General features: G+C 62.6%; 46 protein-coding genes (1 of these 46 running past the window's edge). 13 read left to right on the top strand and 33 right to left on the bottom strand.

All coding sequences use genetic code 11. The features are described from left to right. The 5 genes in view from HMI59_RS00225 to HMI59_RS00205 are tightly spaced (at most 16 nt apart) and all read right to left on the bottom strand, a layout consistent with a single transcriptional unit that may run on beyond the window. Positions 1 to 944: the 5' portion of an MFS transporter gene (locus tag HMI59_RS00225; protein ID WP_193592438.1), read on the bottom strand. The gene continues 295 nt to the left of window position 1, outside the view; 944 of the gene's 1239 nt are visible here — the first part of the coding sequence; the start codon lies at positions 942 to 944; its stop codon lies beyond the left edge, outside the window. 16 nt (positions 945 to 960) lie between these two features. Beyond that, positions 961 to 1725, bottom strand: a complete 765-nt coding sequence (gene narI / locus HMI59_RS00220) for a respiratory nitrate reductase subunit gamma (RefSeq protein ID WP_193592437.1) — start codon at positions 1723 to 1725, stop codon at positions 961 to 963. Position 1726: 1 nt separating this feature from the next. Then, positions 1727 to 2347, bottom strand: a complete 621-nt coding sequence (gene narJ, locus HMI59_RS00215; RefSeq protein ID WP_193592436.1) for a nitrate reductase molybdenum cofactor assembly chaperone — start codon at positions 2345 to 2347, stop codon at positions 1727 to 1729. Further along, positions 2344 to 4047, bottom strand: a complete 1704-nt coding sequence (gene narH, locus HMI59_RS00210; protein ID WP_166186224.1) for a nitrate reductase subunit beta — start codon at positions 4045 to 4047, stop codon at positions 2344 to 2346. Before narH ends, narJ begins: the two co-directional genes overlap by 4 nt. Further along, the gene (locus tag HMI59_RS00205) at positions 4047 to 7757 is read right to left on the bottom strand and encodes a nitrate reductase subunit alpha (protein ID WP_193592435.1); all 3711 of its coding nucleotides are present in this window, start codon (positions 7755 to 7757) and stop codon (positions 4047 to 4049) included. The genes narH and HMI59_RS00205 overlap by 1 nt, the downstream gene beginning before the upstream one ends. Positions 7758 to 7889: 132 nt before the next feature. Between HMI59_RS00205 and HMI59_RS00200 the strand changes: the two genes are divergently transcribed. Further along, positions 7890 to 8951 carry a tellurite resistance/C4-dicarboxylate transporter family protein gene (locus tag HMI59_RS00200; protein ID WP_227471478.1) on the top strand — a complete coding sequence of 354 codons (1062 nt, stop codon included), beginning with the start codon at positions 7890 to 7892 and terminating at the stop codon, positions 8949 to 8951. A 135-nt stretch (positions 8952 to 9086) separates the two neighbouring features. Here the strand turns inward: HMI59_RS00200 and HMI59_RS00195 are convergent, their stop codons facing one another. The 7 genes from HMI59_RS00195 to HMI59_RS00165 all read right to left on the bottom strand — a co-directional run bounded on the left by HMI59_RS00195 (position 9087) and on the right by HMI59_RS00165 (position 17522). Beyond that, positions 9087 to 10499 (bottom strand): amino acid permease, encoded by a 1413-nt coding sequence (locus HMI59_RS00195; RefSeq protein WP_193592434.1) that lies wholly within the window; start codon positions 10497 to 10499, stop codon positions 9087 to 9089. A 236-nt stretch (positions 10500 to 10735) separates the two neighbouring features. After that, positions 10736 to 12037, bottom strand: coding sequence for a M18 family aminopeptidase (locus HMI59_RS00190; protein WP_193592433.1), 1302 nt, complete (start codon positions 12035 to 12037; stop codon positions 10736 to 10738). A 19-nt stretch (positions 12038 to 12056) separates the two neighbouring features. After that, positions 12057 to 12764, bottom strand: coding sequence for a response regulator transcription factor (locus tag HMI59_RS00185; RefSeq protein WP_193592432.1), 708 nt, complete (start codon positions 12762 to 12764; stop codon positions 12057 to 12059). After that, positions 12764 to 14044 carry a sensor histidine kinase gene (locus HMI59_RS00180; RefSeq protein ID WP_193592431.1) on the bottom strand — a complete coding sequence of 427 codons (1281 nt, stop codon included), beginning with the start codon at positions 14042 to 14044 and terminating at the stop codon, positions 12764 to 12766. Before HMI59_RS00180 ends, HMI59_RS00185 begins: the two co-directional genes overlap by 1 nt. A gap of 18 nt (positions 14045 to 14062) precedes the next feature. Next, positions 14063 to 14914: an ABC transporter permease gene (locus HMI59_RS00175; protein WP_021473333.1), complete on the bottom strand. Its 852-nt coding sequence runs from the start codon at positions 14912 to 14914 to the stop codon at positions 14063 to 14065. Beyond that, positions 14914 to 15861, bottom strand: coding sequence for an ABC transporter ATP-binding protein (locus HMI59_RS00170; protein WP_062098882.1), 948 nt, complete (start codon positions 15859 to 15861; stop codon positions 14914 to 14916). The genes HMI59_RS00175 and HMI59_RS00170 overlap by 1 nt, the downstream gene beginning before the upstream one ends. Before the next feature lie 155 nt (positions 15862 to 16016). Next, positions 16017 to 17522 carry a bifunctional phosphatase PAP2/diacylglycerol kinase family protein gene (locus HMI59_RS00165; protein WP_193592430.1) on the bottom strand — a complete coding sequence of 502 codons (1506 nt, stop codon included), beginning with the start codon at positions 17520 to 17522 and terminating at the stop codon, positions 16017 to 16019. Positions 17523 to 17605: 83 nt separating this feature from the next. Here HMI59_RS00165 and HMI59_RS00160 point away from each other — a divergent pair, with 83 nt between their 5' ends. Next, a complete protein-coding gene (locus HMI59_RS00160; protein WP_062098884.1) occupies positions 17606 to 18310 on the top strand; it encodes a phosphatase PAP2 family protein in 705 nt (234 codons plus the stop codon). On the opposite strand, the gene HMI59_RS00155 is transcribed toward HMI59_RS00160, so the two are convergent. The 7 genes from HMI59_RS00155 to HMI59_RS00125 all read right to left on the bottom strand — a co-directional run bounded on the left by HMI59_RS00155 (position 18246) and on the right by HMI59_RS00125 (position 27433). Then, positions 18246 to 19445: an MFS transporter gene (locus tag HMI59_RS00155; protein ID WP_193592429.1), complete on the bottom strand. Its 1200-nt coding sequence runs from the start codon at positions 19443 to 19445 to the stop codon at positions 18246 to 18248. The genes HMI59_RS00160 and HMI59_RS00155 overlap by 65 nt on opposite strands. Continuing rightward, positions 19442 to 20197 carry a DeoR/GlpR family DNA-binding transcription regulator gene (locus tag HMI59_RS00150; protein WP_193592428.1) on the bottom strand — a complete coding sequence of 252 codons (756 nt, stop codon included), beginning with the start codon at positions 20195 to 20197 and terminating at the stop codon, positions 19442 to 19444. Before HMI59_RS00150 ends, HMI59_RS00155 begins: the two co-directional genes overlap by 4 nt. Positions 20198 to 20384: 187 nt before the next feature. Beyond that, positions 20385 to 22067 (bottom strand): ABC-F family ATP-binding cassette domain-containing protein, encoded by a 1683-nt coding sequence (locus HMI59_RS00145; RefSeq protein WP_021473140.1) that lies wholly within the window; start codon positions 22065 to 22067, stop codon positions 20385 to 20387. Positions 22068 to 22164: 97 nt separating this feature from the next. Next, entirely contained in the window at positions 22165 to 23424 is a 1260-nt protein-coding gene (locus HMI59_RS00140; RefSeq protein ID WP_193592427.1) for an FAD-dependent oxidoreductase, read from the bottom strand. 12 nt (positions 23425 to 23436) lie between these two features. Next, positions 23437 to 25425 (bottom strand): penicillin-binding transpeptidase domain-containing protein, encoded by a 1989-nt coding sequence (locus tag HMI59_RS00135; RefSeq protein WP_193592426.1) that lies wholly within the window; start codon positions 25423 to 25425, stop codon positions 23437 to 23439. A 68-nt stretch (positions 25426 to 25493) separates the two neighbouring features. Next, positions 25494 to 26150 carry a response regulator transcription factor gene (locus HMI59_RS00130; RefSeq protein WP_193592425.1) on the bottom strand — a complete coding sequence of 219 codons (657 nt, stop codon included), beginning with the start codon at positions 26148 to 26150 and terminating at the stop codon, positions 25494 to 25496. Next, entirely contained in the window at positions 26147 to 27433 is a 1287-nt protein-coding gene (locus HMI59_RS00125; RefSeq protein ID WP_193592424.1) for a sensor histidine kinase, read from the bottom strand. The genes HMI59_RS00130 and HMI59_RS00125 overlap by 4 nt, the downstream gene beginning before the upstream one ends. A 194-nt stretch (positions 27434 to 27627) precedes the next feature. On the opposite strand from HMI59_RS00125, the gene HMI59_RS00120 reads away from it, so the two are divergent. Together HMI59_RS00120 and HMI59_RS00115 are read left to right on the top strand one after the other, a co-directional pair. Beyond that, a complete protein-coding gene (locus HMI59_RS00120) occupies positions 27628 to 28701 on the top strand; it encodes an ABC transporter permease (protein ID WP_193592423.1) in 1074 nt (357 codons plus the stop codon). A 26-nt stretch (positions 28702 to 28727) separates the two neighbouring features. Further along, positions 28728 to 29426, top strand: coding sequence for an ABC transporter ATP-binding protein (locus HMI59_RS00115; protein WP_193592422.1), 699 nt, complete (start codon positions 28728 to 28730; stop codon positions 29424 to 29426). On the opposite strand, the gene HMI59_RS00110 is transcribed toward HMI59_RS00115, so the two are convergent. Then, positions 29423 to 29824, bottom strand: coding sequence for a helix-turn-helix domain-containing protein (locus tag HMI59_RS00110; RefSeq protein ID WP_021473147.1), 402 nt, complete (start codon positions 29822 to 29824; stop codon positions 29423 to 29425). The two genes, HMI59_RS00115 and HMI59_RS00110, sit on opposite strands and share 4 nt — an antisense overlap. 81 nt (positions 29825 to 29905) lie before the next feature. Here HMI59_RS00110 and HMI59_RS00105 point away from each other — a divergent pair, with 81 nt between their 5' ends. After that, on the top strand, positions 29906 to 30511 hold the full coding sequence (locus HMI59_RS00105) for an NAD(P)-dependent oxidoreductase (RefSeq protein WP_079941079.1): 606 nt from the start codon (positions 29906 to 29908) through the stop codon (positions 30509 to 30511). Between the two features lie 3 nt (positions 30512 to 30514). On the opposite strand, the gene HMI59_RS00100 is transcribed toward HMI59_RS00105, so the two are convergent. From HMI59_RS00100 to HMI59_RS00080, 5 genes are all read right to left on the bottom strand, one after another. After that, positions 30515 to 31960 (bottom strand): NAD(P)/FAD-dependent oxidoreductase, encoded by a 1446-nt coding sequence (locus HMI59_RS00100; protein ID WP_193592421.1) that lies wholly within the window; start codon positions 31958 to 31960, stop codon positions 30515 to 30517. After that, the gene (locus HMI59_RS00095) at positions 31953 to 33443 is read right to left on the bottom strand and encodes a glycosyltransferase family 87 protein (RefSeq protein ID WP_193592420.1); all 1491 of its coding nucleotides are present in this window, start codon (positions 33441 to 33443) and stop codon (positions 31953 to 31955) included. The genes HMI59_RS00100 and HMI59_RS00095 overlap by 8 nt, the downstream gene beginning before the upstream one ends. 214 nt (positions 33444 to 33657) lie before the next feature. Further along, on the bottom strand, positions 33658 to 33798 hold the full coding sequence (locus tag HMI59_RS00090; protein WP_021473151.1) for a hypothetical protein: 141 nt from the start codon (positions 33796 to 33798) through the stop codon (positions 33658 to 33660). Between the two features lie 589 nt (positions 33799 to 34387). Then, positions 34388 to 34966: a histidine phosphatase family protein gene (locus HMI59_RS00085; protein WP_021473152.1), complete on the bottom strand. Its 579-nt coding sequence runs from the start codon at positions 34964 to 34966 to the stop codon at positions 34388 to 34390. Further along, positions 34967 to 36433 carry a CCA tRNA nucleotidyltransferase gene (locus HMI59_RS00080; RefSeq protein WP_079941077.1) on the bottom strand — a complete coding sequence of 489 codons (1467 nt, stop codon included), beginning with the start codon at positions 36431 to 36433 and terminating at the stop codon, positions 34967 to 34969. 184 nt (positions 36434 to 36617) lie between these two features. Between HMI59_RS00080 and HMI59_RS00075 the strand changes: the two genes are divergently transcribed. The 7 genes from HMI59_RS00075 (at position 36618) to HMI59_RS25890 (ending at position 44211) form a co-directional block, all read left to right on the top strand. Further along, on the top strand, positions 36618 to 37121 hold the full coding sequence (locus tag HMI59_RS00075) for an NUDIX hydrolase (RefSeq protein WP_021473154.1): 504 nt from the start codon (positions 36618 to 36620) through the stop codon (positions 37119 to 37121). A 27-nt stretch (positions 37122 to 37148) separates the two neighbouring features. Next, on the top strand, positions 37149 to 39167 hold the full coding sequence (murJ, locus tag HMI59_RS00070; RefSeq protein WP_193592419.1) for a murein biosynthesis integral membrane protein MurJ: 2019 nt from the start codon (positions 37149 to 37151) through the stop codon (positions 39165 to 39167). A gap of 141 nt (positions 39168 to 39308) precedes the next feature. Continuing rightward, entirely contained in the window at positions 39309 to 40904 is a 1596-nt protein-coding gene (locus HMI59_RS00065) for an ABC transporter substrate-binding protein (protein ID WP_193592418.1), read from the top strand. 346 nt (positions 40905 to 41250) lie between these two features. Beyond that, positions 41251 to 42342, top strand: coding sequence for a DDE-type integrase/transposase/recombinase (locus tag HMI59_RS00060; protein ID WP_227471477.1), 1092 nt, complete (start codon positions 41251 to 41253; stop codon positions 42340 to 42342). Between the two features lie 265 nt (positions 42343 to 42607). Then, a complete protein-coding gene (gene trxB, locus HMI59_RS00055; protein ID WP_193592417.1) occupies positions 42608 to 43564 on the top strand; it encodes a thioredoxin-disulfide reductase in 957 nt (318 codons plus the stop codon). 31 nt (positions 43565 to 43595) lie between these two features. After that, on the top strand, positions 43596 to 43922 hold the full coding sequence (gene trxA, locus HMI59_RS00050) for a thioredoxin (protein ID WP_021473158.1): 327 nt from the start codon (positions 43596 to 43598) through the stop codon (positions 43920 to 43922). A gap of 166 nt (positions 43923 to 44088) precedes the next feature. Further along, on the top strand, positions 44089 to 44211 hold the full coding sequence (locus HMI59_RS25890) for a hypothetical protein (RefSeq protein ID WP_255527634.1): 123 nt from the start codon (positions 44089 to 44091) through the stop codon (positions 44209 to 44211). Positions 44212 to 50112: 5901 nt separating this feature from the next. Here the strand turns inward: HMI59_RS25890 and HMI59_RS00045 are convergent. From HMI59_RS00045 to rpmH, 8 genes are all read right to left on the bottom strand, one after another. Further along, positions 50113 to 51357 (bottom strand): ParB/RepB/Spo0J family partition protein, encoded by a 1245-nt coding sequence (locus HMI59_RS00045; protein WP_193592416.1) that lies wholly within the window; start codon positions 51355 to 51357, stop codon positions 50113 to 50115. Between the two features lie 67 nt (positions 51358 to 51424). Then, entirely contained in the window at positions 51425 to 52477 is a 1053-nt protein-coding gene (locus HMI59_RS00040) for a ParA family protein (RefSeq protein WP_276522943.1), read from the bottom strand. 87 nt (positions 52478 to 52564) lie between these two features. After that, positions 52565 to 53215, bottom strand: a complete 651-nt coding sequence (rsmG, locus tag HMI59_RS00035; protein WP_021473161.1) for a 16S rRNA (guanine(527)-N(7))-methyltransferase RsmG — start codon at positions 53213 to 53215, stop codon at positions 52565 to 52567. Positions 53216 to 53221: 6 nt separating this feature from the next. Further along, positions 53222 to 53773, bottom strand: a complete 552-nt coding sequence (locus HMI59_RS00030; RefSeq protein ID WP_021473162.1) for a R3H domain-containing nucleic acid-binding protein — start codon at positions 53771 to 53773, stop codon at positions 53222 to 53224. Next, complete coding sequence (yidC, locus tag HMI59_RS00025; RefSeq protein WP_193592415.1) at positions 53773 to 54744, bottom strand: membrane protein insertase YidC; 972 nt, start codon at positions 54742 to 54744, stop codon at positions 53773 to 53775. Before yidC ends, HMI59_RS00030 begins: the two co-directional genes overlap by 1 nt. 16 nt (positions 54745 to 54760) lie before the next feature. Further along, positions 54761 to 55111, bottom strand: coding sequence for a membrane protein insertion efficiency factor YidD (gene yidD / locus HMI59_RS00020; RefSeq protein WP_225740089.1), 351 nt, complete (start codon positions 55109 to 55111; stop codon positions 54761 to 54763). A 64-nt stretch (positions 55112 to 55175) separates the two neighbouring features. After that, positions 55176 to 55586: a ribonuclease P protein component gene (gene rnpA, locus HMI59_RS00015; RefSeq protein ID WP_079941071.1), complete on the bottom strand. Its 411-nt coding sequence runs from the start codon at positions 55584 to 55586 to the stop codon at positions 55176 to 55178. 41 nt (positions 55587 to 55627) lie between these two features. Further along, positions 55628 to 55765, bottom strand: coding sequence for a 50S ribosomal protein L34 (rpmH, locus tag HMI59_RS00010; RefSeq protein ID WP_011776797.1), 138 nt, complete (start codon positions 55763 to 55765; stop codon positions 55628 to 55630). A gap of 465 nt (positions 55766 to 56230) precedes the next feature. On the opposite strand from rpmH, the gene dnaA reads away from it, so the two are divergent. Further along, on the top strand, positions 56231 to 57652 hold the full coding sequence (dnaA, locus tag HMI59_RS00005; RefSeq protein WP_021473165.1) for a chromosomal replication initiator protein DnaA: 1422 nt from the start codon (positions 56231 to 56233) through the stop codon (positions 57650 to 57652). Positions 57653 to 57671: the final 19 nt, after the last annotated feature.

Here is a 57671-nt window from a genome sequence, read left to right as displayed (position 1 = left end):
ATGGCCACGAACGTCAGTCCGGCCTGGACTTCGCCCTCGGGGTACAGGTTCACCACCCAGCCGAGCACGGCAACACCGCTGAGCGCGGCGATCACCACCGGCTTGGGGCCTACCTTGTCGGCAAGCACCCCGCCCAGCGGCCTTGCAAGAACGGCGGCCAGGGCAAAACCGGCCGTGCGGGCACCGGCCCCGGCCGGATCGAAGCTGTAGACGTCCCGCAGGTAGGTGGGGAGGTAGGTGGCGAAGGAGACGAAGCCACCAAAGACGACGGCGTACAGAAAGCACATCTTCCAGGTGACGGCAGTGCGGGCGGCGTCGGCGAGTTTGGGCAGCACTGGCGCGTTGCTCGCCGTCCACCCGGGGGCTTCCTTCATCAGGAACCAGACCAGGATGGCCGTCGCGGCGAGGAGCCCGGCGATCAGCAGGTGCGTGGGAAAGTAGCCGATCCAGGCCACAAGGCGGGGATTGAGGAAAGCGGCCAGCGCTGTCCCGCCCATGCCCGCACCGAAAACGCCGGTAGCGAAGCCCCGTCGGGCGGGTTCGTACCAGGCGCTGACAAAGGGGATCCCTACGGCGAAGACCGTTCCGGCCACCCCCAGCAGCAGCCCTGCGCCCAACACGACCGCGAAGGAGTCAATGGTGCCGCCGAACGCCACGAGCAGGACGGGCGGGATTGCAGCGAGCAGCACGAAGGTGAACAGGGCGCGGCCGCCATACCTGTCCGTGAGGGCACCGACGACGATCCGTCCCAGTGACCCCACAAAGACGGGCATGGCCACCAGCACGCCCGTGGCAGCCGGACTCAGCTGCAGTTGTTGCGTGTAGAAGGACCCCAGTGTGGCCACGGAGTTCCAAGCCCAGAAGCCCACCACCGAGGCCACGGTGGCGAGCACCAGGTTCAGTGTGCGGCCGGCGGGAACGGGCTGGGACTCTGTTCCGTCCACGGTTTTCTCCTTCAACTCAGCGGTTCTTCGTGTCCCGGTCCCGGGTACCGACGGCGGACCATCCGCGCCGTACCGGCACGACGGAGCTGTCTTTGTCCCGTGACCGGTACACGATGTAAGGACGGAAGAGGTAGTGCAGCGGGGCTGTGAAGGCATGCACCAACCGGGTGAACGGCCAGATCACAAAGAGCGCCATACCCACAAGAGTGTGCAGGTGGAACGAGAAGGGGGCCTGGGCCATCGCGGCAATGTCCGGCTGGAAAATGAAAAGGGACCTGAACCAGGGGGCAACGGTTTCGCGGTAATTGTGCCCGTGTTCCCCCTCGGCCACGCTGGCCAGCGTGGTCCACAGTCCGAAGACGATTGCTGCGGTGAGCACCACGTACATGGTTTTGTCGTTCCTGGTGGTGGCCATGAACACCGGGCCGGTCCTGCGGCGGCGGTAGATGAGCAGGACGATCCCGCCCAGGGTCCCGACCCCCGCAATACCGCCGACCAGCAGGGCGTTGAAGTGGTAAAACTCCTGGCTCATCCCCACGGCCTGGGTCCAAGCCATCGGAATGACCAGGCCGAAGAAATGCCCCGCGATCACGGCAAGCAGGCCGAAGTGGAACAGCGGGGAGGCTATCCGCAGAATCCTGGACTCGTAGAGTTGGGAGGATCTGGTGGTCCAGCCGAACTGGTCGTATTTGTAGCGCCAGATGAGCCCTCCCACCAGGACCACCACCATGACGTAGGGCAGGACGCCCCAGAGAAGGATGTCCACGGCAGTAATGTCCATTTCATGCCTCCTTCACAGGCAGCAGGCGCGGATCGTAGGGGTCCAGGCCCACGGCTTCGGTGGGCGGACCGTAGCCGGCCATCCGCATGACTGCCTGCTCGTCGGCCGGAGATTTGCCGGGCAGGGTGGCGCAGATGGCTTGCAGAATCCGTGCGTGGGGAAGGCTGTCCCGGAGCAGGCCGAAGCGGAGCATCTCCAGGCTGGCACGGTAGCGGGTGAGCAGGTCCCGGCCTGCTGCCAGGTCCACCACGGCGGCGTATTCCAGGACCATCGGCAGGTAGTCCGGAAGCTCGCCGCGCGTGTCCACCAGGATCTCGCTTTGCCGGTAAGCCTTCTTGAAATTGCCCAGGACCTCACCGCGGCGCCGGGTATCTCCGTCCGTCCAGTAGGACAGGTGGAGTGCGTGCCGCCTGCCAAGGTCGAACTCCTGCACGTAGGAGGCTTGGACCGCCGTCAGAGGTTCGGACTCCAAGTGCGTCAAGACGTCGTCAAAATCCTGTACGGCTCCTGGAAATTCAGCCAGGGCGGCACGCATGAGGGGAAGGCGGCCGATCAGTTCCTCGTCCGGGTAGGACAGGCACCAGGCTGCGGCGAGGTAGATGATCCGTTGGCGCTTCGTCACAGTTCCTCCCCGCCTGCGGCCCGGCTGTCCGATGCGGCGGCAGGATCCGGTTTCGGGGGGAAGAGCCCGGGTGGGGCTCCGGTACCGTCCCAGTTCAGCAAGTTCACCCGGCCCCGCAGGGTCGGTTCGCCGGGCGCGGTGTCTGAAGTCTGCCGGTCCCGGAGGGCGTTGAAGGTTTCCAACGCCACCGGGACGGGCCTGCCGCTGGCCTCGCCGAACGGGGAGGAATCCTGCATGCCGGGGCCGCCGTCGAAATCCAGCGAACAACCCATTTCCTCCAGGTCGTGGGCTTGTTCCACGTGGGCCTTCGGGATGACGTAGCGCTCGTCGTACTTTGCCAGGGCCATGAGCCGGTACATCTCGTACATGCTGTGGCCGTCCATGCCAACAGACTCGGGGATGGACTCGTCGGGGTCGTTGCCCAGGCTGATGCCCCGCATGAAGGAGCGCATGGCCGCGAGCTTGCGCAGCACCGCGGTGACCCTGCCGGTGTCGCCCGCGGTGAAGAGTTCGGCAAGGTACTCAACCGGGATGCGCAATGCGTCGATGGCGCCGAAGAGGTTCCCGTGGTCCTCGCCGTCGTGGCCCTGGTCCCGCAACAAGTCCACTACTGGAGAGAGCGGCGGCACGTACCAGACCATCGGCATGGTCCGGTATTCGGGGTGCAGGGGAAGCGCCACCTTGTACACCTTGGCCAGGGCGTACACGGGAGAGCGCCGGGCGGCGTCTATCCAGTCTTCGGGGATGCCCTGCGCCCGGGCTTCGGCCTGCACATGGGGGTCGTCCGGATCCAGGAGCACATCCATTTGGGACTCGTAGAGATCCCGGGGGTCGGTCACCGACGCCGCTGCGGTGACGGCATCGGCGTCGTACAGAAACAAGCCCAAGTACCGCAGCCGGCCAACGCAGGTCTCCGAGCAGACCGTCGGCAAGCCCACTTCAACCCTCGGATAGCAAAAAGTGCACTTCTCTGCCTTGCCGGTTTTGTGGTTGAAGTAAATCTTCTTGTACGGACAACCCGTCACGCACTGCCGCCAGCCGCGGCACCTGTCCTGGTCCACGAGGACGATCCCGTCCTCCACCCGCTTGTAGATGGCGCCCGAGGGACAGGATGCCATGCACGACGGGTTCAGGCAGTGCTCGCAGATCCGTGGAAGGTAGAACATGAAGGTCTGTTCATAGGCGAACTTGATCTTGTCCTCGGATTCCCGCCGGACCTTTTCCACGATCGGGTCCAGATGTCCGTTTTCGGCGGACCCGCCCAGGTCATCGTCCCAGTTGGCGGACCAGGTAATGCTGGTGTCTTTGCCGGTAATGAGGGATTTGGGCCGGGCCACCGGGAAATCGTCGCCCAAGGGCGCATCCACGAGGGTCTTGTAATCATAGGTCCAGGGCTCGTAGTAGTCCTTGAGCTCAGGCTGGACCGGGCTGGCAAAAATTCCCAAAAGCTTCTTCACGCGGCCGCCAGCCTTGAGGACCAGCCTTCCGCGCTTGTTCAGCGACCAGCCGCCGCGCCAGCGCTCCTGGTCCTCATACCGGCGTGGGTAGCCCTGACCGGGCCGGGTTTCGACGTTGTTGAACCAGACGTATTCAGTGCCGGCGCGGTTGGTCCACGCCTGCTTGCAGGTCACCGAGCAGGTGTGGCAGCCGATACATTTGTCCAGGTTCATGACCATGCCCATTTGAGCCATGACACGCATCAGTACTGCACCTCCTGCGAACGACGGCGGACCGTGGCCACCATGTCCCTCTGGTTTCCGGTGGGGCCAAGGTAGTTGAACGCGTAGGCCAGCTGGGCGTAGCCGCCGATCAGGTGCGACGGCTTGACCAGCAGCCGGGTCACGGAGTTGTGGATGCCGCCGCGCCGGCCCGTGGCCTCGGACTTCGGGACATCGATGGTCCGTTCCTGGGCGTGGTGCACATAGACCACGCCCGCCGGCATCCGGTGGCTGACGATTGCCCGGGCCACCAGCACGCCGTTGATGTTCAGGCACTCCACCCAGTCGTTGTCCTTGACGTGAATTGCTTCTGCGTCAGCCGGACTCATCCACACAGTGGGGCCGCCCCGGGAGAGGGAGAGCATGAGCAGGTTGTCCTGGTATTCGGAGTGGATGGACCATTTGGAGTGCGGGGTCAGGTAGCGGACCACCACCTCCATGGACCCGTCCTGACCTAGCCTGGGTTCGTTGAAGAGCCGGTGCATGTCCAGCGGTGGCCGGTAGATCGGCAGGGCTTCGCCGATGTCGATCATCCAGTCGTGGTCGAGGAAGAAGTGCATGCGTCCGGTCAGGGTGTGCCAGGGTTTGAGCCGCTCCACGTTGATGGTGAACGGGGCGTAGCGGCGCCCGCCGGTCTCGGAACCGGACCATTCGGGCGAGGTGATCACCGGCACCGGGCCGGCCTGGGTCTGCGCGAAGGTGATGAACTTTTCGTCGGACCCTTCTGCGAGGTCTGCCAGTTTCCGCCCGGTGCGGACTTCGAGGTCCCTGAAGCCCTGGACGGACAGCGCACCGTTGGTGGTGCCGGAGAAGGCGAGGATGGCTTCGGCCATCTTGGCGTCGGTGTCGATCGCGGGCCTGCCGTCCGCTGCGCCCCCGAGCATCACTCCGTTGGAGTGACTGAGCCGGTCCAACGGACCTTTGAGGCGGTAGGTGATGTTCTTGACCGTGAAGCCGAGCCTGTCGGCCAAAGGCCCGACGGCGGCCAACTTGTCGGCGATGGCCGTGTAGTCGCGCTCCACCACCGAGAAAACGGGCATGTTCTGTCCCGGGACAGCGGGGACTTCCGGATCCCGCCAGTCCCGGACGATGCCGCCGGGCTGGGCGAGTTGGCCCGGGGTGTCGTGCTGCAGCGGCACGCTGACCAGGTCCCGGCGGACGCCGAGGTGCGTTTTGGCCAGCCGGGAGAACTCACGTGCGAGCAGATGGAAAGTATCGAAATCGGTCTTTGTTTCCCACGGCGGATCGATCGCGGGGCTGAAAGCATGCACGAACGGGTGCATATCGGTGGAGGACAGATCGTGTTTCTCATACCAAGTGGCTGCCGGGAACACGACGTCGGACAGCAGCGTGGTGGAGGTCATGCGGAAGTCCGCGGAGACCAGCAGGTCCAGTTTCCCTTCAGGCGCCTGCTCGTGCCACTCCACGTCCATGGGTTTGAGCCCTTCAGCGTGGTCCTTGCCGAGGACGTTGTTGTGGGTTCCCAGCAGGTTGCGCAGGAAATACTCGTTGCCCTTGGCGGAGGACCCGAACAGGTTCGAGCGCCACAGCACGAGGGTCCTGGGCCAGTTTTCGGGGGCATCCACGTCCTCGATGGCCGGGTTAAGGGCTCGGCTCTTCAGCGCGTCCGCGATGTAGGCAGGTGCGTCCTTCGCGGTTCCGGCGGCGACGGCGGCCTCGGCTTCATCGGCGACGTCCAGGGGATTGCGGTCAAATTGCGGGTAGAACGGCATCCAGCCGAGCCGGGCGGACTGGGCCAGCGCATCGGCGGTGTGCATGCCGTCCAGGTTTCCGGTGGAGAGCGGGGACTTCAGTGCGTCCGCTGAATAGCCGTCCTGGCGCCACTGGTCCGTGTGCATGTACCAATAGCCTGTGCCGACCATGGTCCGCGGCGGCCGGGACCAGTCCAGCGCATTCGCCAAGGACACCCAGCCGGTGGCCGGTCGGGTCTTTTCCTGCCCCACGTAGTGCGCCCAGCCGCCGCCGTTACGGCCCATGCAACCCGTCAGCATGACCAGGGCCAACACCGCCCGGTAGGTGGCGTCGCCGTGGAACCACTGGCAGATCCCGGCACCCATGATGATCATCGAGCGGCCTTTGGACTGCTCGGCGTTGCGTGCAAACTCCCGCGCAACCCGGATGCAGGCCTGTGCCGGGACGGACGTGATTTCCTCCTGCCACGCCGGGGTGTAGGGCGTGCCCGCGTCGTCGTAGCCTGCTGCCCATTCGCCGGGAAGCCCTTCCCGGCCCACGCCGTACTGGGCCAGCATCAAGTCGAACACTGTGGTGACCAGTTGCCCTTCGACCTCCAGGACGGGGACACCCCGCCTCAGGATGCTGCCTGTGCCGCCGGCGTCCTCAAAACAGGGCAGCAGGATCTCGGCGCTTTCCCCGGAGACTTCACGCAGCGACAGAGCGGGCTCGATCCCCTCAAGATCCAGGTTCCACTTGCCCTCCCCACTACCGGAATAGCGGAAACCCATTGAGCCGTTAGGGACCGCGATCCGGCCGGTTTTCTTGTCAAACAAGACTGTGCGGAATGCCGCGTCTTCGGCCCCCGCTTCGGCGGGGACGTCACGGGCGGTGAGGAATTTCGACGGCGTCAACCCGCCGTCGTCGCGCTTTTCCAGCCGGACCAGGAACGGCAAATCCGTGTACTGCTTCACGTAGTCCGCGAAGAAGGGAACCTCCCGGTCAATGAAGAACTCCTTGAGCATGACGTGCCCCATTGCCATGGCCAGCGCCGCGTCCGTTCCGGCCTGGGCAGGGAGCCATTCGTCGGCGAACTTCGTGTTGTCCGCGTAATCAGGGCTGACGGTCACCACTTTCGTGCCGCGGTACCGCACCTCGGCCATCCAGTGCGCATCAGGGGTCCTCGTGACGGGAACATTGGAACCCCACATCATCAGGTAGCCCGCGTCCCACCAGTCTCCGGATTCGGGGACATCGGTCTGGTCCCCGAAAACCTGGGGGCTGGCCACCGGCAGGTCGGCATACCAGTCGTAGAAGGATGTCATCACGCCGCCGATCAGCTGGATGAAACGCGTCCCAACGGCGTGCGAGACCATGGACATTGCGGGAATCGGCGAAAACCCTGCGCAGCGATCCGGACCGTAGGTCTTGATGGTGTTCACGTGAGCGGCGGCAGCGATTTCGATCGCCTCCTGCCAGGACACGCGCACGAGCCCGCCCTTGCCCCGGGCCTGCTGGTAGCGACGGCGTCGTTCCGGGTCCGCGGCTATCTCCGCGAATGCCAGCACCGGGTCCCCAAGACGCGCCTTGGCCTCACGGTACATCTCCACCAGGACTCCCCGGACATAGGGGAAACGCACTCGCGTGGGTGAGTACGTGTACCAGGAAAAGGCCGCGCCGCGCGGGCAACCCCGGGGTTCGTATTCCGGCCTGTCCGGCCCAACGGAAGGGTAATCCGTTTGCTGCGACTCCCAGGTGATGATGCCGTCCTTGACGTACACCTTCCATGAACAGGATCCAGTGCAGTTCACCCCGTGCGTTGAGCGGACCACCTTGTCATGGCTCCACCGGTCCCGGTAGAAGATGTCGCCTTTGCGCCCGCCTTCACGAAACACCGCCCGGCCGTCGTCGTTCTGGTCCCACTTCGTGAAGAAACGCGCGAGCTTCAACATTGCATCCGAGGCGGGCCCGTCCAACCCCGCCGGGTCTTTGGCACTCATGGCCTCATCCTAGGGTCCGGGCCCGGGCCAAGATATGGGTCTTAAGACTCTCGACGGGAGCGTGCCAGGCGCTTCGGATGTTTCCCCTGTGACCCATGGTGTCGGTTGCTCCGGCCCGTTTAGGATGGCAGCGTGCATCCCGGTCACGCGACGTTCCAGGCCCGGATATCCGGTGCTGCCTCCACCCTTGCCCCGGGGTACTTTGCACTCGTCATGGCCAGTGGCATCATCTCGGTCGGCTTCGAGCTTGAGGGCTTCTCTGCGGTATCCGGCGTCTTTCTCGCCATCTGCATAGGCGCCTACGCGGTACTGGTTGTTGTGAACGTCGTCCGGATCATCAAATTTCGCGGTGAAATCGTCGCTGATTTCATGAACCCGGCGCGTGCGTTCGGTTTCTACACTTTCGTCGCGGGCACCAACGTCCTTGGCGTGCGCCTGGCCATGGCCGAGGCGCCCATGGCGACGGCGACCCTCCTTGTTGTTTCGGGGTCTGCGTGGCTCGTGCTCGGCTACGTCATTCCCTGGACCGCCGTCCTCGGGCGGACTGAACGCCCTGTGATTAAGGACGCCAACGGGACGTGGTTCATCTGGTGCGTCGCAAGCCAGTCCGTGGCCACAGCCTGCGCCACGCTGGAGCCTCTCGCCGGCACATGGAAGACCGGCCTGGCGCTGCTCGCTGTCCTCTCATGGTCCGTTGGGATCGTCCTCTACGCGGCCGTGGGAATCTTCGTTTCCCTGCGCCTCATGGTCTATCGGATTCAGCCTCAGGACCTGGGTCCGGGATACTTCGTGTCGATGGGCGCCATGGCCATCACCGTCCTTGCAGGTGCGCGCATCCTTGAGATGGCCGATGCCCCCGTAACCAGAGCCGTCCACGGACTCGTCGCTGGCGCCTCCGTAGTCTTCTGGGCCTTCGCCACGTGGCTGCTGCCGGTGCTCATTGCCGCAGGATGCTGGCGGCACCTCATCAACCGTGTTCCACTCTCCTACGAGTCCGGGCTGTGGAGCATCATCTTCCCCCTCGGCATGTACTCTGTGGCCGGGATCTACCTCGGACGCGCGGACCAGCTTCCCGTGGTGCTGGCCATCGGTCAGGCCGAGCTATGGCTCGCCGCTGCTGCGTACGTGGCGACATTCGCGGGCATGCTCCACCACCTCTGGCGCACACTCGTTGTCCAGGGGGCCGGCCGCTGAACCGCACTAGAATTCGCCGCGAACGCAGGCATTCGTGAGCCTTCTGCAAGATGCAGGCAGCGCTGCCTTCGCATTAACGCGAACGGGGCAGCCGCCGTCGTAATTGACGGCAACTGCCCCGCAACAAACAGACGCTTACGACGCCTGTCCGGAACCAACCTCGGACGGTTCGGCTTCAGCGGTGGTCTCGGCGCTGGCCGGGCCGGTCTTCCGGTACCTCCACACGCCGATGGCCACAACGACCGCGGCGAGAGCCAGGGACAGGAAGAGGGATTCGCGGGTGGATTCCAGGATGACCATGCCGATGATGAGTGCCACGATGCTCGCAATGGCAATCCACGTGAGGTACGGGAAGAACCACATCTTGAGCTGGAGATCCTTCGCGGCGGCGCCCATGCGGCGGCGGAGAACCAGCTGGGAGGCTGCAATGACCAACCACACGAACAGTGCGATGGCGCCGGAGGTGTTGACGAGGAACAGGAACACCGTGTCCGGGGCGATGTAGTTCAGACCCACAGTGATGAATCCGACCACTGTGGAGGCCAGGACGGCCGCCGCAGGCACACCGCGCTTGGAAATACGCGTCCAGGACTTCGGAGCATCTCCGCGGCGGGACAGCGAGAACAGCATGCGGCTGGCGGTGTAGAGGCCCGAGTTGAGGCAGGAAAGCACCGAAGTAAGGACAACAATGTCCATGATGGTGCCGGCTCCCGGGATGCCATAGAGCTCGATCACTGCAACATACGGGCTCTTGGCAACGGAGGCGCTGTTCCACGGGAGCAAGGTGACCACAATGGCGATGGAGCCGATGTAGAAGATCAGGATGCGCCACACGGTGGACTTCACGGCCTTCTTGACGGCGTCCACCGGATTCTCGGATTCCCCGGCAGCAATGGTTGCGATCTCCGCGCCAAAGAAGGAGAAGACCACCACGAGGATGCCGGCGAGGACCGCGCCCGGACCACTCGGCATGAAGCCGCCCTGGTCCAGGAGGTTGGTCACTCCCGGTGCAGGAACGCCCGGCATGAAACCGAGGATGGCGACGATTCCTGCAAGCAGGAAGATGACGATTGCCGCGACTTTGATGGACGCGAACCAGAACTCGAACTCACCGTAGGACTTCACTGAACCGAGGTTGGTGAGGGTGAGGAGCACCATGAGTATCAGGGCCCAGATCCACTGATCGACGCCGGGCACCCAGCGGTGCATGATGGCGGCACCGGCAGTGGCTTCGATGCCCAGCACGATGATCCAGAACCAGGCGTAGAGCCAACCGATGCTGAACCCGGCCCATCGGCCAAGCGCTTTGTCGGCATAGGTGGAGAACGAGCCGGTCTCCGGATTGGCTGCAGCCATTTCGCCCAGCATGCGCATCACCAGGATGACCACCAGGCCCGCGGCGAGGTAGGCCACGAGGATTCCTGGTCCCGCCTGTTGGATAGCTGCGCCCGAGCCCACGAAGAGGCCTGCGCCGATGACGCCCGCAATGGCGATCATGGACAGGTGCCGGGGCTTAAGCGATTTGGAAAGTTGTTGGTCAGCGTGCATGGAACGTCGCCGTCCTTTGAGTACTTGGAAGGCCCACGGAGATGTGCAGTGGGCCACTTGGCTTTCCCACACTAGCCACCCCGTACCGGGGCTGATGCTGTGCAGACAAACATATTGACGTCAGCCAAACCGGGAGTATGCACAAAATGTATCGCTTAAAGCATCAAATGTTTCTTATTGAGAACTTTTGAAACCGTCCTGAAACGACCCCTTGAGGCTTTGGGCCGTGGCGGGGGTCACATGGCAGTGGCGAAGAACAGTTCCGTCACCCTGGCCAAGGAGTAGGGATCCTCCACGCCACACAGCTCACGCGCGGAGTGCATCGAAAGCAGCGGAACTCCGACATCAACCGTGCGGATGCCGAGGCGCGTGGCCGTCAACGGACCAATGGTGGAACCGCAGGGGATGTCGTTGTTGGAAACAAACTCCTGGTACGGAACACCCGACTCTGCGCACAACCGGGCCCAAAAAGCTGCGCCTGTGGCATCTGTTGCGTAGCGCTGGTTGGCATTGATCTTCAGCAACGGGCCCCGGTTGAGCAGCGGACGGTTGGCGGGGTCATGGCGCTCGGCGTAGTTCGGGTGGACAGCGTGGCCGGCATCGGCAGAAACACAGAACGACGCCGACAACGCCTGCCGCCGCTGGCTCACCGAAACCCCGAAACCGTCTGAGATCCGGGTGAGGATGTCCTCCAGGATCGGTCCGCAAGCACCGGAGCGGGAGTTGGAGCCGATTTCCTCATGGTCGAAGGCGGCAAGGACTGCGATGGGTCCGTCGGCAGGCGCCGACCCCGCGTGGGCGATGAGCGCCACCAAACCCGCATGGGTCGACGACAGGTTGTCCAAGCGTCCGGAGGCGAAGAACTCACTATTGACCCCGAAAACCGCGGGCGCTTGCGTGTCTGCCACGACGACGTCGTACCCGCCGATCTCCGCAGCATCCACCGAGGCGTCCTTCACGCGCGAGGCGAGCAGGCCCAAAAGATCCTCCCCTGCGGGATCTCCCAGCCCGAAAATCGGGTTCATGTGCTGCTGTTTGGACAACGTCAGGCCTTCGTTGACTGCCCGGTCCAGATGGATGGCGAGCTGCGGGAACCGCAGGAGGGGGCCAGTGGCCGTCAGGTGCTGGGTACCGTCACGCATCACCAGGCGGCCGGCAAGCTGCAGTTCCCGGTCCAGCCAGGAATTGAGCAGCGGGCCGCCGTAGACCTCCACGCCCGCCTGCAGCCAACCGAACTTCCCCGTTGTGGGCTTCGGCTTGAGCTTGAAAGACGGGGAATCGGTGTGGGCGCCAAGGATGTTGAACCCCGTGGTGGGACCTGCGTTCTCCGGCGATACCCAGGCAATCAGGGCGCCGTCCCGGATGACGTAATAGCCTCCCGCGCCCCCGGACCACGGCTCCAACTCATTCAGACCCGTAAAGCCGGCTGCGTCCAGGCGGCGGGCCGCTTCATCGACGGCATGGAAGCTCGACGGCGACGCCGAAACGTACTCGCCAAGGTCCTTGATGTGCTCTGCTGCGGAGGCGTTCGTAGGCATGCTCCCGAGTCTATCCGGATCAGTAATCCGGGTTGCTCGGCACCACGAGCCCGGTTTCGTAGGCGTACACCACCACCTGCACGCGGTCCCGCAACTGCAGCTTGCTCAGGATGCGGCGCACGTGGGTCTTCACTGTTGCCTCGGACAAGAAGAATTTGTGGGCAATCTCGGCGTTGGACAGGCCTTCGGCGATGGTGGTGAGGATCTCCGTTTCGCGCGGAGTCAGCTCATCCAGCAGAGGGTCACGGTGGGCCGGCGTGATCCCTGGCGCGTGTCCCCCGCGGACGTAGGTCTCCAGCAGCCGTTGGGTGATCCTCGGTGCCACCACTGCGTCCCCGCTGGCCACCACCCGAACCGCGTGGACCAGCTCAGCGGGAGCCACGTCCTTCAGGAGGAACGCGGACGCCCCGGCCTGCAGACCTGAGAAAGCATATTCATCGAGGTCGAAGGTGGTAAGAATGATGACCCTCGCATCAGCACCCGCGGCCGATATGCGCCGGGTGGCTTCGATGCCGTCCATGGCGGGCATGCGAACATCCATAAGGACGACGTCCGGTTGCAGCTCCGCCACCAAGCGGACGGCCTCTGCGCCATCCGATGCCTCGCCCACCACCGTCAGGTCATCTTCGCCCTCAAGGATCAGCCGAAAGCCCATCCTCAGAAGTGGTTGGTCATCCACCAACAGGATCTTGATGGTCCCTTGACCTGTCAGTTCGTAGTCCCTCATTACTCCCCCTTGTCGCCGTTCCAGTTCAGCTCGGCGTGTACCGCCCAGCCGCCGTTCTTGCCGGGTCCGGCCCCGATTTTTCCGGCGTAGATTCCGGCCCGCTCCCGCATGCCTGCAATTCCTTGGCCGGTGCCCAGGCTTCCCTTCGCGTTGCCGTCCCTGGTTCCGCGGCCGTCGTCGAGCACGTCGATGGTGACCAGGTCGCCGTCGCGCGCCACCTGCACGTCCACCCGGCTCAACGACCTTCCGTACCTCAGGACGTTGGTCAGCGATTCCTGGACAATCCGATAGACGGTCAGTTCGAACGCGGGGTCAGCCGGGAGCGCGGGTCCCGTATGAGCATAGTGAAGCGGAAGCCCTGCCGTCCGGAATCCATCCAGCAGCTTGGAAAGGTTGTGTCCCGATTCCAGCGGTGTGAGCGGCGCCGGACGGCCGGAATCGTCCCTTAGGACGCCCAATACCCTGCGCATATCAGCCAAGGCGTTCCGCCCCGTCCTGGATAGTTCACCAAGCACCTCGCCGGCGCGTTCGGGATCCTTCTTCACCACCACTGCCGCGCCGTCGGAAAGGCTCACCATGACCGTGAGCGAGTGTGCCACGACGTCGTGCATCTCGCGGGCGATCCTGTTGCGCTCGGTGACCTTGCCCAGCTGGGTCGTGCGAGCCACCCAGGCGGCGATCTCCGCCTCATGCTCCCGGCGCTCCCGGACCGAAATGCCGATTCCCGTGGCCAGGAGGTTGGACAGCATGATGGTCACGGCCGTGGCGATGTTGTTGATGAGGTGGAAGTTCTCCGGAACCTCCCGGAGCGTGTCCATGTTGCTGGGGCTCGTCCACATGAAGAGATAGAGCAAGCTCAGGGGGAGGCTGGCCGCGCCCAGCACCACAAACGCCACGGGACGCTTTCTGGCGGATGCTACGGCGTAAAGGGCGAACCAAAGACCCGCCGAGACGTTCGATCCCCAAGGGTTGAGGATGGTAGCGGCGATTTCCAGGAGGGCAACGGCGGCCGCCACATGAATCGGGCTCTGCCGCCGGAACCACAGTGCCAGGGCGATGAGCAAAAGGAATGACGTGACCAGCCACTTGCCCTCGATGACCGAAGAGATGATGGTGGGCAGCGCCAGGAGCACATAGCAAGAGACCACCACGGCATCCATGGCCATTGGGTGCTCGTAGAAATAGCGCCGCACGCGTCCGCGGCGGCGCTGGGTGATTTCCGCGAAGGACGCGTCAGCCGGACCGGCCAACGCGTCCTTCCTTTGTGGGACTTCGATCATGAAGAATGCCTAAACGCCCTAGACGTCCCTCTTCTTGAGCAGAACCATGGCAATTGCCACCGGCACAACAACCCAGGCGGTCAGCACCAGCGCGGCCTGCCACGCTTCCAGCGTGTCCGGGACGTGCTCGACGGCGGTCATCGGGTTGATGGTGCTGGTGGGGAGGTACTTGTTGGCTTCCTTGAAGAAATCGCCGGGGATGAGCTGGAATGCGATGGGAGCCACGAACAACAGGCCGACGAGGCTCATGATTCCACCGGCCGAGTTCCGGACGATCGTTCCCAGGGCCATGCCGATCGCAGCCACGGCGGCCACATAGATGCTGTTCACCAGCAGGAGCTTGATGGACTGCGAGCTGCCAAGGTCCAGCTTGAGGTTGTAGTTATCCACGATCGGCAATGAAACGAGCCCTGCTACGTACGTGGCAACAGCGGTCAGAAGGAACGCGCTCACGACCACCACAATGAGCTTCGCCAGGAACGGGGAGAGGCGCTTGGGCACGGCGGCGAAGGTGGAACGTGCCATGCCGGTGGTGAATTCCGAGCTCATGAGCAGCACGCCCAGGGAGCCAAGGATGAGCTGGGCGAACGAGATTCCGGACGTCGGAATGCTGACGGCCAGGTCTCCGCCCTGGGCTGCCATCGCGGCGGCCGCTTCGGGATCGCGGGCTGCCTGGTCGGCGAACTGCCCCGTTCCCCAAGCAGCCAAGGCCGCGAAGCCAACCATGACCACAGCCGTGGAGGCCAGGAGGATGAGGGTCGAAAGCAGAGTGCGGAATTTGATGAATTCGGAGTTCAGAACCCGGTGGAAAGCCGGTCCCGGACCCACCGGGGTGCGTGTGGGTTTGCTGTCCGTGATTGCGGTGCTCACTAGTTCTTCCCTCCGGCCGAAGCGGGAACCGACGTCCCGGTGTTGATGTGCGAGTGGTACTCCACCTCGTCCTTGGTCAGCTCCATGTAGGCCTCCTCGAGGCTCGCTTGGAGAGGCGTGAGTTCGTAGACCATGACCTGGTTGTCCAGCGCGGTGCGTGCGATGGCGCGTGGATCAAGTCCACTGACCTCCAGAAGCTCGCGTTCGTGGACCTCCACCGAAACGCCTTGTCCGGCGAGCAGCTGCATGAGGTGTTCAGGCTGATCGGTGCGGACGCGGGTGCGGGCCTGGCCCTTGCCGGTGATGATGTCAGCGATGGGAGCATCGGCGATGATCTTGCCGCGGCCGATCACTATCAGGTGGTCTGCCGTGAGCGCCATTTCGCTCATGAGGTGGCTGGACAGGAAGACCGTGCGGCCCTCGGACGCCAGGTACTTGACCAGGTTCCTGACCCACACGACGCCTTCGGGATCCAAGCCGTTCACCGGCTCGTCCAGGATGATCGTCTGGGGATCACCCAACAGCGCGGCGGCGATGCCCAGGCGTTGTCCCATGCCGAGCGAGAATCCCTTGACCTTCTTCTTGGCAACATCGCCCAGGCCGGTCATCTCAATCACTTCACGCACACGGCTCTTGGGGATGCTGTGGGTTGCTGCCATGGCGAGCAGGTGGTTGTAAGCCGTGCGGCTGGTGTGGACTGCCTTGGCATCCAGCAAGGCGCCAATCTCACGCAGGGGAGCCACATGCTTTTCGAATGGCACGCCGTTCACGGTCACGGAGCCGGACGTGGGCGTGTCCAGTCCCATGATCATGCGCATTGTGGTGGACTTGCCGGCACCGTTCGGGCCGAGGAAGCCCGTTACCCGGCCGGCCTGGACCGTAAAACTGACGCCACCTACGGCTGTTTTTTCGCCGTAGACCTTCGTCAGGCCTTTTGCTTCGATCATGGAAGCGTTCCCTCCCTAGACACGTGTCCGTGCAGATGAGTTGTGAATGTACTTAAACGCTAGTCAGGGAAGAGAAGGAAATCGCCTGTCCCAGGGATGATTCAGGGTCCGGTCAGGGTAGTCCTACCGGATGACCCGCCCGGATATCCGGTCGGTTATCCCACCGGGGGAAGCGGCGAGTACACGCGCAGTCCGCCTGTCCGGATCGAGAATTCGGCACTCCGGACGTTGGCCTTCGCCTCACCGTCGACGGCCAGGGCCAGGGGCTGGTCCGCGGCCTCGATCGTGATGCTGCCGGCCTCGGACAGGTGCGTCACCTTGGAGGAGGCCACAGTGCCGGTCACCACTGCCCACAGCAACCGGGCACGGGCGAACGGCTCGTCCGCCGAAATCATCCGCAAGTCCAGGACGCCGTCGTCCAGCACCGGGCGGCGAATGGGCGCATGGTCGGCGGGGTAGTAGCGTCCACGGCCCATGTACATGATCCACAGCTTGTGCCTGACGCCGTCCACTCTGAGCGTGGTGGGGGAGTTCACCGCGAAGGTCCGCAGCGATGCCACCAGGCTCGCCAGCGGCTTACCGAGTGCCGGCTGCAAACGTTCACGCCGTCTCACCAGGTTGGGGTAAACACCCACGCTGGCCGTATTGAGCATGGCCAGCTCGATGGTTTCCGGCTCCTCCGGCAGACCGCGCTGCACCACCACCCAGCCCAGATCCACGGAGGCGCCCCAGCCCTTGGTGAGCGCTTCCACGGCATCGTCCATGGAGTTGCTGCCCAGGTCGCGGGCGAAGTGGTTGAGCGTTCCGCCCGGCAGAACCAGCAGTGGAAGGGAGTGTTCGACGGCGGCAGCCGCCGCAGTGCCTACCGTTCCGTCACCGCCCCATACCCCCAGGGCGACGGCTTCGGGTCTCGACGCCACGGTGCGGACAGCTGCCTCGACGTCTTCTCCCTCAGCGATCTCGTGTATATGCGCCTTGGGGAATAGTTTCTTGAGCAGCTCGCCGGTCTCCGGCGTATAAGACCCTCCCATGGCGTTGACGGCGATCACCAGCCCGTCGCCGTCGGGGATTGCCGGTACGTCCGCTGGAGTCCGCCGGGGCATGGGCTCCGGCGGACGGGCCGGCCACCACTTGCGCGTCAATAAGGCGGCTCCGGCGCCGAGTGCCGAACCGAAGACAACATCCGAGGGCCAATGGGCGCCGGTGTGGACCCTCGAGTAGGCCACACCGGCAGCCACGGGAGCCAAAGCGAGGCCGATTGCCGGTGAAACGATCCCGGCTCCCACCGCGAAGGCCACTGCCGAGGCGGAATGTCCCGACGGCATCGATGAGCTGGTGGGCTGAGGATTCACGAACCTGAAAACAGGAAGATGATCGGGCGAGGGCCTGGTGCGCGGCAGGGCGGTCTTGAAAACCAGGTTCGTGACGGCGGACGCGACGCCCAAGGCGAGCAAACCGTGCAGCGCGGCCCGGCGCGGCCTGCCCGGAACGGTCGCCATGATCCCCGCGATGCCGAACCACAGCTTGCCCTTGGTGGCGGCAGCGGACAGGTAACGGAAGAAGTCGTCGTGGTTGCCCTGGCGCTGGCGGGATACGGCCCGCACGAGGAAGTGATCGAATTTCGTCACGTTGTGGGGACCTATGCCCGGGAAGCCTCGCATCAACCCACAGTATCGCCCCGCTCCGGAGTTCGGCGGAGGTCCCTTCCCCCGAATGCCCAGGAAGCTCTGGCTACCATGAAGGCATGCCACGCATATTGGAACCCCGCCACCGGCCAAGCTCGCTGCTCGTCGCACCTGCCGCGCTGTTGTTGACGGCATTCCTCGTGCCTGGACTGTTGATCCTCGCCGGGCAGGGCGAACCGGCGTTCAACGGGGTGGACACCCAGTGGCAGGCCTTGATCTTTACGCTTCATTCGCCGTTCTGGGACCAGGTCAATGCCTTCCTGAACTGGCTCGGTTATGTGGGCGTGCTCATTCTGGAAGTCCTCTTGGTGGCGGTGTTGCTCCTCTGGCGCAGACCCAAGATGGCCCTCTTCTCCGCCCTCGCGGCGTTGATTGCGTTGGGAGTGACCCAGCTTGCCAAAGCAGTGGTTGGGCGCGATCGTCCTGAAGGCGCAAAGGTCCTGACGGACACTGGTTCATACCCTTCAGGGCATGTATCCGCAACGGCCGTCTTTCTCATGACCCTCGTACTGCTCACAGGCAAGCTGTGGTTCAAGCTTCTGGCCATCGCGGGAATCCTCGTCACGATGGCCAGCCGAACCTATCTCTCCGCCCACTGGCTCAGCGATGTCCTTGGTGGTGCATGCGTGGGCGTGGGCGTGACGCTGCTGCTGTGGGTCCCTTTCATGAAGATATGCATCCAGGAGAATCTATCTGCGGTTACTTCTCCTGTGTGGCAGGCAAGGGCTTCGCGACGCCAGCCAGCAGAAGGGCAACCAGAATAGGTGCTCCAATGGCCAGGAGCGCATTGTGGATACCTGTGTGGTCGCCCAGGTAACCCAGCAGGGGAGGACCCGCCAGGAAAGCTACGTACCCGATAGTCGACACCACGGAAACCCTGGCTGCAGCATGTCTGGGGTCGTCGGCGGCAGCAGACATCCCCATGGGGAAGGCCAGGGCGGCTCCGACGCCCCAAAGGGTTGCGCCGGCTCCGGCCAGAACCACGTTGTCCGCCAGGACGAACAGGACCAAGCCGACCGCAGCGGCAGCCATGCTTGCCCGGAGCACGGCCACCCGACCGAACTTGTCGATCACCTTGCCACCAAGGAAACGCATGAGGGTCATACCGGCAACGAACAGGGCAAAGAGCAGGGCGCCTCCGCCTTCCGACGTTCCCAGGCCATCGACCGCTGCCTTGGCAATCCAGTCGTTGCCCGCGCCTTCCGTAAGGGTCGCCCCCAGGACCACGACGCCGATGAGCAGCGTCCTGCCGTCCCGCCAGGCTGAAGGTCCGCGCTTGACGTCAGTGCCGCCGTCGGACGCTTCAACAACTGGCGCGTGCGGCAGGAAGTAGCGCGGCGCCGTCAGCGCCAGTACCAATGCGATGCCTGCAATGACCAGCAGATGCTCAGGCAGGCCCACGCCAAGGTGTGAAAGGCCCGCACCGATGAGCGCGCCAACGAACGCGCCGCCGCTGAAGGCGGCATGGAACTGCGGCATGATGGTGCGCCTGAGCCGGTGTTCGACGTCGGCGCCTTCGATGTTTTGGGCGACGTCCCACAGGCCGATGCCAATGCCGAAGAAGAACAGCGAGACGGCCATCACCGGAACAGAAGCCGCCATGAGGGCAACGGCAATCCCTACCCCGGCTGCCGCGGCCACCGCCCCGGCCGTCCGGACCGTGTTGGCTGTCCCGATCCGTCCTACAACCCAGCCCGCCGTTGGCAGCGCCAGGAGGGAGCCCACCGCGGTGCAGAGCAGGAGGCTGCCCATCTGTCCGGACGTGAGGCTGAGCGCTTCGGTGACGGCCGGAATGCGGGCAGCCCAACTGGCAAAGACCAGCCCGTTCATGCCGAAGACGAAGAACGTGGCTATTGCGGCCGCGTTCACGTTGGGGACGGTTCGGGTGCTGGTGGTCATGCAATCACAACTTCCACAGAGAGTTCGTTGAGCAGGGAAAGATCTTCGGGGGCCGGTTCCACGTCGGTAACCAGTACGTCGGCCGCGTCCATCGCGGCCACCAAGGCAAGGGCGCTGGCCCTCCATTTACTGCCGGAGCCTGCCACTATCACCCTCGACGCTGATTCCAGGCCGGCCCGCTTCACTGCCGCATCATCGATGTCGTGGGCAAGCAGTCCGTCTTTGAGGTTGAACGCGCACGGCGTGATGACGGCCGTGTCAAAACGCAAGGACCGTACGTTGGCTTCAGCCATGGGTCCGCGGAAGGAGAGCTCGCCGGGGACCAGCCGCCCTCCGGGCAGGATCAGCTCAGGACGTCCCCCTGCCAAAGCATCCACACCGTGCAGGGACATGGGCATGACGGTCAGTTGGCGCTTTCCGATGCTGCGGGCAATTTCCGTGGCCGTCGAACCGCTGTCCAACCAGACGTGTTCGCGATCCTGGAGCAGGGCGTCCACGGCTGCCGCGATCCTGACTTTGCCCTGGCGGTCTTCCAACTCCCGCTGGCCGTAGCCGGGGTTATCGCCCTTGAAGAGGAGGCTCCGCGCGCCTCCGTGGACCCGCTTAAGGACTCCGTTTGCGGCGAGGATCTCCAAGTCGCGCCGGATCGTGGCACCGGAAGCACCGCATTCGGCCATCAGCTCATCCACTGTTACAGCCTCGCGGGTTCGCAGCAATTCACCGATCAAGCGATGGCGGTCGGCTGTTCCCATGTCTTCAGGCTATCAGCTCTGTGATCAAATGATCACCAAATGTGATCATTTACTCACCGTTGCTCTATCACATCCCGACACGTTCCCACCATCCTTCTCTCACATCCCGCCCCTTAACCGCCGATGCTCTCGCAGTATCTGCAAGAGCGTCGGTCAAAAGGGGGTGGGATGTGGGAGAGGACCCGGCCTAGCGGGCGCGGTCCACGCGCTTCTCGTCCCAGACCGGTTCCTCGGATTCGTACACCTTGCCATCGGATCCGAACACCAGGAAGCGGTCGAACGACTTCGCGAACCACCGGTCGTGGGTCACGGCCAGGACAGTCCCCTCGAAAGCGTCAATAGCCCGCTCGAGGGCCTCGCCCGAGTGCAGGTCCAAGTTGTCGGTCGGCTCGTCGAGGAGCAGCAGGGTAGCCCCGGAGAGTTGCAGCAGCAGGATCTGGAACCGCGCCTGCTGGCCACCGGAGAGCGACTCATACTTTTGTTCGGACTGGCCGGCCAAACCGTAGGAATCCAGCGCACCGGCAGCTGCTTCGCGGGGCAGTCCCGAACGGTGCTCGTCGCCGCGGTGCAGGATCTCCAGCAGGGTGCGGCCCAGAAGGTCCGGCCGGACATGCGTTTGTGCGAAGAACCCGGGGCGGATGCGGGCGCCCAGCTTCACGGTCCCCTCGTGCGGGACTTCGGCAATGACGACGTCGGACACCGGCAAATGCTCGCGCTCCGGGTCGGTGCCGCCGGTGGCAAGCAAACGAAGGAAGTGGCTCTTGCCTGATCCGTTGGAGCCAAGCACGCCTACACGGTCGCCAAACCAGATCTCCGTGGAGAACGGCTTCATGAGGCCGGTCAGCTCCAGGTTCTCCGCAACCACTGCACGTTTGGCGGTTCGCCCACCTTTCAGCCGCATCCGCACATTCTGCTCAATGGGCAACGCTTCCGGTGGTCCGGCCTCAAGGAACTTGGCCAGGCGCGTCTGCGCAGCCTGGTAGCGATTGGCCATATCCGAGCGGAAGGCGGCCTTGTTCTTGTACATGTTGACGAGTTCCTTGAGCTTGACGTGCTCCTCGTCCCACCGCTTGCGCAGTTCTTCGAACCGGGCGTTCCGATCGGCTCTGGCTTCCACGTAGGAGGCGAAACCGCCGCCGTGGATCCACGCGCTGGCACCGTTGATGCCTGGTTCCAACGTCACAATGCGTCCGGCCGCGTTGTTGAGCAGCTCGCGGTCGTGGCTGATGAAGAGCACAGTCTTCTTGGATTCGTTGAGCTTGGACTCAAGCCAGCGCTTCCCCGGAACGTCCAGGTAGTTGTCCGGTTCGTCAAGCAGCAGGAGTTCATCCGGCCCGGCGAACAACGCCTCCAGCACCAGCCGCTTCTGCTCGCCGCCGGACAGGGTTGAGGCGCGGCGGAACTGGGCTTTGTCGAAGGAGATCCCCAAAGCAGCCATGCAAACTTCGTCCCACACGGTCTCGACGTCGTAGCCACCGGCGTCGCCCCAATCCACAATGGCCTGCGCGTACTTCATCTGGGTGGGCTCGTCGTCCCGCTCCATCATCGCCAGTTCGGCTTCCTCCACCGCTTTGGCAGCTGCGGCGAGGTTGGGTTGGGCCGTGGAGACAAGGAGGTCGCGGACGGTGGACTCGTCGCGCACCTGTCCCACGAACTGGCGCATGATGCCCATGTTTCCGGAGCGTCCCACCACGCCCTCGTCGGGAGTGAGATCGCCGGAGATGATCTTGAAGAGCGTCGTTTTGCCGGTTCCGTTGGGACCGATCAGGGCCGTTTTGGTGCCATCAGGGACCTTGAAGGTCACGCCGTTCAGGAGCTGGGTGCCGTCGGAGAGGAAGTAGTCGATGCCGGAAACGTCAATATGGGCCACCGCCCAATCTTCCCACGGCACGGGTTAATGCTCGACGGCGGTGCCCGGTTACGCGTCGCACCGCACCGTCGGCGCAACAGACCATGTGGATGGCTGGCTACGCGTCGGGCTTCCGTCGAGCAAAGCCGGGTGCGTGTTCGGGCAGCGGACCAAAGGCCAACATCCGCGCAGGGATCTTACGGAAGAGCGGAAACTTGCGGCTCAGGAAGACCAGCACTCTGGGTGGTTTGGGCTGCTTGCCCGCCATGACCTGGTTGAAGATGGCCCGGTGCATGAGTCGCTGGAACGTTTGCACGATCACTGTGGGCAGCCAGCGCCTCTTCTGGACCGCAGCGAGGGTTTGGTCATCCAAGCTGCCATCCAACAGTGCCGGCGCCAGGATCCTGGCGGCAGCCACCGCATCCTGGACCGCCAGGTTGATTCCCACCCCGCCCGCGGGGGACATCGCGTGGGCTGCGTCGCCGATCAGGAGGAGACCGGGCTTGTGCCAGGTGGCAAGCCGGTTGAGTTTCACGTCCAGCAGGTGAAGATCGTCCATGGACAGGATCTCGCCCACACGGTCGGAGAGGTCCGGGCGCAAGCGCGCAATCCTGTTTCGGAAGGCGTCCACTCCTTCGGCCCGCAACTCCGGGTCCGAGCCCTTGGCTGCCAGGTAGGCGATCTGGTGGTAATCCCTGCGGGTCAGGCTGAGCAGGACGTCCGAGTCGCCAAAGCGCGGGGAAATGGAGGCCACCCGTTCTATTTCTTCCGGGTCGCGGGAGAGCCTGAACCACCACACATCGAAGGGGACCGGGAACTCCTTGGGGGTCAGGCCCGACTTTGCGCGCAGCACCGATCCCCGGCCGTCGCAGGCAACCGTCAGGGGAGCCTGCAGGTCATGGGTCTCCAAAGTTCCACCGGTGATTGGATCCTTGATGCAGTAGCGCACCCCGGCGACCGCCCCGGAGCCATCCGTCAGCAGGTCCGTCGCTTCGGCATTCATGATGAGCGTGAAGCAGGGTTCCTGCCGGGCGGCGTCCACCAGGAAGTTCAAAAGGTCCCATTGCGGCACCATGGCCACGTAGTTGTACGGCTCCTTCAGCAGCCCGAAATCCGCCAGCACGAACTCCCCGGAGCCGGCGGGGAGCCGGAAGTTGTCCATCCTGCTTTGCGGGAGTTGCCGGAACCCGTCACCCAGTCCCAACTCATCGAGCAAGCGAAGGGTGGAGGCGTGCACCGTGTCACCGCGGAAGTCCCGGAGGAAATCGGCGTGTTTCTCCAACACGGTGACGTGGACTCCGGCCCTTGCAAGGAGCAAACCCAACACGATGCCGGCCGGACCTCCGCCGACCACAGCGCACTGAGTGGGTTTCTCCATGCCAGCCTCCCGTTAGCCTGCCGCAGTCAGGAATGACTTCAGCAAGGGTCCGCTGGTGGTCGCGCCCAAGCCGCCGTCCTCGACAAATACTGCCACCGCAAGATCTCCGTGAACAGCAACAATCCATGCATGGGTTTTTGGCGGCTCCTCGTTGCCGAACTCAGCCGTTCCGGTCTTCGCGCCCACGGGCGCCCCCGGAACCTGGGCCAGGAACCCGGCGTGCCCGGACGTCACCACGGCCCGCATCATGTCCGAGAGACCAGCGGCTTCTTCCTTGGTGATCGGGTTGGTGGACGCCGGGGACGGCGTTGTGGTCGCCGTGGCGGAAGCCGACGACGGCGGCGCGGTGCCGCCTTCCGCTGGCGCAGCACCGGCGTCGGGGTTCCGGGTTTCCGCATCAGCGGCGTCTGCATTCAACACCAACTGGGGCGAGACCGGAGCTCCGTTGCCCACGGAAGCGGCCATCACCGCTGCCGCCAAGGGCGAGAACAGGACCTTGCCCTGGCCGATCATGGACGCCGCGTGTTCGGTGCTTTCAGCTTCGCCGGGCACGGATCCAAGGAATGCGTCCGCACCCAGCTTGGGGGCCTCAACCGCCACACCAAGTGCCGTTGCCGCCGACTCCAGCTGGGCTTGGGTGACGGTATCCCGGGCGTTGATGAATGCCGTGTTGCAGGAGTGTGCAAAGGCATCCCGGAGGGCGACCGAGCCCAGGGAACCTTCCGGGTAACCCTCGGCATTCTTGAAAGTGCGGCCGTCCACGGTGACTGTCGGCGGGCAGTCCACCTTGGAATCCGGCGTAGCACCATTGCGGAACATGGCCAGCGAGTCCACGATCTTAAAGGTTGAACCCGGCGCGTACTGGCCTAGGAAAGCCGTGTTGTAACCGTTGCTGCCGGGACCCGACGCTGCCGCGAGCACAGCCCCGGTGGACGGCCTGAGGGCAACGATCGCGGACGCCGGTTCAATGTTGGCGAGGGTTTCTTCAGCCAGCTGTTGGAGTTTCAGGTCCAGCGTGGTCTTGAGGGTGGTACCGGCTTCAGCCGGGGTCGAGAAGAGCACTTTGGTGTCCGGGGTCCCGCCTTCCGCTGCGGGTTTGGCGGCAGCAACCACTTCCACGCCGTCCTTGCCGCGCAAAAGGGAGTCGTACTTCTGCTGCAGGCCACCGGTCCCGGTGCTGTCGCCTGCCCGCAAAGCACCGTTCGACTTCTCGATCTGTTCGGCACTGGCCTGTCCCACGGAGCCCAGCAGGGCACGCGCGAAGGTACGCGTCGGTGCCAATGCCATGGAATCGGTGATGCTCGCGCCGCCGGGGATTGCCTTGATCTTCGCCTCGGTGATGTCTGCCGTGTAGGCCCGGAGCACAATTCCTTCAACGAACGCCTGCGGTCCGGAAGCGGCAACCTGCTTCGCGTATTCTTCAACGTCCAAGCCGAGCAAGGCAGCCATGGCGCGGGCCGAGGCATCGGATTGATCCTCGGAAACCTTGGTTTTGTCGATCCCCACACGGAAGACCGGCCGGTCCTCAACGATCGGCGTGTCACCGGCACCCAGAATCCCGCCGCGTTGGGCCGGTACCGTCTTGGCGGACAACGTCTCTCCGTCTGTCAGTTCAGGCGCCAGGAGCCCGGGGTTCCACTGGACGGCCCACTTGTCCCCGTCCTTCTTAAGGGAGGCCTCCAGGCTGTACTCCCATTGAGCGGACCCGATGTTCCAGCTGTAATTCAGAGGGACGGTCGCGGTGTCTCCGTCGAGCTTCACCTCGCCGGACTGGACCGAAGGTTTCGCACCGAGGCCCTGGAACACCGCCTTAAGTTCGTCATTCGCCGCCGCGGCGTCCTTGCCCTGAACGGCGAGCTGACCGACGTCGAGCGCTTCCAGCGACGAAGCCAGCTGCTTGGCGGCGTTCTCGGCACCCTCACGGCCATCGCCGCAGGCTGTCAAAGAGCCGGCCATCATCAGCGCAGCGAGTCCCAAGACCAGATTCCTAAGTTTCCCCATTTGCGTCATTATGCCGGGTTCCACTGACAGTTTCCCGTCCCGACCACACATCGGACGGTCGCACGTGCCTATTGGCCCCTGATGATCCTTCGCCTGGTTGCGGCGGCAATTGCGGCTGTCCGGTTGTCCACTCCGAGCTTGGCGTAGATGTGCACCAAGTGGGTTTTTACCGTGGCCTCGGAGATGAACAGTTGCTTCGCCAGGGCACGGTTGCTCATACCTGTGGCCAGCAGTTCAAGCAGTTCGACTTCCCTGCCGCTCAGCGCCGGCGAAGGGTTCCGGATGCGGCCCATGAGCCGGGCGGCAACCTCCGGGGCCAAGGCGGTTTCGCCCGACGCGGCAGCCAGCACGGCTTGCCGGATCTGTTCGGGTGGCGCGTCCTTCAGCATGTAGCCGCTTGCGCCCGCCTCCACTGCGGCGAGGATGTCCGCATCGGTGTCGTAGGTGGTGAGGATGAGGACAGGCGGCGGCGGACTGCCGCCTTCGCCGGCCCTGATTTTCCCCGTTGCGGTGACGCCGTCCATTCCCGAACCCATTTGCAGGTCCATGAGCACCAGCTGCACGGGTTCGCCCAGGGTGTTCAATCTGGTCAACTCAGTCAGCGCGGCGGCGCCATCAGCCGCTTCGGCCACCACGTCGACCCCGGGGAAGTCGGCCAACATGGCGCGCAATCCTGCCCTGACAACCGGGTGGTCATCCACCAACAAGACCCTTATGTCCTTCATGCCGGATCCTTCCCTCGAAGTGGCAGCCGGATGGCCACCACCGTCCCCTCTCCGGGCGACGACTCAACGTCCAGACTGCCGTTGAGTGCGGTTACCCGCTCCCGCAGGCCGGAAAGCCCGACGCCGGTTCCGTCACCGCGCGCCGTACCGGCCGCCGTCGTGGGGTCGAAACCTACGCCGTCGTCGAAAACGTCCAGTGTCACCTCCGTGCCCGGATCCGCGTCGAGGAAGGACAAGGTGACGACGGCGGAGCGCGCGTGGGCGTGTGCCCACACGTTTGCGAGGGAAGCCTGGGCGGCCCGGAGCAGGGTGGTCTGATAGGCGTTGGGCAGTTCTGCCGGCGTACCCACCAACTCGAACCGGCACCGAAGATCCGCTCCACGGGCAGCAGCTTCGGTCTCCGTCTTCATGCAGAGTCGCCGGAGAGTGTCCACCAACCCCGACTCCGCGAGGTCCGGGGAGCGAAGGCCCCGCACGAAGTTGCGGGCTTCGGCCAGGTTGGCGGAAGCCGTCTCTTGAACAGTCCTGAGCCTCTCCCGGGCAATGTCTACATTGCCCTCAGCCAAGGCCTTCTCTGCGGATCGGCCCATGAGGACAATGCTGGAGAAGCCCTGCGCCAAAGTGTCGTGAATTTCGCGTGCCAGTCGTTCCCTCTCACCAACCATGCCGGCCTCATGCTGGGTCCGGGCGAGTTCGGCACGGGTCCGCCTGAGTTCTTCCGCCACGCGCCGTTGGCTTTCTGCCTCGCGGAACAGGGCCCGATACGCCATGCCGGTGACCACGGCGAAGCCGGCCCCGAACACTGGCCCCAGAACCATGGCCGGCTGCAGCCCGTCGTCGGCCGTCTCCTGGCCGTGGAACCAGAGGGCACCCACCAACAGCGCGGTAGTAGCCGCAATCGAGAGCAGCGCGGCGGAACGAGGCAGGAGGTGCAACTGCAGGAAGAACAGCGGGAAGGCAACCCAGGCGAAGTCGCCGCTCACCAGCAGGAGCAGGAGCCACAGAAGCATGACGGCACCAAGCCACCACCCTGCGTAGGGCGAGGGATCAAACGATTCGGCTGAGTTGGCGTGGCGCTTTTCGAGGACCGTCCCGGTCAAATAGACGACTACAAGCACAGTGGAAAGTGCCAAGCCGGCAGTGAGGGCAAGTTGCGGCACGCCGGGTCCTGCCAGCAGCCGGACCAAGGCGACCAGCAGCAGAACCGCGAAGCCCACGTGAAGGCTCACCCGAAGCACGCGGAGAATCGCCGTAGTCGGGGTATCGCGTTCCTGGAGCTGCACGTCTTCCAGCGTATCTTCGGGCCGTGGCGGGAACGGGGGAATGTGGCGGATTCGCGCCCGAATCAACCTTTCGGTTGATTCGCCCTTCAACCCAACGATTCCCTTCGTTCAACCCTGTTCCCGATGGAATGGCGGGCGTGAAACGGAAAAGTTGGGAGTGCCGGGACAGGCCCGGACCAATACAAAGGAATCACATGTTTCTTGCCATCCGCGACATCCGTTTCGCGAAAGGCCGCTTCGCTCTCATGGGCGGCGTGGTGGCCCTCATAACGCTCCTGCTCGTCATGTTGTCCGGGTTGACTGCCGGCCTGGGCAACCAATCCACATCGGCCATTGCCGCGTTGCCTGTGCAACAGATTGTGTTCGGCGCACCCGCAGGCAGCCAGCCCACGTTGTCCTATACGGAATCCGAAGTGTCCAGGGACCAGCTCCAGTCCTGGCAGGGAAGGCCGGGCGTCTCCTCGGTCCATGAACTCGGCATCAGCCAAACCCGCTTCCAGTCGGTCAACGGAAACGGGGAGGCTAGTGGCACAGCCAACGTGGCAGTTTTCGGCGGAGACCTGGTGGATGTGGATGACGGGACAGTGGTTGTCAGTGAGAGTGTGGCCAAGGAACTGGACGTACAGCCGGGGAGCCGCGTTCGCCTCGCCGGCAACACGTTCGTGGTCTCGGACGTTGTGGGGGACCAGTGGTACTCACACACTCCGGTCGTCTGGACCACGCTGTCCGACTGGCGCTCCATTTCGCACTCCGCACCTGATACGGCAACCGTCCTGGGCGTGAAGTCCGACGCCGGAACCTCCTTGGATATCCAAGCCGCCAACGCGGCGGCCGGGACGGTCAGCAGCGACGTCCAGGGATCTTTCCAGGCCCTCGGTTCCTACAAGAGCGAAAACGGCTCACTCATGCTGATGCAGGCATTTCTTTACGGCATATCGGCCTTGGTGATCATGGCTTTCCTGACCGTGTGGACCGTACAGCGGACCCGGGACATTGCCGTTCTCAGGGCTCTTGGAGGATCAACCGGTTACGTCCTGCGTGATGCGTTGGCCCAGGCAGCAATTGTGCTGTGTGCCGGGGCGGGCGCGGGCGGACTGCTGGGGTTGATCGGCGGTACGGCTGCCGCACAAGCTGCGCCGTTCCTGATCACCCCGTTGACCACTCTGCTCCCCGTGATGGGCATCGTCGTCCTGGGATTGGCCGGAGCGGTCCTGGCCGTTGGACGCGTCACCAAGGTCGATCCATTGCTTGCCCTCGGCGGCAACTAATTCATTCCACGAAAGGTATATGTCCAATGTCAGCCCTTGGCCTTGTCAACGTCTCGCTGGAGTACGCGGACGGTTCTTCCACCCTTAAAGCACTCGACCACGTGGACCTCACTGTTGCCCAGGGGGAGTTCCTCTCCGTGGTTGGACCTTCCGGTTCAGGGAAGTCATCGCTGCTTGCCGTCGCTTCCACGCTCATCGTGCCGACGCATGGCGTCGTCATCATCGACGGCGAAGATGTCACCGCAATCACGCCGGCCCAACGCACCGTGCTGCGGCGTGAAAAGGTTGGCATCGTCTTCCAGCAACCCAACCTCCTGCCGTCGCTGACCGCCGTCGAGCAGTTGCTGATGCGCGAGCATCTGCGGGGCAAAGCCGGCGCAGGAGAACAGCGCAAAGCGCGGGAGCTCGTGGACACGGTTGGCCTCGGTTCAGTTCTGGACAAGCGTCCCCATCAGCTCTCCGGCGGGCAGCGTCAACGGGTCAACATTGCCCGGGCGCTCATGCGGAACCCCTCCGTCCTCCTTGTCGACGAACCCACCGCCGCGCTGGACCACCAGCGGAGCGAGTCGATCGTCCGGTTGCTCAGAAGAATCACGGATGAGTTCGCAACAGCGACCGTGATGGTCACCCACGACACCGAGTTCCTTCCGCTGACCGATGCGGTGGCCGTGATGCGGGACGGGCGCCTCAGCCGCGAACGCATCCCTTCCACGCAGATGAGTTAGCCTCCTGCGGGGCCCAGCACCGCCTTATCCTGCTCCTCGTCATAGGCATCGCGTGCTTCGAGGATGGCGGGAACGTGACTCTCGGCCCACTCCCGCAACATCCTCAGCGGTTCCAAGAGGGAGGCGCCCATCTCGGTGAGTTCGTAATCCACGCGTGGCGGCACTTGGGCGTGGATGGTCCGGGTGATCAGCCCGTCCCTCTCCAAAGTCCGAAGCGTCTGGGTCAGCACCTTGGGCGTGACCACGTTGACCATCTTCCGCAACTCGGAGAAACGGACCGGGCCGTCGCCCAGGACCTGGATGACCAGCGAAGCCCACTTGTCCCCGATCCGTTGGAGGATCACCCGGGACGGGCAGTTGGGATCGAAGACGTTTGCCGGCAGTTTGGAGGTATCCACGAGGTAACTAGGTTCCTTTGAAGCTATCAGTATCAGAAAGATACTTTTGGTTAATCACCAGCTTAGCAACCGAGGAGAGCTATGAAAATCGCAGTATATGGCGCAAGCGGAATGGTCGGCAGCGAGATCGTCAAGGAGTCCCTCAGCCGTGGTCATGACGTCACGGCCATCTCCCGCAGTGGCACTAAAGTCCCCGGAGCCACGTCGAAGGCCGCCGACCAAGCTGACAGCCAGGCGTTTTCCACAGTCGCCAGGGACCACGACGTCGTTGTGCTGGCGACTGGCCCCAGCCGCACCGGCGGCGACCACGCCGAGTGGCTCAAGGCCATGTCCACGGCCTACAGCAACGCCGCGGGCACCCGCCTGATGATCGTTGGCGGTGCAGGCACGCTCGAGGTGGACGGAGTCCGCCTGCTCGACTCACCTGAGTTCCCCGAAGCCTACAAAGCCGAGGCCACCACCGCAGCGAAAGCACTGGAGGTAGTCCGTGAGGCACCGGAAGAACTCGACTGGACTGTCCTTGCTCCCGCCCCGGTGATCCAGCCGGGAGAACGCACAGGCGCATACAAGGTGGCCAGGGATACACCGGCCGGAGCGTCCATCTCCTCGCAAGATTACGCAGTAGCGATGCTGGACGAGATCGAGTCTCCGAGCCACCGCCGCACCCGGTTCACCGCAGCAAACTAACCGTCAGGACACCAGGCCAAGCCCGGGTACGCGTTTATTGAATATGTCTTTAAGGGCATATTTGGCGGCGTTGTATCCGGGCATGCCGGTGACGCCCGGTCCCGGGGACGTGGAGGAGGAACACAGGTACACTCCGGGAAGGGGAGTGCGCCACGGGACGGGGGAGACTACGGGCCTTCGAAGGAGTCCCAGCAGGTCCATCTGCCCCGCGCTGAAGTCCCCACCCACGTAGTTGCGGTTGTAGTCGGCCAGTTCCGCCGCCGTCGTGGTCTTTGATGCCAGCACCACATCCCGGAAGCCGGGGGCGTAGCGTTCGATGCGGGAGATGACGGCCTCACCCATGTCCACGGTGGAACCCTTGGGCACGTGGCAGTAGGTCCACAGGATGTGCTTTCCCCGGGGTGCCCGCGATGAATCGAACAGCGAAGGCTGGGAGGCCAGGACGTAGGGTTCGCCGGGATGCTTTCCCATGGCCACGAGGTTCTCAGATTCAGCCATTGCGGTCCTGGATCCGCCCACGTGGACCGTTCCTGCCTTCGCCAGGGCAGCATCGCGCCAGGGAACGGGTGCGGAAAGAATGAAGTCCACTTTGCAAGCGGCATTCCCGAAACGGAATGCTTCCAAAGCGCGCCGGTACCTGTCCGGTACCTCAGATCCGCCCAGGCGAAGCAGCGCAGGCGCCGCCACATCAAGAAGGATGGCCTGGGCGGGACGCACTTGGTCCAGTGACTCCACAGCCTGTCCCGTATGGATGGTTCCGCCGTGCGCCAGTACGTCATCGGCCATGGCCTGTGCGATGGAGGCCGATCCTCCCACCGGAATGACCCAGCCACCGGCGTGGGCCAACACAGCCAGCATCAGGCCTGCACCGGTAGCGGTCAGGGCGGGCAATGCCGAGACTGCATGCGCCATGACGCCCGTCAGCAGTGCCGGTGCAGCGTCCTCGCGGAAGCGCCGGTTCCAGAGCGGCGATCCCTGATCCAGCGTTGCGAGTCCCAACTGCACAGCTGCCAGGGGATCGCGAGGCACACGCAGCAACTGGTAGGACGTAAAGTCCACTATTCCGTCCACGCGGTTCAGCAGCGGCTCAAGCAGGCGCCGGTAGGCCGCACCGTCGTTGCCGAGTTCCAACGCAGTACGCTCCAGCGATTGGTACGCCACCGCGGCACCTCCTGAATCCAGGGGCGTACCGTGCTGCACTTCAGGGACCACCAGCTCAACGCGTTTGGCAAGCTCGAAGTCCTTGAAGAACGGCGATGCAACAGCCATCGGATGCACGGCCGAGCAGACATCGTGGAAATGCCCCGGTTCGATCAGTTCGGAGGTCCTTGTGCCACCCCCGATCGTGGCACCCGCTTCGTAGACGTGCACGTCCAAACCGGCCCGGGCCATCACCACAGCAGCGGCAAGACCGTTGGGACCGGAACCTACGACGGCGACATCAACCATCGCTGCCCACCTCCACTGATCGGGGTTCTTTGCGGGACCACGGAAGTACCGATAGCGATGGATGCCGGAGGTTGACCCTCAACCAGTCCTTGGCGCCGTTGAACGGACCACCGTGGGGATCGTCGTCTCCGTGGCTCCGCAGGGGATCCTGCGACGGGTCCAGGACGTCCATGACGACGCGTGCCATCAGGTACGCAGTCACGGCCATGTGCAGGATGACGGCCAGGACGTACGCGGACATATCGATATTGTGCTGGGCTGCGCCGCCACTGGTTGCCTGCCCGAGGTACATCCAGATGGCCCCCCAGTGCAGGGCTTCTGCTGCCTGCCAGATCAGGAAGTCACGCCAGCGGGGCCTGGCCAGTGCCAAGAGGGGAATAAGCCAGATGACGAACTGCGGGGAGTAAACCTTGTTGGTCAGGATGAAGGCACCCACGATCAGGAAGGCCAGCTGGGCGAGCCTTGGCCTCCGGGTGGCTGTCAACGCCAGCATGCCGACCAGGACACACGCAACAATGAACAGGTTCAACGCCAGGGAATTAATGGTGGAGGCGGTGAGCTGGGTCCATTGCAGCCTCTCCGCCGCCAGGTTGTAGGCGAACCAGGGAGAGCTATAGCCGGCCGGCCGGTCCTGCGTGAATTCGAAGAAGTACTGCCACCCGGAAGGGTTCATCGCGGCAATGGGAAGGTTGACCGCAAGCCAGGCGGCCAGCGCCGCACCCGCGGTGGTGAAGAATGTCCGCAGCTTCCCGCTCCGGATGGCGAGCACCAAAACCGCCCCGAGAATCAGGACCGGATAGAGCTTGGTGGCGGTCCCCAAGCCGATGCAGATGCCTGCCAGGACGGGTTTGTTCCGCGAGAACAGGAACATGGCCAAGGCAAGTAGTCCGACCGCCCACATATCCCAGTTGATGAACCCGGCCAGGATGATGCCGGGCGCCACGGCCACCATGGCGGCGTCCCAAGGCCGCCGTTTGTTCATGCGCGCTGTCAGCAACACGATGACGATCCAGATGGCTACGATCAGCGTTGCGTTGACATCGAAGTACCCCAGGATGCGTTCCGGCCCTGGACCATTGCCCGGAACCACCAGGGCAGTGAGCCCCGCGATGATTCCCATCAGGACCGGATACTCAAACAAGCTTCCTTGGGTGAAGAAGGGAAAAACGCCGTCCCCGAGGCCGCGGTTCTTGAACAGTTCAGGGAAGTCGGAGTAGCAGGTGGCGTAGAACTGCGACGGTGTTTCCCAGCCGTTGATGCGGCAATAGTCTTTGGCCACCACAGCGATCAAGGCGGCGACCACGGTCAGGATGACAAGGACCCGCTCAACGGTGAACGGCCCAGGGGAGACCTCGCCGGGGGCAGAGTGTCGGCCCATGGGTCCACCAACTACTTCGGTGAAGTTGCGGAGCAGGGAATCGTTGCGGCTGGGAACCACAAAGCGGGCACGTTTTCGCTGCTGGTGCGGCTTCGTCTCCTGCATGAGTCGAGCTTACAGCCCGGCCGGGCGGGGGCGTCACCGCGTGGACCACGCTTCGATCGGTCGACGCCGGTCCGTCAGTCACTTCCCCGCACCCGGCAGGCACTTCCTGGACAGGCTTCCTTAAAAGGGGGAAGCCCACGCGTAGCCGCGTGGGCTTCCCGGGGTTCGGCATGAGCGTGCGCCATGGGAGCTCCTTTGCAGTGGCTGAACGGTGTCAGCGGATGAGTCCCAGCTGGTGCAGGACCACGTAAACGTCTTCGCGGTGTTGATCCAGCAACTGGCCGTTAAACAGGGTGCGGTTCTTGGGAGCATCGCTGCTCTTGTGAACTCGCAGGTCTTCGGGGCGTTTTGCCATCAGATTCACCTCCTTTCATTGTTTTGTTGAGTATTTGGGCATGCCAATTAGAGCCTATGAATTCGCGAAAGAATGCGGGCATCATTGGGCAGCAAATATCCCAAATGGTTTTAAACGGAGAGCGGACTAATTCAGGAGCCGGAGGAATTGCATGCAAAGGCCGGCAATCACCCAACAAGAAGCTGGTTCTGAACTATGGGGAAACTGCGTACCCGGCTTCCAGGCTCCGCTCATGGAACAACGCACTGCCATCCGCCGGGATGCGGGGACGGGCTCCAATCTCCGCCGGCGTCAAAGCCGGTCCGGTAGATCGTTAGTGCCGGTGATTCCGAAGACGGCGCGCGACAACAGCAGAGGCCGGGGCAGCAATGAAAGTCATCTTCCATCCGCTAGTCAAAGTAATCATTTTCCCAACCTCCTTTTCTGGCCGTTGCCGACCTGTCATGGCCTTCAACCGGACTGACTAACCCGGGAAAGCACGCCGCGTTCCCGGCAAGACGCTCTGGGAACAAGATTTAAGGTACAGCAGCATCGACATAAATACCAGCAGGAATTGGGAAATTCCCAGAATTATTTGGAAATTCTTTCGTCAGAGTCCCCAGCGGATAATCGCCGGCGTCCGCTTGTCCCACCCAAGAGTGCATACCTTCGCGGTTCCCAACAGGAAATGCCGCCCTTCTTTGGCGTCCATTTCCAGCCAACGGGCGGTCAGGATGCGGGAGAAGTGGCCGTGCGCAACCACCAGGACATTGTCCATTCCGGATTCAAGGACCCTGCCGATGATTTTGTCGGCCCGTGCAGCCACCTCGTCCAGGGTTTCCCCGTTGGGCACGCCGTCGGTCCAGATGAGGTAGTCCGGGTTGTCCTTGCGGATGAGGTCGGAGCTGATGCCCTCGTAATCCCCATAATTCCACTCCACGGCCAGGGGCTCGTGGACAGCGTCCGGAAAGCCGGCCAACTCCGCGGTACGCCGGGCGCGGCGCAGCGGTGACGTGAGCACCAGGTCGAAGTCGATGCCTTCCAACACCTTGCGCGCCTCGACGGCCTGCTGCTCGCCCTCCACCGTCAGGGGAAGGTCCGTCAACCCGGTGTACTGGCCGCTCTTGGACCATTCAGTCTCGCCATGGCGAAGGATCCACAGTTGCGGGCGCGGGGAGATCGCGTTCAATTAGGACTCCTCTGTTTCGGTTGAAGGTTCGACGACGGCGGACTCCGGCTGTTCCTGCCACCATGCCAGAAGCTTGGACTCGGCTTCCTCGGGAGCGAGTGGCCCGTGCTCCATGCGTTCCTCAAGGAGGAACTTGTAAGCCCGCCCAACCACGGGTCCGGGCTTGAGTCCCAGGAGCGCCATGATTTGTGCACCGTCAAGATCGGGACGGATGGCAGCCAGGGATTCCTGTTCCAAGAGGGCGGCTATCCGCTGCTCGAGGTCGTCGTACGCGAAGGCCAGACGGTCGGCCTTGCGCTGGTTGCGCGTGGTGACATCGGATCGGGTCAGGCGGTGGAGCCGTTCCAAATGGGGTCCGGCGTCGGTCACGTAGCGGCGGACGGCGGAATCGGTCCATCCGGCGTCGCCGTATCCGTAGAAGCGCATATGCAGTTCAACCAGGCGTGCCACCGCTTTGATGGTGTCGTTGTCGAACCGCAGGGCCTTCATCCGCTTGGCCGTCAGCTTGGCACCTACGACGTCGTGATGGCGGAAGCTCACCGCGCCGCCGGGTTCGAAGCGGCGCGTAGCCGGCTTGCCGACGTCGTGCATCAAGGCCGCAAACCGCAGCACGAAGTCGGGCCCGGGCACGGCTCCGTCCGGGTCCGTTTCCAGGGCCGCTGCCTGCTCCAGGACTTGCAGCGAGTGCTGGTAGACGTCCTTGTGGCGGTGGTGCTCATCGGATTCAAGGCGCAAGGCGGAAACCTCGGGGAGCACGAACTCGGCCAGTCCCGTGTCCACCAACAAATCCACGCCAACCCGCGGATGGGCGCCGTTGATGAGCTTGACCAGTTCGTCGCGAACGCGTTCTGCGGAAATGATCTTGATCCGTTCAGCCATGTGGGTCATGGCGTGCCGGACGTCATCGTGGACGGAAACCCCCAGCTGGGATGCAAAGCGGGCAGCGCGCATCATCCTCAGCGGATCATCCGAGAAGGAGGCCTCCGGCGCGCCGGGGGTGGAGAGTTCGGAAGCGTGCAGGTCGCGTACGCCGCCAAAAGGATCCACGAGTTCCAGGCTCGGGAGCCGCAGGGCCATCGCGTTGATAGTGAAGTCCCGGCGCAGGAGGTCATCGGTCAGCGAGTTGCCGAACGCCACCACGGGCTTGCGGGAGTCGGGGTCGTAGGCCTCCGCGCGGTAGGTGGTGACCTCGATCTGGAAGCCGTCCTTCCTCATCCCGATCGTGCCGAACGCCCGCCCGATCTCCCAGAAGTTATCTGCCCACTTCTTGATGACCGAGATGGTCTGGTCCGGCGTTGCATCGGTAGTGAAGTCGAGATCGGGCGAGGTCCGGCCGAGGAACAGGTCACGCACGGGCCCACCGACCAAGGACAGCTCGAATCCGGCATCGACAAAGCGCTGCCCGAGGTCGAGCACCACCGGATCGATGGTGAAGTTAACAGAAGAGCTGTCCAATACGTGCGCCATAGTCCCTTAAGCTTGGCAGATTTTTGGGCCGCATTGGGCCAGACCAGGCGTCAAATGCAACCGCCGTCGTTTCCAGTCCATCTTGCGGCCATGTCCCGGTCATCACTCCCGGGCAAGAGTCGTTAGAGTGGACTTCATGGCCAACCCGATCCCGAGCGCTCCTGGCAGGAGGACAAACGCACCGTTGCCGTCGGCAATCGGAGCGCACGTCGCGCCTGCCCCGCAGCACCCGGTCCAGGCCTCGCTCCCCACCGTTGAGGAAATCTCGGCCGGTGGCGTCGTAGTAGATACGTCCGACGGCGAACTGAGGGTTGCGATTATCGCCCGCCTTAATAGGGGTGGCCGGCTTGAATGGTGCCTGCCGAAGGGACACCCTGAGGGCCGAGAGAACAATGAGGAAGCCGCTGTCCGCGAGATCGCGGAGGAGACCGGCATCGAGGGCAGCATCCTGGCCCCGCTGGGAAGCATCGATTATTGGTTCACTGTGAGTGGCCACCGCGTCCACAAAACCGTCCATCACTTCCTCCTGCGGGCAACGGGCGGGGAACTGACCATTGAGAACGATCCGGACCAGGAAGCTGTGGACGCAGCATGGGTTCCCATCCAGGAACTGGCACGCAAACTGTCGTTCCCCAATGAGCGCCGCATTGCCGATCTGGCACGGGAAGTGCTGCCGGAACACCTCTGAGCCCCTCGACGTGGGACGATAAAGGCGATGTCTGAAGCCAAAACCACCCAGTCCGTTCAATCCGGTGAAGCCCGTTCCAGCGCCATCATGGCGGCTGGAACCTTGGTCTCCCGGGTCCTTGGCTTCGCCAAAACCTGGATGCTGGCCGCCGCGTTGGGCCTCGGATCCACGGTCACTGACACGTTCATCAACGCGAACAACCTGCCCAACCTGATCTTCCTCCTGGTAGCCGGCGGTGTCTTCAACGCCGTCCTGGTTCCCCAGATCATCAAGGCCAGCAAGGCCCCCGACCGTGGAGCGGACTACCTCAGCCGGCTCCTGACCCTCGCGGTGCTGCTCCTGCTCGCCCTCACGGCGCTCGTCACATTGGCTGCGCCGCTGGTCATCGAGCTCACCACCCAGGGCTACTCGGAACAACAAAAGGCACTGGCTGTCACTTTTGCGTTCTGGTGCCTGCCGCAGATCTTCTTCTATGGCCTGTACGCCCTCCTGACGCAGGTACTGAACGCGCACGGCGCCTTCGGACCTGCCATGTGGGCGCCGATCCTCAACAACCTCGTAGCCATCGCCGGCTTGGGGATGTTCATTTGGCTCCTCGGTGCCAACGCCACCAATCCGCACACCCTGGACAACTGGGGCCCCACGCAAACTTTCCTTGTGGCAGGGTTCTCCACCATCGGCGTCGTGGCCCAAACAGCCATCCTGATGATCCCTGTCATTCGCTTGAAGCTTGGCCTCAGGCCCCGCTTCGGTTGGCGTGGCGTGGGACTTGGCCAGGCCGCCAAGTTGAGCGTCTGGACGCTGCTGACCGCCGCCGTCGGGCAGTTGGCCTTCCTGTACGTCATGAAGGTGGCCACCATTCCCGGCGCCGAGCGTTTGCGCCTTGCCAATGCGGGAGAGACCACCGCGGCCTCCACGCTTCCCGGTAACGCCATCCTCGAAGTCGCCAGCCAGTTGTACCTGCTGCCGCACTCCATCATCGCGCTGTCCCTGGCCACTGTCCTCTTTAACCGCATGACCCGGGCGTCCCAGGACGGGAACAAGGACGAACTGCGTGACGCCCTTTCCCACGGTCTTCGGACCATGGCAGTCGCTACGGTCTTCGGGGCGCTGGCGCTGTTCGCGCTTGCCGGACCACTGGGCATGTTCTTCTCCGGCGGCGAGCCCCAGGACGGCGTCATGCTGGCGCAGACCCTCACTATTCTGGCGCTCAGCACGCCGTTCATGAGCGCGAACTTCATGATGTCGCGCGTCTTCTATGCCAACGAGGACGCCCGCACGCCCCTCTACGTCCAGTTGTTGTTGGCCGTGGTCTACGTGGTGGGGGCCTTCGTCATCCAGTTCCTGCCCGTCGGCCAGATCATCTACGCGATCGCCGTCCTATATACCTTGGGCAACATACTTTCCGTCGTGATCAGCGTCGTCTTCCTCCGCCGCATGCTGGGCCACCTCGACGGTCCGCGCATTGCCAATTCCTACATCCGCATGGGTTACGCGGGATTGGGATCCGCCCTGGCAGGCGCTTTGGCCCTGTGGCTCCTGGGCAGCTACCGTGCCGACGGTTTTGCGTGGAGCAGCCGCCCCGCCGCAGTGGTGACGGTGGTCGTCGTCGGGCCTGTCATGTTGGTTGCCTACCTCCTGCTGTTGAAGGCCTTCCGGGTCACCGAACTGCGCGACCTCATGCGACCGCTCCTGGGACGCTTCGGCCGCGGCGTGCCCGTCAGTACTGGTGGACGGGACCAGGAACAAGAAACCACGACGCCGGCACGCGCCACGGTCTCCGACGATACCGGCCTGATTCCACGCATCTCGGGCGAGTTCGACGCCGCATCCTTCCGCGCCGGGCCGGCTGTGGAACCACAACAGTCGGCTGAACAGCACCCTGAAGTGCCGGGGGCCTCCGAGTATCTTCCGGACGAGGACGTACCCAGCACCGCTAAGGGCGGACGGTTCCGTCCGCAGGTGCCGCTCCCGGGGCGCAGGACTTACCAAGGGGAGGCCGGGCAGAATCCCTACTTCCCGTCCGAGGACCAAGGAAGCAAGTAAACCGGCGCCGTCAACACAGGCGCCGGGTGGCTATCGGCTAGGCTAGAAACGAATATTGGTAGTTGCAAAAGCGGTTCGGCCCGGCTCAGTGGGCGTGCCGCCTGCAGGACCCGCAGCTCCCGGACAGCCTAGGAGGAACACGTGTCCCACCCGATCGACGTCGGATCAGTGCTTGGCGGCCGCTATAAAGTCACAGCCACCGTATTGACCTCGCATGACCAAGATCTGGTGCTCGACGGCGTCGACCAGGTTCTCAACCGTCCCGTGAGCATTCTTGTTGCCGGGCCGGGAAACGCAGAGCAGGTAGCCCAGAGCGCACGGGAAGTGGCTACGGGGGAACGTCCTGGCCACGTGCAGATCCTGGACCTCGGCGTCAGCGACAACACCACCTACCTGATCACCAACCACAGTACGGCTCCGGATCTCCTGGACCTGGTGGTTGCCACCAACCCGCCGTACGTTGAGCCGTTCTTCACCGAAACCCTCGGCAGCGAAATCTTCGGCCAGTCCCGTACCTACGAGCCCGAAACCTATGACGGCCTCTACGAGGACGACGAGCACGAGGCCGAGTACATCCAATATGACCGCGATGGCTACCCCATCCACCGGGAAGGTGACGCAGAAGCTCCTGCTGCGCCCGCAGTTCCGCCGAGGCCTGAGGCCAGCCCGGGTTCCGCAAAGGGTTTTGGGGCCAAGATCGCTGCCGCGGCTGCCGGAGCGGGAGCAGCAGGAGCCGCTGCCGCCGCTGCCCTGAAGCAGGCAGGTCCCAAGAACCACGACGCCGGTGCGGCGGCTGGCGCTGCCGGGAGCGGAGCCGCGGGTAACGACGTGGAGCCGCCGACCCAGGCGGTTTCTTCGCCGCCTCCTGCGCCCGTGAGCAAGCCACAGACCGCACCCCAGCCTCCCCGCGAACCGGCTGCCGAACCGAAGGTGTCACTGTGGTCCGAGGAAGACTATGGCGCTGCCGGGGGTGCTGCGGGTTCAAACACCACCGACCCCGGATATGACCGTGCAGCAAGTAGCTTCCCCGCTTCCGCCGCCGTGGTGGACGAAGGCTACGATGACGAGGTTTACGAAGACGAAGCGCCGGCCAAGGAGCCGCGGTCGCTGCGCTGGCTGGTAGGTGGGCTCCTGGCTGCCGTGCTCATTGTTGGTCTGGTCCTGGCTGTCACGAATCTGGGCAGCCTCCTGCCGAGCTCCCAGCCTACGGCTGCCCAAACCACCACCGAGCCGCCGGCTACGGGCACCCAGTCCCAGGAACCGACACCGACGGAGAGCTCAGCCCCTTCGGCGCCGCCGGCCGTTGACTCGATCACCCGCCTCGGTACTTTCGACTTCGCAGCTACGTTCGACAAGGATCTGCCCAAGGCCTTCGACGGCAACGCTGCCAGCTACTGGTCTGACATGGAATTCGCTACTCCGGACTGGGGCGGACTCTCGGGGGAGATGCCGCTCGTCATCAAGCTCAAGGAACCGGCAGAGGTTAAGTCGGTTGTCCTTAACCAGCTGGGCGGATCCGGCGGCAGCATCAGCGTCTTCACCAACGACCGTCCGGCGATGGATGGCGCCAAGCTGGTGGGCACCAACAGCTTCACGTCGCCTGAGTTGACCATGCCACTGGCGGCGCCGACACAGACCCAGTACGTCATTGTGGTCATCAAGTCGCTGCCCAAGCTGGCTGCGCCCAAGACCCGGTTCGGCTACGGACTGCGGTTGGCTGAGGTCACCGTCCAGTAGCTCCACCCAACTAAGTCGCAATAGGGGCCGTTTTGATTCGTCAGAACGGCTGTGGAGTCTCATGACTTAATAGACAGTTCTGTCTCATGACTTCGTAGACACTCTGTCTCATGACATCGTGGACACTTTGCTGGCGGGTTTGCTGCTGTTCATGAGTAAATCCCAGCCGGATATCAGGATTCGGCATGCTGTCGCGACGTGGCCCGAGGATTCGCCTAGGGGCGCGGTCTCGGCTTTTTGCAGGAAGCACAATGTCTCCCGGGCGTGGTTTTACCGGGTCCGGGCAGCGGCTTCGGAAGTGGGACCAGTGAAGGCGTTGGAGAAAAAGCCCCCGCTTCCGAAGTCCATGCCCACTGTCACGGCTCCGATCATGATCGAACTGCTGCTCGGTACCCGTGCAGAACTTCAGGAGAGCGGGTTTGATTACGGCCCGCTCTCCGTTATCGCGAAGCTCGCAAGGCAGGGCTTCAAGCCGCCTTCGCGTGCCACCGTGGCCAGGATCTTTGTCAGGGCAGGTGTCGTGGTGCCCGAGCCCAGAAAGAAACCACGAAGCGCGTACAAAAGGTTCGTCTATCCCCAGCCGAACGCCTGTTGGCAGATCGACTCGACCGAATGGCAACTCGCCGGCGGACAGAAGGTAGCGATCTTCCAGCTCGTCGACGATCATTCACGTCTGGCACTGGCGTCCCTGGTCGCAGCCGGGGAAACCAGCGCCGCTGCGATCGCCGTTGTCACGCAAGCGATCGAACGCCACGGGACACCGCAACGATTCCTCTCCGACAACGGTGCGGCACTGAATCCCACACGCCGCGGTCGCACCGGTGCGCTTGTGGAGTTCCTCAAAGCCAAAGGCATCGAACCGATCACAGGCAAACCCTACAAACCGACCACCCAAGGCAAGAACGAACGGTTCCACCGGACCCTGCACCGCTACCTTCACCGGCAGCCACCGGCAACCTCTATGGCCGCCCTCCAGTCACAGGTGGACGCCTTCGATCTCTACTACAACAACGAACGCGAACACCAAGGCCTGCCCAACGCAATGACACCCCGTGAAGCCTGGAACGCCACCCCCAAGACGTCCCCGCCAGCGGCCCCTGAACCGCTCGCGCCCCGTCCGGACAGGCGAAGCGCGCAACGGACAGTGAACAGAAACGGGTCCGTGACGATCCTGGGCACCCATTTCAAAATGGGCAAGGAACATACCGGCACCACCGTGCACATCCTCTACGACGACACCACCATCATGTTCTTCGGAGCCCAAGGCACCGAGATCATCACGCACCCCAGACCACCACAAGGAACCACCTACGTCGGCAACGGCAAACCCACAGGAGTCGCAGCCGACCCCCGAGGCACACGCACCAAACGAACCATCTACCCACAGCTCAAAAACCGGAACCCCACACCATCGAACGAACTGTCCACGAAGCCATGAGACATCAAGTGTCTACGAAGTCATGAGACATGAAGTGTCTACAAGGTCCTGAGACATGACAATTCGTCAGAACGGCCCCTACTGCGACTTACATTGCCGTCACCGCTTCGATTCAGCGACCCTTCAACCGGTACCCTGAATGATGGTGGCTTTTGGGGTCCCTTCGCGTCCCCTGAAGCAACGGAATATTTGAACAGTTGCCGGGGTTGAGTCAGGTGGCTGCCCCGAAAGCCGCAGCATCGATCAGGAAAGAGGTTCACGCCACGTGAGCATTGCAGAAAACAACGCATCGCAGGTGCGTGACGTCATCATCGTAGGCTCAGGCCCGGCCGGCTACACAGCTGCCGTATACACGGCTCGTGCCAACATGAAGCCTCTGCTCATCGCCGGTTCCGTCACCGCAGGTGGCGAACTCATGAACACCACTGACGTTGAGAACTACCCTGGGTTCCCCGAGGGCATCATGGGCCCGGATCTCATGGAAAACTTCGAGAAGCAGGCCGCACGTTTCGGTACCGAGATCCTCTTCGAGGACGTCACTGCGCTGGATCTCGACGGCGACATCAAGAAGGTCACGATCGGGACGGAGGAGACCTTCCAGGCCAAGGCCATTATCCTGTCCACCGGTTCTGCCTACCGCGAGCTGGGCTTGGAGAACGAAAAGCGCCTCTCCGGCCACGGTGTCAGCTGGTGTGCAACCTGTGACGGTTTCTTCTTCAAGGATCAGGACATCGCTGTTATTGGCGGTGGCGACTCTGCTATGGAAGAAGCATTGTTCCTGACCAAGTTCGCCAAGTCCGTCACGGTGGTGCACCGTCGCGATACCCTCAAGGCTTCCAAGATCATGGCCGACCGTGCTCTAGCCCACGAGAAGATCAACTTCCTGTGGAACACCGCAGTCGAGGATGTTCTCGGCGGCGAAAAGGTCACCGGGCTGAAGCTGAAGAACGTGGTTGACGGTACTGAGTCCGAACTCGCTGTCACCGGTGTCTTCGTGGCTATCGGCAACGATCCCCGCACCGACCTGGTGAAGGGGAAGGTGGAACTGACTCCTGAGGGCACCATCGCTGTTGAGGGCCGTAGTTCACGCACGAGCATCAAGGGTGTCTTCGCTGCCGGCGACGTCATCGACCCCACGTACCGCCAGGCAATCACCGCCTCCGGCTCCGGTTGTGTAGCTGCCTTGGATGTAGAGCACTACCTGGCCGACCTGAACTCCTAAGCTTCATCGCAACCAAAAGAAGGGAAGAGTTATGAGCAACGCTAAAGACGTTACCGACGCAAGCTTCAGCACCGATGTCCTGGCTTCCGAGAAGCCTGTCATCGTCGACTTCTGGGCAGAGTGGTGCGGTCCCTGCCGCAAGCTCGGCCCGATCCTCGATGAGATCTCTGTCGAGTACGGCGACAAGGTGGACGTCGTGAAACTGAACGTAGACGACAACCCCGCCATCGCCGCCGAGTACGGCATCACTTCCATTCCCGCTGTATACCTGTTCAGCGGAGGCGAAGTGAAGAGCACCGTCATCGGCGCCAAGCCGAAGCAGTTCTTTGAAAAGGAATTCGCGGACGTACTGTCCTAGTCTTCCGGGCTCAGAAGGCCGGCGGTTCCGCTCCTACGGGAGTGGAGCCGCCGGCCTTTGTTGTTTTTCTTTGAAATAAGTTCACTTCGGGTTATTTTGCGTGCTCGATGCCGTGGTCAAGCTTCTCCTGAGTGGCCTGGTGTTTGGATGGGTAGGAGGTACCCGTATGGCCGTCAAACGCGTGGAGCGGCTGCATCTCGGTCAAGGTGCTGCTGAATCGTGGTGGGTGGTTTCACGTGAAACGGTCCACGTGGACGTCCAGGCTGCGCAGTCTTTCGCCGGCTCATGAGAGTAGCTTCGTTCAGAGCTCCTGGGCCAGCCGCGGTTCCGCAAAGGTAGACCGCAGAGGATAGTCGGGGGGTGATGATTTTCCGGTGCGCTCCTGCGGGAGGTCTCGACGCCACTTAACGCCTCCCGGGGTCCGAGAGCGTTCTTGGTGATTCAATGCCAACCGCTCTTCAGGGCCCGCGGACGGTCATGACTTGTCGACTCTTCCGCCAAGATCGGGCCAACGCGTCCTCGTGGCGCAGCTCGCACCATGCAAGTCGCTCCGCTTGGCTGCCTTATGGGAGATCTACTCGCTGGATCGTGGGATGCGCCCTATGCGTCTGGCCTCTAGCTGAGGTGCCCCGCGCTTAAGTCTTCTATGTGATGCGTCCTCCCAAAAGCACCCCAAGAATTGCTACGGCATTCCTGCAATCACTTCACCGCCTTACTCGGGCATGCTCGACCAACGAGAAGCGTGTTGTCACGGTAGGAACTAGTCAGTCAGTACCAGCCAGCTATGTGCTGCGATATCCGGTTTCACGTGAAACATATTCCTGTCTGCCGTCAGCGTCGCTTCAGATCGCAGCAAAAAGAGCATCCCGCGCTGCGCTCGAGCCCTATTGACTGCTCGGGATTTCATTATGTGTTCCTCGAAATAAGCACCAAAAGCTTGAAAATCGTCCAGAGTAATAGGCGAAGGGGCGCGTTTCACGTGAAACAATGCGCCAATTGTCCGTGTAAGCTCGAGCGCACGCTTCTCGACCGAGTGATTGGCCCCGCTAACAGCGCGATTTACCTCGGACTCCACAAAGTGCCCTGAATCAGGCGCACTCCGTCTGAACGCGGGGAACTGATCTTCGCGGGCAACCGATGACTCTAAACCGGTGCCGAACTTGAGAAAAATCGGAACGCGCCTGACCCAAGATGCACACAGCGCACGCGTTACCGTGGCCCCGCCCGCCATAGCCATGCCAGGAACTACTACGCATGGACAAGCTAAGCCTCCCTTCAGGTATTCCGCGGAACCTCTACTTGGCCGCACATCGGGGCCCGACCCGGACGGTGTCTTCTGCATCGAATGCCGTGCATAGATCGGCGACCCTCCCTACACCGCCTGGATACGTGCGCAGCAGGCAACGTGAGAGAAGGGTGCTCTCGTCGTAGCGCTGCATCAAACCCAGGTTTCCGGGTCCGTTCAAGCGCCTAGAGAGTCGGTTCCTCCGGCAGGAGAGCATCAACTGCAGCGTCTTGTGTCGAGCTGAAACAGAATCCGCGTCGTGTCCGAGCCTCAAGTAGCCATGCTGATGCCACTACAACGAGTTTTCACCCGGCTCGCAGTGGATCACGACAGCTCTACTGAGCGGCTGGCATCAGAGAAGCGGAACTCGGCCAGCCCAATAGTCAGCGGGCCCGCCAAATGGACCACTCCTTCCCGTACTCCACCTTGAGATACGCTCAAGCGGGCCTAAGGGGCACATGTGATGTGACGGTTTCACCCAGGCATTACCCAATGTGGGCTCCGAGTTCCAAACGGCCGTCTCACCACCAACGCACAAGCAGAAGATACCGGCTTTCCTTGAACCCCGCCACGTGAATCGCCTGTTTCACGTGAAACATAGGTGGACCCAATATGCAGACTGTCGAGAGTAAACGGGTGGCGCCGCTCTGTCCCCGGCGCCTCCGTCCGGATCAAGCCCTGAAGCGGGGGACCCCGCGCTGTGCCGCTCCAGCTAACTCAAGCCCAAAGTACACCGGCGTTTCGGCCTTCGTATTCTGGCGTCTTACAACGGAGATGGAGGATCCGTGCGGCTGCATTCCTACCGGTCCGGGCAAGGGGGAGACACCCGCCAGCTCTTACGACGACGAATTGGACGCGAGTCCTTCATTAGCATCTATAGGCCGGCCTGTCACGGAGCCGGCACATGTCAGAGGTGCCTTGGTCGAACTCGAGGGCAAGGAAACCGATGGTCTCCACAGCCCTAACAGCGAACAGCTCGATAGCTTCGTTACTCGCATTGACGGTTGAATCGCTCTGTCTCCAGGGCCGCCCTAGGGCCGGATGTGCCCGGTCCTGATGGTGGAATGCCGCCTGTGGCGTGGCATTTCATCCACGGCTACACATTACGTGGCATCACCCGGAGCCACGTGCCAGCGCGTCGAAGTCGCGTCGAGATGTGGGCTGGGATCCGCAGCCTGCTCAGCTAGGCACTTCAGATCCGAATCAAGTGACTGCCTGCCACTCTTGTTTCACGTGAAACATCAAGGTGCGCGGGGGACGAACACCCTTGGAGAACCCTGCCTTGATGGAGCCCCAGTGCCGGCCTAGGATGGGTCACGTAACCGTCGGCTCGCCGAGGCTGCCTCCCTCGGGTCGAGAATTGTTATGAAGTACCTGGATAAGCGCAGACGAGGCCGCTTATGAGACATCCGATCATTGTGATGAGGGACAACAACTACTCCTGCTCATTCTTGGTACCACGGTTCGGGCCACCTAGGGTTGTCGTACCGTCCTGCATTCCGCACGCGGTCCTGCTTCACCTCCACCCATTAGCCGGGGGAGTTTCCCGGCCCCGAGGGTGAGCTCCACTTGGCTGTGGTCGTCACTGCAGTCATTCAAGTAGGCCGGATCGCTCCGAGCTTACCCGTCCACCGAGCCCTAGGTGACCGCAAACACCGTATGAGTATCCACACGTCGGACCCGAGTTATTCACAAGGTTATCCACAGGCTTATCCACGCGGTCTTAACGATCCGACACATCCACCTGCCCACATGTCAGCACCGCCCTCGGTTCGCTGTATATCCGCATCGGGCTGGCCCCAGGCGCTCAGACGCAGGACTCGACGTCAGGTGCCACAATTTCCTCAGAATACAGCTGATTTCGCCTTAGCAGACGGCGTAAGGCGGAGCGATCAAACCTTGCAGCCGTGGGCAAACGTGGACATCGACCCACGGGTGTTCGTTGAGCCCTTCCCGTCATAGCACCCCAGTGACGACGTGCCCGGTGAGCTCACATGAACTCATGTCTTATCCCCATGGTTATCCACAGGCTTATCCACGGCCGGACGGTATGAGCCGGCTGCTATCCACATGCAGTCCTGCGGGGCTCGTATGCGGGCGTCGGTCTCTGCTCTTCGCCACCAGATGCTGTTTCACGTGAAACATCGGAAGCAGGGCCACAGGCTACGGTACAGCGGCATGTACCGCCCAGTCCCAAACCCAAGCTAGGCCACGTCGGCGGTCGTTAGCAGATACGCCAGGACGCTCACATCATCTCTACCTCATCACTGAGACCTACCTCACGACATCAGATCTTTCACGGGCTCACCTCACGCCGTCAGGCCCACATCAAGCCGCCAGGAATGGCGCCGCCGGCAAAGGAAGGTGGTAGGAGCTCTGGGACCAAGCCACAGAAGTGGGCACAATGCCGCAGCTCTCTTATGCGGAGGACGTCAGACGGGTGCGCAGGAGATACCGCCAAGCTCGAGCCCGCCCACCGCCATCGTCTGGGCACACGTAAGGCAACTAGACCCATGTAGGGCATCCAGGCAGACGTCAAGCAGACGGGCAGTCGTCAGGCAGGCGGGCTTTCCTCAACTCCCCGACATATCGCCTGATCTTCCGAGTACCTACGCAGCCATCCTCCGGGGGAGCGTCCACCCGAGGCTGGGCACGGTCAATGCAATATCGCATCAGACGTAGAGGCTCCCAGTATCGCACCGCGTACCATCACTGTCCCGCGCGTTGAGAGGCGTAAGAGCGTCCGACGATTCTGGGGTCGACTCACCAAAACCCCATCATCTCTAGGCTCCAGAGAAACTCGAAGCTGCGGTTCCTCAAATAGCAATGACAGCTAATCGCTAGTAGCGCTGCTGAGGATGGTTCAGGCTACGCGCTCTCTGGGTTGCGCCCAGCCGACTCAACGGCGCGTGCGTATCGCAGCAGCTAATCCTTAGTATTTCGCATCAGCCGCGGCCACGCCTAGGGGAGTCGCCTGCACGGGCGCCCTAAGAAGGGACCAGTCACGCTCGGGGGAGCCGCGGCCTGTGACCAGGACCCAGCTACGCCCGGGGGCCCTGCCTTGCGCCTCAGAGCGGCCTTTGCACGGTCGGCTCGTACTGCACGGCCTTCTTCCGACCTCGTCGGCCCCATCCACAAAGGAGCATTCCTGCGTTCCAGGGCCTGAGGGCTGGCTCAGTCGGAGCATCGAGTCCTAAGGCTACAGCCCGAGGGATTCTCCAGCGAACTATGGTGCTTCTTACCGGCGAATCCCTTCCACGCCCACGGCATCTCTTATCCTCACCCAGTCCTCCGGTGTCGTGGAACGGCTGGCCGCAGCCCTTCAGAGATGGTCGAGCGATGCTCTACTAATGAACGAGTATTTCGCTACCTTCAAGCCTCTGATCGCGGATCTCAATCTCGAGCTCAAAAACCACTGTCTCCGACTACGTTTCACGTGAAACCTAGGCATGGCTACGCTGATGGGGCATTGCAGCGGACCATCAAGCAGGGGCTGCAGTAAGTCGAAGGCAAGTTGCAGACATGGTCATGCATTCATCCACTAAGCTCTGGTAGTCCTCGGCCGAACGTTTCACGTGAAACAGCCTCGAGGAACCCTGCTTGGTACGAGCATCCTGCGCTGGCGCGTCCGGCCCCGGGATCAGCGTATGGAGTGGTTCTTGCCTGAGGGCGCCTAAAAGGTGGGCGGCGTAGGCCGCCAAGAAGTTGGTCAGGAACGTCTGCAGGCGTCTGGAGCACGCTTCGGGGAGACCCCAGCGATGGCTAGGACGACGAAACCTGCTAGCTTGCGGCGTGACGTATGCGGACTTCCGAGAAGCCCCGCTCCAGGCCCTACGGTGCACTTCTCTGAACTAGCCAGCCACCGACGTCGATTGAATCATCCGGAGCAAATGATCCATGTTTCACGTGAAACATATGTCTGCAGAGTAGTGGCAAAGGATAGTCAGTGCGCTCTCACAGCAGTTCGGCCTCATCTCGAACCGCCCATGACCGTAAAGATGAGCAAAACAGGGCGAACCAGACTACTCAGGGAGTCGGCACACGGCAGCAGGACATGCCTGAGCAGCATTGTGGGCTGATGATTGTGCCTCCAAGGGACATTCCAATGACCTCGTCTCACACGATGGACGAACTTTCCCGCACGACAGGCTGAACCAGGTGGTCACATAAGGCGAGGACGGCCCGCACAACAGACTTAGTCGGATCAGCGTTGACAACGCAACCGGGCCGGCATAGTCAAGGGGACCACCTAGCGCAACCGAGACAGCCGTCCCATCCGATAAGAATCATCGTTGTTTCACGTGAAACGAGCGCAAAAGGCGTCCTTGGTTTCACGTGAAACGCTCATCCTCGGCGAGAGTAACTCCCGCGCTGGGTGAATCAAAACTGCAGGAGTCGAGCGCAGTGTGCACTATCCGCACCAAAGGGATCTCCAGCCCTCACGCTAAGGCACTCAATCAGTGCATTCGCAGGAGTTAGGGCTTCAACCACGCTGCAGCCCGTAGAGCTCATACTTGCGCCCGCCACAGGCGGCCTCGATGGAGGTTCCGGAGTGGATGGACACCTCACTCACGCCTTAGAACGCGGTCCTGGCCGCCCACAGAGCGGCTTATGCGGGTTCAGCCACGCTCCGACAGCCCGCCGGACACGAGAGACGGTCTAGGGACCCCATGGACGTACACAACCCGCCTACTTGGAAGCTTCCGTGATGAGCGCGCAAATTGGCCCTGACGTTAAAAACCAATGGCGCTTTGGATTCAACAAGCGCCGCCGGCAATGCCCGTTACTCCACATCACTCAAAAGCAACCGCAAGCCTTAACACTAGGCCCCTCGTGCGGGGATGCTCGGAGACGTCAAAGGGCCCACTCCAATGAAGTGAACCCTTTTCCGATGATATGGAGCTTCTAGCCTTCTGCCCCCGGACTCAACACATCCATAATCCGGTTGAGATCTTCCACGCTGGCGAACTCAATGCTCACTCGTCCCTTGCGGGCGCCAAGAGTGATCTTCACATTCGTATCCAGGCGATCAGACAAGGACGAGGCCAAGTAGTCCAACCGTTCGTGCCGTGCGTTGGGCTTGGGAATTGAATTCTTGGTGGGCGCAGCAGGCTCTTGGTAAAGCGCCACTGCTTCCTCTGTGGCCCTCACGGACATGCCCTCAGCCACAATCTTTTGGGCGAGCCTTTCCATCGCGGCCGCGTCCGGCAGGGACAGCAATGCACGCGCATGCCCTGCGGACAAAACGTTGGCGGCAACCCTGCGCTGCACCAGGGGCGGAAGCTTCAGCAAGCGAAGAGTATTGGAGACCTGCGGACGGGACCGGCCGATGCGGTCAGCCAATTGTTCGTGCGTCGTTCCAAAGTCCTCAAGGAGCTGCTGGTAAGCGGCGGCTTCTTCCAAAGGATTCAGCTGGCTCCGGTGGAGGTTCTCCAGAAGTGCGTCCCGGAGGAGGTCATCATCGGTGGTGTCACGGACGATCGCAGGGATGGTGTCCAGACCGGCGGCCTGCACAGCACGCCACCGACGCTCACCCATGACCAACTCATACGGTTCTCCACCCTTTTCGGTTGAAGTACGTACAACAATTGGCTGGAGGACACCGATTTCCTTGACCGAGTGCACAAGCTCTGCCATGTCGTCCTCATCGAAGACGGAACGGGGCTGCTTTCGGTTCGGGTGAATGTCCGTGACAGGGATTTCCGCGAAACGTGCTCCCGGAACCTCCACCAGGTCGGTCTGCGGTTCGGTGGATGCGGGTGAAGCGCTTGCTTCCGGCAGGGCGGTCGTCGGGCTTTCACCTGAAGCTTCCGGAGCAGACGCCGAAGCTGCCTGCTTGGAAGAGACCGTCGAAGACGATCCTGTCGCAGCAGCCGTCTTCTTGGTCGGAGCCTTGGCATCCGATTTAGCGCTGGACTTGGACGAGCCAGTCTTCGAAACTGCTGCTCGTCTGGCCGAACCCCCTGAAGCATCGTTGCCCGCTTCGGCCGGCGCGGAAACAGATTCCGGCTCCGGAGCTTTCCGGGCATCAGGGAAGAACAGATCAACAGGACGGGACGGCGAAGCGCCAGCTCCTTGGACCCCGGCGGAGGCCGAGCTGGGAATGAGAGCCCCAAGACCCCTGCCAAGGCCTCTTCGCTTTTCGCTCATTAGTTCTTCCCTCCGATGGAATAGCCGAGCGTGTAGTAGCCCAGGCTCTTGCAGTGTTTCAAGAATTCTAGCGTTCTGCGATTTCAGCAGCGGCTTCCATGTAGGAGAGCGCGCCGCTGGACGAGGGATCGTATGTCATCACTGTTTGCTGGTAGCTCGGCGCTTCGGAGATACGCACAGACCGAGGAACTACGGCGCTAAGAACCTGCTGGGGGAAGTGCTGGCGCACCTCGGAGGCGACCTGTGCCGCCAGGTTCGTCCGACCGTCATACATGGTCAGCAGGATGGTGGAAACCACCAAATCAGCGTTGAGGTGCTTCTGAATCATTTCGATGTTCTTCAGCAGTTGACTCAGACCTTCCAGGGCGTAGTACTCACACTGGATGGGAATCAGTACTTCGCTGGCTGCACAGAATGCGTTCACTGTCAGCAGGCCCAGGCTGGGAGGGCAATCAATAAAGATGTAGTCGAGGCGGCCTTCGCCGTTCTTTTCGCGTTCTTTCGCGTAGACGTCGATCGCGCGGCGCAGGCGCTGTTCGCGGGCCACGAGGGACACAAGCTCGATCTCCGCACCGGCAAGGTGAATAGTGGCCGGAGCGCAGAACAGGTTGGGGATGTCCGGGCACGGTGCCACTACGTCCTTCAGGGGAAGGTCGTTGATGAGTACGTCATAAATGCTGTCAACATCAGCATGGTGCTCGATGCCGAGGGCGGTGGAGGCATTGCCCTGGGGATCGATGTCGATGACCAGCACATTCAGGCCGGCAGACGCGAGGGCCGCAGCGATATTGACCGTGGTGGTGGTCTTGCCGACGCCACCCTTTTGATTGGATACCGTGAAGATCCTGGTGCGCTCAGGTTTGGGCAACTGCCGTCCGATCAAACGTTCCCGCCGCCGGGTCTCGTTCGCCAATTGGCGTGCGATGGGGCTTGAATCGTCGATCGAGTCCATAACGTTCGGACCATCATCGGCCACAGTTTCACGTGAAACCGCCTTATCAACCGAATTCGTGCGAACGGAAGCAGGCTGCAGCGTGCTCGGCGGTGTGGCAATAGACCGCGCGGACCCCAACGACATAAAAGGGGGGATCCGCTGCGTGGAGGTTTCGCTACTGCCCACTGGTCACACTCTCACTCTCATTCGGCGCTTGCTGCCGTTCTCTAGCCTAACTGCTCAGCCGCCGACACGCGGGAAACCCAGCGGTGGCTAAGCTCTCTTTCCGGGCTTGTTGACGATGATCCTCACCACGGTGGTGGGTTCCTCCAAAAGCTCCTGTCCGCACACCACAACCGACGTTTCTACGCCGCCAAGCTTACGAATGACCTTCTTGGCCTTATCGATCTCCTCGGCTGCGCTGCGCCCCTTGATGGCCACGACCTCTCCCTTTCCGTTGAGCAACGGGATGGTAAGGCCAGCCAAATTGCTCAGGGCAGAGACGGCGCGGGCAGTCACAACGTCCGCATCAACCAGACCCACTGCAAGCTCGGCACGGGTACGCATCACGGTGACGTTGTCGAGTCCAAGATCGTCAACAACTTCCTGGAGCCAAATCACACGGCGTTCCAGTGGCTCAATCAGGGTGAGCTCGAGATCAGGACGTGCAATGGCCAGACACAGGCCGGGAAGTCCAGCCCCGGAACCGACGTCGGCCACGTGACTGTCTTTTGCGATCGCGGACTCAATGACGGCACAGTTCAGCACATGCCGACCCCACAGACGCGGAACTTCCCGGGGACCGATGAGGCCGCGTTCAATGCCGGAGGTGGCCAAATGTTCAACGTAGCGCTTGGCAAGATCCAGGCGCTCCCCGAAAATCTTCTCGGCCGCCTGTAGTTCTGTTGCGGAGATTTCTACCATGGGCCGTTAGTCAGCCGAGACCACGATGTGACGTCCGGCGCCTTCGCCTTCAGACTCGGAAACGAATCCGAGGTCGGCGACGGCGTCGTGGACAATTTTGCGCTCGTACGCGCTCATCGGTTCCAGCGCAACGGTTCCACCGTTCTCTTTCACCTTGGCAACTGCGTCCTCTGCGATCTGCTGAAGGACCCCGGCGCGGTCCTTGCGGTATCCGTTGATGTCCAGCACCAACCGGGAGCGGCTGTCGGTAGCGGAAAGTACGGAGAGGCGGGCCAGCTCCTGCAGGGCCTCGAGTACTTCACCGTCACGGCCTACAAGGCTTTCCAGCGCGGGTGATTCCTCTTCGGCAGCAATGGAGATGTAGGTCCGGCCATTGCGGACCTCGATGTCGATGTCACCGTCGATGTCTGCGATGTCAAGGAGTTCCTCAAGGTAGTCGGCGGCAATATCGCCTTCCTCTTCCAAACGGCTGGCAGTCTTGGACAGGGTCTCTTCCTGGGCGTCGTCCTGGGCCTCAGTCACGGCGTCGGTTACTTCCTCGGTGCTCTCAGCAGACATTACTTCTTCTTCCTGTTCTTACGTTGCGGCTGGACGCGCTGCGCCCGTGCCTCGGCGGCAGCAGCGGCGGCGCCAGCCTCGGCGTCGTCGTTCTTCTTGCCGGCCAGCGGCGGCAGGCCCTTGGCAGCGCGGCGTTCCTCCAGCGCCTTGGCGGCGGGGGAACCCGGGGTGGGCATACGGCGGATGACGAAGAACTGCTGGCCCATGGTCCAGAGGTTGGTGGTAGTCCAGTAAATGAGGACACCGATCGGGAAGTTGATGCCACCGATGCCGAAGACGAGCGGCAGGATGTAGAGCATCATCTTCTGCTGGCGCATGAACGGGCTGGCGAGTGCTTCCTCGGACATGTTCTTGGCCATGATCTGCTTCTGCGTGATGAACTGCGATGCAGTCATGGCAAGGATCATGATGATGGACAGCACCCACACAGCAACTGCGCTGCCGCTGCCGCTGGGGTCGCCGTGCAGCAGGGAAGCGGACAGCGGTGCACCAAAGATGCTCGACTGGTCGAACTGCACTACCTGCTCGTGGCTCATGGCACCAATGCCCTGGCCGGCCTTGGCGTTGGTGGAGATCCCGGACAGCACTTGGAACAGGGCGAAGAAGAACGGCATCTGGATCAGCATCGGCAAGCACGCGGAGAACGGGTTTGTGCCGTGCTTCTTGTACAGGGCCATCTGCTCCTGCGCCATCGCCTGGCGGCTGAGCTGGTCCGTCTTGCCCTTGTATTTGGTCTGCAGTTTCTTCAAGTCGGGCTGCAGGAGCTGCATGCCGCGCTGGGCTTTGATCTGCTTGACGAAAACAGGGATCAGGGCGGCACGGATAACCAGCACCAGACCAATGATGGACAGGGTCCAGGTCCAGCCGTTCGCTGCGGGCATTCCAAGGAAGCTCAGTCCCTCGTGGAAGCCAACCATGATGATTGACACCAGCCACTTGAACGGAAACATGATTGTTTCAAAGAAGTCCATACGATATCCCTATTCGTCAGGCCGCCGGGCGGCCTTCTTCATCAGCCTGAGCAGCCAGGAACTGGTCCGGGTTGTTCAGTACAACAATTGTGGGCGTCCGGCCTTCCGGCCAATGACGATGGCCGGCGGGGACATGGTCCACTCCACCGGCATTCCAAGGGTGGCATTTGGCGAGCCTTTTGGCTGCGAGCCAGCTGCCCTTCACGGCGCCATGCACCGTGACCGCCTCCAGCGCATAGGCCGAACACGACGGGAAGAAACGGCATACCTGGCCGTACAGGGGCGAAACCACCTTGCGGTAGGCCTTCAGCAGGAGAATGAGGACGTTCCGTGGCAGGTCCCAAACAAACCGGCCGACTGTGGCCAGCCAGGTTGGAGCGGGAACCTCGTTCCCGGGGTCGCCGGAGGAAGGAACGACGGCGGCACTATGGTTATGCACGCGGTGTCCCTTCCGTAGTGGTGCCGTTGCGGTCCTGCGAAGCGTTGCGTGGAGCTGAGCCACTTAATCGCTTCGTCGTCACTGCCAATGCGGCGTTGTAATCATTCAGCAACTGCTCCCAGCTGGCGGTTGCAGCTGCCGGCAGTGCACGGACTACGACCGCCAGGCCCGTTCCATGCGTTTGCAAGGACAGCGCGCCTGCTTCTCTCAGTCTCCTCTTAACGAGGTTCCTGGTCACGGCGTTCCCGACGGCTTTGGAGACAATGAAGCCGATACGACTCGGCTCCCCGGCCCCGATAGGAGCCGTATATAACACTAAGTTCCGGCGTCCATTACGGACGCCGGAACGTACAGTTGTTGAAAAGTCGGTAGACGTCCGAAGGCGGTTTGGGGTGGCTAGCACCGACGAACCCCCGAGAGGACCCTGGCCGACAAGTCAGTTATTTAAGCCGACAGCTCGACGCGGCCCTTGCCGCGACGGGCAGCCAGGATGGCGCGGCCGGCACGGGTGCGCATACGAAGGCGGAAGCCGTGCTTCTTGGCCCGACGGCGGTTATTCGGCTGAAAAGTCCGCTTGCTCACGTTAGTTACTCCAGTGGATCAAAGGTGCGCCCACCCGATCAAAAGGGGAAGAACTGGCCGACGCTAAGTTTTGTATGTGGCCGCCGCCGCTGCCTCTCGCACGGTAAACGTACGGAGATGCAACTGATCTCAAAAGCGGACACAAAGGACTTCACAACGTTAGGGCAAAAATGGACCCCCAGTCAAACCGGAGGGCCGCCCTGAAGCTGTCCACAACTGTGGCAAACGACCGGCATCAGCCTGTGGATGAACTGGCTCACAGCCACCGATCAGGAACAACAACGGTGTAATTATCCACAAGCAACTTCCCAGCTATCTTCTAGAGAAATCATCCCCTAGAGTGGCTCAGTAGCCCATTGTCCACCCGCTGTGCATAACTCTGTGGATTAATCCATGGAACACGTACCAGCCGGATGCCGTTCGGCTGCCAGCAACGCAGGCAAGCAAGTATTTAGGAACACATTGATGACAGTAGACGAAGCCAACCACGCCAATACTGTCGGAAGTTCCTGGCGCCGGGTGCTGAGCCTGCTGGAGCAAGATGACCGGGTATCTCCCCGACAGCGCGGTTTCGTCATCCTCGCCCAGGCCCAGGGCCTGATCGGTTCCACCCTGTTGGTGGCCGTTCCCAACGAGCTCACCCGCGAAGTCCTCCAGACGCAGGTCAAGGACGCCCTGGATGATGCCCTGCGCAATGTCTTCTCCGATGACATCCGCTGCGCGATCGACGTTGATACCGATCTGGTGCCGGTCCACGAGGAGCCGGAACCCGCCGTCGAGCTTTCCCCTGTTCCGGACCTGGCCGCGGAGCCGAAGCCGCAGCCGACTCCTCCCAGCACCTCCCATGAATTCGGACGCCTGAACCCGAAGTACATTTTCGACACTTTCGTGATCGGTTCATCCAACCGCTTTGCCCATGCGGCAGCCGTTGCCGTAGCCGAGGCGCCCGCGAAGGCCTATAACCCGCTCTTCATCTATGGAGACTCGGGCCTGGGCAAGACCCACCTGCTGCACGCCATCGGCCACTATGCCCGGCGCCTCTACAGCGGCATCCGCGTCCGCTACGTCAACTCCGAAGAGTTCACCAACGACTTCATCAACTCCATCCGTGATGATGAAGGCACCAGCTTCAAGACCACGTACCGGAACGTGGATGTGCTGCTGATCGATGACATCCAGTTCCTGGCCGGCAAGGACCGTACGCAGGAAGAGTTCTTCCACACGTTCAACGCCCTGCACAACGCCAACAAGCAGGTGGTCATCACCTCGGACCAGCCGCCCAAGATGCTGGCAGGGTTCGAAGACCGGATGACTTCACGGTTTGAATGGGGTCTCCTCACGGACATCCAGCCGCCTGAACTCGAAACGCGCATCGCCATCCTCCGCAAGAAGGGCCTGAGCGAGGGTCTTTCAGCGCCGGACGACGCCTTGGAGTACATCGCGTCCAAGATTTCCAGCAACATCCGTGAGCTCGAAGGTGCGCTCATCCGCGTGACCGCCTTCGCCAGCCTGAACCGGCAGCCGGTGGATGTGGCATTGGCCGAGATGGTCCTCAAGGACCTGATCACCGACGACGGCGCCCAGGAAATCACTGCGAAGCAGATCCTCGACCAGACAGCTGACTACTTCAAACTCAGCATGGAAGAGCTCTGCAGCAAGTCCCGGACCCGGACGCTGGTGACGGCCCGGCAGATCGCCATGTACCTCTGCCGTGAGCTGACAGACATGTCCCTGCCCAAGATCGGACAGGAACTGGGTGGACGCGACCACACCACCGTCATCCACGCCGATCGCAAGATTCGCGAACTGATGGCCGAGCGCCGTGTGATTTACAACCAGGTCACCGAGCTGACCAACCGCATCAAGCAGCAGCAACGCGACTCCTGAATCCACAGACGTTCCGCGC

Source organism: Paenarthrobacter sp. YJN-5 (genome assembly GCF_015040095.1).
Lineage (GTDB): Bacteria > Actinomycetota > Actinomycetes > Actinomycetales > Micrococcaceae > Arthrobacter > Arthrobacter ureafaciens.
Note: the sequence above shows the minus strand (reverse complement) of the source record. Positions and strands in the feature narration are given on the sequence as shown.

Excerpts from the sequence above, each read along its gene's own strand:
- narI (WP_193592437.1), bottom strand. The coding sequence starts at position 1,725 with ATGGACATTACTGCCGTGGACATCCTTCTCTGGGGCGTCCTGCCCTAC.
- HMI59_RS00150 (WP_193592428.1), bottom strand. The coding sequence starts at position 20,197 with ATGGGAACAGCCGACCGCCATCGCTTGATCGGTGAATTGCTGCGAACC.
- HMI59_RS00170 (WP_062098882.1), bottom strand. The coding sequence starts at position 15,861 with ATGATCGAAGCAAAAGGCCTGACGAAGGTCTACGGCGAAAAAACAGCC.
- HMI59_RS00030 (WP_021473162.1), bottom strand. The coding sequence starts at position 53,773 with ATGTCTGCTGAGAGCACCGAGGAAGTAACCGACGCCGTGACTGAGGCC.
- HMI59_RS00100 (WP_193592421.1), bottom strand. The coding sequence starts at position 31,960 with ATGGTTGATGTCGCCGTCGTAGGTTCCGGTCCCAACGGTCTTGCCGCT.
- trxA (WP_021473158.1), top strand. The coding sequence starts at position 43,596 with ATGAGCAACGCTAAAGACGTTACCGACGCAAGCTTCAGCACCGATGTC.
- HMI59_RS00080 (WP_079941077.1), bottom strand. The coding sequence starts at position 36,433 with ATGGCGCACGTATTGGACAGCTCTTCTGTTAACTTCACCATCGATCCG.
- HMI59_RS00185 (WP_193592432.1), bottom strand. The coding sequence starts at position 12,764 with ATGAGGGACTACGAACTGACAGGTCAAGGGACCATCAAGATCCTGTTG.
- narH (WP_166186224.1), bottom strand. The coding sequence starts at position 4,047 with ATGCGTGTCATGGCTCAAATGGGCATGGTCATGAACCTGGACAAATGT.
- HMI59_RS00120 (WP_193592423.1), top strand. The coding sequence starts at position 27,628 with ATGTTTCTTGCCATCCGCGACATCCGTTTCGCGAAAGGCCGCTTCGCT.
- HMI59_RS25890 (WP_255527634.1), top strand. The coding sequence starts at position 44,089 with ATGGCCGTCAAACGCGTGGAGCGGCTGCATCTCGGTCAAGGTGCTGCT.
- HMI59_RS00160 (WP_062098884.1), top strand. The coding sequence starts at position 17,606 with ATGCCACGCATATTGGAACCCCGCCACCGGCCAAGCTCGCTGCTCGTC.
- yidC (WP_193592415.1), bottom strand. The coding sequence starts at position 54,744 with ATGGACTTCTTTGAAACAATCATGTTTCCGTTCAAGTGGCTGGTGTCA.
- murJ (WP_193592419.1), top strand. The coding sequence starts at position 37,149 with ATGTCTGAAGCCAAAACCACCCAGTCCGTTCAATCCGGTGAAGCCCGT.
- HMI59_RS00140 (WP_193592427.1), bottom strand. The coding sequence starts at position 23,424 with ATGGAGAAACCCACTCAGTGCGCTGTGGTCGGCGGAGGTCCGGCCGGC.
- HMI59_RS00115 (WP_193592422.1), top strand. The coding sequence starts at position 28,728 with ATGTCAGCCCTTGGCCTTGTCAACGTCTCGCTGGAGTACGCGGACGGT.
- HMI59_RS00060 (WP_227471477.1), top strand. The coding sequence starts at position 41,251 with ATGCCCACTGTCACGGCTCCGATCATGATCGAACTGCTGCTCGGTACC.
- dnaA (WP_021473165.1), top strand. The coding sequence starts at position 56,231 with ATGACAGTAGACGAAGCCAACCACGCCAATACTGTCGGAAGTTCCTGG.
- HMI59_RS00135 (WP_193592426.1), bottom strand. The coding sequence starts at position 25,425 with ATGGGGAAACTTAGGAATCTGGTCTTGGGACTCGCTGCGCTGATGATG.
- HMI59_RS00155 (WP_193592429.1), bottom strand. The coding sequence starts at position 19,445 with ATGACCACCAGCACCCGAACCGTCCCCAACGTGAACGCGGCCGCAATA.
- HMI59_RS00105 (WP_079941079.1), top strand. The coding sequence starts at position 29,906 with ATGAAAATCGCAGTATATGGCGCAAGCGGAATGGTCGGCAGCGAGATC.
- HMI59_RS00165 (WP_193592430.1), bottom strand. The coding sequence starts at position 17,522 with ATGCGAGGCTTCCCGGGCATAGGTCCCCACAACGTGACGAAATTCGAT.
- rsmG (WP_021473161.1), bottom strand. The coding sequence starts at position 53,215 with ATGGTAGAAATCTCCGCAACAGAACTACAGGCGGCCGAGAAGATTTTC.
- HMI59_RS00095 (WP_193592420.1), bottom strand. The coding sequence starts at position 33,443 with ATGCAGGAGACGAAGCCGCACCAGCAGCGAAAACGTGCCCGCTTTGTG.
- HMI59_RS00205 (WP_193592435.1), bottom strand. The coding sequence starts at position 7,757 with ATGAGTGCCAAAGACCCGGCGGGGTTGGACGGGCCCGCCTCGGATGCA.
- HMI59_RS00180 (WP_193592431.1), bottom strand. The coding sequence starts at position 14,044 with ATGATCGAAGTCCCACAAAGGAAGGACGCGTTGGCCGGTCCGGCTGAC.
- HMI59_RS00130 (WP_193592425.1), bottom strand. The coding sequence starts at position 26,150 with ATGAAGGACATAAGGGTCTTGTTGGTGGATGACCACCCGGTTGTCAGG.
- HMI59_RS00190 (WP_193592433.1), bottom strand. The coding sequence starts at position 12,037 with ATGCCTACGAACGCCTCCGCAGCAGAGCACATCAAGGACCTTGGCGAG.
- HMI59_RS00090 (WP_021473151.1), bottom strand. The coding sequence starts at position 33,798 with ATGGCAAAACGCCCCGAAGACCTGCGAGTTCACAAGAGCAGCGATGCT.
- HMI59_RS00045 (WP_193592416.1), bottom strand. The coding sequence starts at position 51,357 with ATGAGCGAAAAGCGAAGAGGCCTTGGCAGGGGTCTTGGGGCTCTCATT.
- HMI59_RS00195 (WP_193592434.1), bottom strand. The coding sequence starts at position 10,499 with ATGCACGCTGACCAACAACTTTCCAAATCGCTTAAGCCCCGGCACCTG.